Genomic DNA, 56671 nt, shown 5'->3' with positions numbered 1-56671 from the left:
ACCTGCCAGGTATATCCCGTCATGCTCCCAATCCGGCGCCGCGGCGTACAGACGGCGCGGGAGTCTGGTCGGCGGCGTGCAGAAACATCGGCGCAGGCGACTGTGGCCTCCCCGGCCCTGCCGGGCCGGCGGCCCGGCAGGGCCGGGCGATGCTGCTGCCCATGCAGCCGCCGGCGACCGCACGACGGCGGCTGCTCCGCGGATTGCCTCTGGACGGACCGACCGCGTCATTGGGCCGAGGACGGTGGTGACTTGCGGCCTGCACCGGACAGGTGGTGGAAGATGTCGAGTGCCCTGGCCGGGTTCAGCAGCTCCTGCGCGATGATGGGCGGCGCGGCCAGGGTGACGATGCCACGGATCCAGTCGGCGGACGTCGTGTAGGCCACGATCGCGGTGGTCTCCCAGAGCGACAGGGGTTCCATCGCGGTGAATGCGTCTGGGTCGCTTCCAATGGGAGGAAGCCGCACGCTGACCTCCACGGTCTCCGCGCCGGCGTGGGCGGTGTCCCCGTCGGGGAGCTGAAGCCGGGCTCTGAGGTCGTAGGCGGCATGGTCCGGGCTGGTGCTGTCGATCGAGTCCTGCCGATGTCGCCACTCCTGCCAGATTCGTGCTGACTGTGTGGTGGCTCCAACCTGCTGCAGCTCGACGGTGGCCTGGTGGAGTATGGCCGTGTCGATGATGCTCTGTTGTTCTCTACACCGGCGTTCCACACAGGCGACGGCGCGTTCCAGCGTGGAGCGGGCCCAGTCGTGCAGCCAGGGGTGCGCCTGCAGGCCGTGTGCGGTCTGCGACAGCTCAGTCTGCAGAGTCCGCCAGTGATCCCAGTTGAAGTTCGGCCCTAGGAAGTCCGCTACGTAGTCAGGTTCTTCCCGGTTCTCTGCTTCCTCGGCCTCTTCGGCGAGAAGCTCGCAGAGTGAAACGAGGTCGACGAGGACATCCGCCAGAGTGTTGTCTGCGGTGACGGTTTCCACCCGGCAGCATCCGCACATGCGGGACGCGACGTCCGCGTCGAAGCGGACACGACGTGCTTCCCGTGGACGGGCGCTTGGCCGAGCACCGCATCTGCGATCGCTGTGTACGTGGGTGCGGTCCGGCCGCGTGACTACATCCATCTGCCGGCCGTAGAACCGGTCGACGGGGATGTTGTAGCGGCTCATCAGCCCGACGGGAATGAAATCTGCCAAGGCGCTCTGCACCTGGCCAGGCTAGGCCGCGGGGCAGTCGCAGGTAGGGGAAGACTGGGTTGGTTCATGGTCCGGTCGATGCAGCGACAAGACCGGTGCCGCTTCGTTCGCGAAGAGTCGCAACGGGGTGGGCCTGCGACTGGTTTGTGGCACCCAAGGTCCGGCAGGACGCGCCCCGGTCGACCGAAGGCAGGCCGAGACGGCAGTAGCGGAGTCTCCGCCAAGACAGCGACGTCGGTGGGGTAATTCGTCGATGAGTCGAGGTTCGGCAGCTCTTCCGGTCGCCGGCTGCGGCACACCTAGAGTGTCGTCCTGTCCGGTGGCTGCAGGATCGGGTCCCAGGCGAACCAGCCCAGATTCTCGGCGCCGAGTTCCCACGGCGACTCCAGCAACCGTTTCCGGGTTGCCTCAAGGTCTGCGGTGACGGCGGCCGGAGCAGGGCCGATGCGGGTCATCAAGTCGCCGTGTGCGTGCCAGAACTCCTCGTCCTCGCCGCGCAGTCGGCGCATCGCCGCTTCCACGCAGGCAGGCCATCTCGGCATGCCGTAGTGGTCGTCATGGGACCCGGTCCAAGGAGCGCCAGCGAAGACGAGGAAGTCGTCCGGCGACAGTCTCTTCTCAAAGTGCCTGAACATGTTGATGCGCTGGTTCACGTGCTTCTTGATCTCTCCGAGGAACCCCCAGCCGAAGTCAGTCAGAGTCCCCTCGCAGCCCGGCCAGACCATGTCTCGGCCCAGGACCAGGTCCTCCAGCTCGTAGAAGACGGAACTGGTCGTCCGAGCCCAGGACGTCGAACGCCTGCCGGGTGAGCCAGGTGTTGCGGGCGAACATCGTCCCGTCGTGCAGTGCCTTACGCCGGCCGGTCGGCCGGGAGGCGTGCGCGTCCTCGATCGGCCCGTTGCGCCACACGGACAGGACCAGCCCGTGGGCCGCTGCCCACCGCAGTCCGTCCTGTGCTGCGAAGACGCCCATCTCCTTCAGACGCTGCCGTGCCCAGTCCAGCGCATCCTGGATGTCCCCGTCCACCAGCTGCTGCTCCCCCACGATGCCCCGCTCCCCCGCTCCGCGCTTCGGTGTTCCTGCCCAACTGCACCGCAGCGCCCGCAGGAAGAGTCAGATCGTACGCGGCACTACCGACACCCCGGTGCCGACCTCCGCGACAGCCGCGGCACCCACCGGGCCGCTCCGACCAGCACAGACCAATCCACCTGAGCCACGCAGCAGTAAAGAAATCCCGCGACGATCACTGAACACGCACCTCAGAACCTCTCTGGCCTGCGGATCTCCATAGGCGGCACAAAATCCTGAACGATCACTAGATCCGCAGGTCAGAACATCGCCACCCCAGTAATCTCTGGCGGATTTGTCACAGGGCGCGAAGACGGGGAGGCGAGGCCGCCGACCAGGGTGACGATAGTGAGGGCGCGGACGTGGTCGGGGCCCACCAACGGGTGATCGCTGCGAAGGCGGGCGGTAGAAGGTGGACGCCATCGCGAGTCCAGCGAGGAGCCAGCCAGCGAAGAAGACGGGCACGTTCGGAGCGGCGGCGATGCTGGGCATGCTCAGCACTCCGAGGACCGACCAGCGGTCATCACGGCGCGCGGCCCGCGGTGGTCGATGATGCGGCCGACTCGTAATCCCGGCGATGGCGGAGACTAGGGGGCGGCGGAGAAGGCGGCCGTGGTCGCTCGTCCATACGGACCTGGGGTCAACCAGATCCGTGCGATTGCAAGGCGGGAGTGACCGTTGCGCGGTGGGAGTCTGTCAGGGACCCTGCAGCAGCGGCAGGTCCCTGACAGCAAGATGCGCCTACGCCTTGGAGAGCGGATGCATCGAGTCACGCAACTGTCGGGATGAGGTCAGCGCATCGATGTACGCCTCAGGCAGGTCAGCGTGGAGCTTTGCATACAACTCCACCGCCTCCTCGACAGCCGCAAACGCCTCGCGACGCCTACCCACCTCGCCCAACCGAATCCCCAGATTATGGAGCGCCCCGGCGGGGTCGGACGTGTGAGCATCAGGGTTGGACGCCACCAACTCCCGCCAAAGCTTTACCGACTCCTCGACAGCCGCAAGCGCCTCCCGACCCCTACCCACCTCGCCCAACCGAATCCCCAGATTATGGAGCGTGCCAGCGAGGGTGGGTGTGTGAGCATCAGGGTCGGACGCCACCAACTCCCGGCAGAGCTCCACGGCCTCCTCAGTCGCTGCAAGTGCCTCCCTGTGCCGTCCCTCGGCACCCAAACACACCCCGAGATCACGGAGCGCCCCGGCAAAGTTGGGCGTGTGGAGTTCAGGGGTGGCCGCCGCCAACTCCCGCCAGAGCCCCACCGCCTCCTTGACGGCAGCAAGCGCCTCCCGACCCCTACCCGCCTCATGAGACCGACTCCCCAGATTGCTGAGCGCCCCGGCGAGGTCGGACGTGTGGAGTTCGGGGTGGGACGCCACCAACTCCCGACAGACCGCAACCGACTCCTCCGATACCGCAAGCGCCTCCCCGTACCGTCCCACGGCACCCAACCGTGCCCCGAGACCATGGAGCGCACCGGCGAGGTAGCGGGTGTCAGCGTCGGGGTTGGCCGCCGCCAACTCCCGGCGGAGCTCTAATGCCTCCTCGGCTACCGCAAGCGCCTCCCGGTGCTTACCCACCCCGCCCAAACACACCCCGAGGTTATGGAGCGCCCAGGCTAGGTTGGGCGTGTGGAGTTCGGGGTTGGACGCCACCAATTCGCGCCAGAGCCCCACCGCCTCCTCGGTTGCCGCGAGCCCCTCCTGGCACCGTCCCACGTCACTTAGGCTCGCCGAGAGGTTTAGGAGTGCCGCTCCGAGATGTGGCGTGTGAGGGTCGGGCTTCGCCAACTCCCGGCAGAGCTCCACCGCCTCCTCGGCAGCCGCAAACGCCTCCCGACGCTTACCCACCTCACCCAAGTTCGCCGAATGGTTTAGGAGCGCCCCGGCGAGGTCGGACATGTGAGCATCAGGGTCGGACTTCACCAACTCCCGGCAGAGCTCCACCGCCTCCTCGGTCGCCGCAAGCGCCTCCCGACCCCTACCCACCTCGCCCAACCGACTGCCGAGCCTGCGTAATGCCACTGCGAGCTGGGCGTTGCTGCCAGCTCGCCGACAGCGCTGCACGACAATTGCAAGCGCGGCGTTGGGGAGGACGCCCATGTTCAGCGGAAGGAGTTCCTCGAGCTCGCCGCATTCCTCAAAGGTGAGATGTGTCCCCTCAACCACTGCAGCCAGAGCTGTGTCAACTGGCCCTGCTCCGTAGCAAGCCATGGCGAGGGCGAGTGGCAGGTAAGTTCGGGAGTCGGCGCGGATGACAGCGATCAGTCCGGTAGCTGTCTCCGGAGCATGGTGTGCGGCACGGGCGAGGTGATGGATCAGTCGAGCAGGACCCTCACTGTCTACGGCGGATGATGTGGCCACGGCGGCTGCCTCCCTTGGTCAGCTGGTGAGTGCCGCGGTGGCGAGGGCCACGGGCAGGCCGGGCTGAGCAGCTGTGCACAGAGCGGCATAGCGGTCGGCCAGATGAGCGGGCAAGTGCGGGTCAAGCCACTGGCCGTTGCGCTGGGCGTAGAGTTGATGAAGCCATAGGGCCAACTCGGTGCGACGCTCGTAGCTGCTGGCAGTCAAGCCGGGCAGGCGGGCCAAGCGGCGGGCGGCCTGGTCCATGCTGTCGGCGCCAACGAGAGTGGCGGCGGCGATCGCGCCCTGCAGGACCGGCAGTGGCTGATTGATGGCTGGATGTTGCTCTGCAGCATTGCCGATCCACCACGTTTCCTCGGTGGTAAACAGCTGGCGCAATGCGGTGGTGAGGTCGACCGGCCCGGTCAGGCCGTTGTAGGCGGTGATGGCAGCGGCGGCATGTAGTTCGGCGAGAGAGGTGACGGTCGCGCTGTTGGTTAAGGAAGCTGGGGGTACGGGGCGATCAAAGTGGCGGGCGTAGTGCCTGACCGCGCCCTGAAACTGTAGGGGTTGGTCTGCCACGCTGGCGAGGGTACGAGTAAGGATTGTGCGACCAGCCGGGGCGAGGACTGCTTGGTCAGCGGGGTCCATGCCAGCCCGGATTCTTGCCCACCAAGACGTGAACTCTCTGCCGCAGAAAACGACTTTGACCCGACTTGTGGGAGCGCGGGCCAGGATACCCAGCATGCCAGCGAGGTCGTGTTGCTGGCGCGGCAAGGCATCCACGTCATCAACAACCAGTAACACGCGCCCAGGGCGGGCGACCGCAGCCTCCGCAGCGGCGATGGCCTGGCCATGCCTGACCCATCCACACTCATAATCTTTGTCGACAAGCTGCCGGACGGCCTCGATGAGCAGACGGGTCTTGCCGCTTCCTGCCTGGCCGGTCACCTGCCACGTCCGCTTCCCACCAGGGCTCCGGCACCAGTCCACAAAGCTCAGCAGGTGACGTCGCCGCAGCGGGGAGAACGGCACCACTCGTTGGTCCGGGTTGAGCGCATACAGGACGCTGCCCAGGTGAGCGGTTAAGTGGGAATCCGTAACTGCTGCAGGACCGGCCAACACCGCGCTCTGCCATGCCGTATCGGCATGCGCCAGCTCCTGTCGGCGCTGCCACCACGCGTCTCCGCACAAGGCGAGCGCACTCGCACTCCCGCCGAGCCCTGCGGCCATAGGCGGGGACACGAAATTCGCCAATGCTGCTCCCGCTCCTGCGCCCACCCCCAGCCCGCCAGCAACCGCCATGGATCGCACCCGTGACCAACGCACACCGACCACCCCCGACTTCGCTTACCGGCCCCGGCCCCTATCGGCGCTGCCCTGGTTTCATGGACCTGTGCCGTGACTGCCGAACCAGTATGGGCGAACTGTGTACAGGTCGTTGCCCTTTGCCCTCACGAAACTCTGCGTCGAACTTCCATCTCTTGCCCGCCATGGCTCCCAACTTCCCCTGCAGTCAAGGTCTCTACGCTACGAGGGGAAGATCAAGTCCGGCCTCGCCCGCAGAACCGGCCGGTAATGGGCTTGCCTCTGCCACGTCGGCCCGAGGCCGGGCAGAGGCTCCAGCGCGGCCTGATCCGCGTTCGGGCCTACAGGCGATCACCGAGGCGACGTCTCGGGGAAAGAACGTGACGCCAATGCCAGCAAGCCCGGGATACTTCTGGGATGCCAGAGATGGATCTCGGAGCCGTTCGAGCGGCGTTGCGTGCCCAAAACCCTGCGTCTCTCCTGGAGTTGCCCGAGGTGCAGTAGCTGGACGCCAAGGGGCTCCGTACGAAATGCGTAATCCTCCCGCCGTTGAGGAACTCGCCAAGGATGTCGCAGCGTTCGCCAACGGGGGCGGCGGCATCATCGTCGTGGGGATCACCACGCGTCTGGAGCAGGGGCGGGAGATCCTCGACAAGGTGGGGCTCCATCGACGGGTCGTCCGTCGATCTCGACCAGTGGCGCAAGCTGATCCGCGAGCACGTCACTCCGGCACCGCGGAGGACGAGCGTGGAGTGGTCCGACGACCGGCAGGGCACGTGCGTGGTCTACATCGACATCCCCGCCCAGGACCCCGGATGCCTGTTCGTGGTGGCGGCGCCGACCGGCAAGAAGGGCGCGCTCCGGACGGATACCGTCGCGGTGCCCGTGCGTGAGGCGGACGGCACGCACTGGTTGCCGCGCACCGAACTCCAGCGGCTGCTCTCCCACGGCGTAGGTGCTTCGGGAATGCCCACAGCACAGGCACTGGCGAGCTTCTCCGCGAGGCCGTGGCCCAGGGGCAGCCGGAGGCCGGGCCCCAGATCGGGCAGAGCCTGCCCAGCCGTCAGCAGGAGATGCGCGAGGCCTACGAGCAGCTGCGCACCGCAGGGCTGGGCCAGCTGGCCGGCGAGGCGTACGCCCGCGGTCCCGCCGCCATACAGGAGTTCGCGGGCGGGGAGGGGCAGCCCGGCTGGGTGCTGTGCGTAGTGGGTGGCCGGGCGGGCGCCGATGGCGGTGGCCCAGCCGGTGTGGCAGGCCATCAGGGCCGCAGGCCGAGACGGTGCAGGCAGCCATCCACTCGCTGTGGTCGGCTATCCCGTCCCTGGCACTGACCGACCCGGCCACCACGGCCCGTGGGTGCTGCCGCCGGACGCCCGCAGGGTCGATCTCGACGGCGGCAGATGGGGAGCGGGCCGCCGAGACACTGCCCGACGCCGTCGTGGACCCTGCCCGGATGCAGTGGTCCGCACCGCCCACCACGGAACTGCGTCTGAGCGCCGAAGGCCCTCACGATCAGCCCTCCCCTGGTCTCGGGACGCTGATCGACCTGGAGGCGCTGGGCCCCGGGGAGGACGGCGTCCGGTCGGAGATGGCCATCACGATCACCAGATCGCCCACCATGCACCGGCCGGAACGTCAGGCCGTTCTGCGCCGGGCACTGGTGCACATGGCGCGGCACTTCGGCTACGTATGGGCCGAGGAAGAACTGCTGTAGAGCAATCACGCCAAGCAACGGCTGCGGGACGATGAGCCGCCCCTTCGGTGCTCGCCCGCACCGCGAGCCGTGAGCGCTCGCTGTCCGCCTCACCTATCGGGGACGGTACGGGGGGTCTCGCAGGGTGGCGGCCACGCTCAGCGCTGCTTGCAGAGAGCTGAGCGTGGCGCCGCGCCAGGTCGAAGAGCGGCTTTCCTCGTCCCTGGCCGGCACAGCTCGGTCAGCTCTCTGGCTGACGACCCAGAAGGCCGCACGCTTGGGACCTGTCGCCGTCATGGGCCGGAAGCCGCCGCTAAGGCGCGCTCCCGCCAACCCCTTGACCAGCACAAACCAATCCACCCGAACCACACAGCAGTAAAGAATCCCGCGCCGATCACTACATTCCGAAACAATCACTGAACTTGCACCTCAGAGCCCCTGACAGCTTCCGAAGCTCCGCAGAACCCCCAGCTCAGAGCTGCACCACACCACAGCAAAAATCCTGAAACGATCACTGGATCCCCAGGTCAGCACGTCACTCACCTAGTGATCGCTAAGGGATTTGTCACAGTGAGCGCGCAGCATCTCGCCGAGCGCGACCTGCTGGCCAACGGTGGGCCGCAGGAGGAACTTGTACGCACGCATCACCCGACCCACCCCCCTTCGGCCCATGTGTGATCAACCTAGCGGAGGCCACTGACAACGAAGAGAACTCCGGCGCTTCGCACCTCCGCGCCAAGGATGCGTTTCCCTCCCCGGCCGAAGCCGGGGATACCCACGCAAGATCAAGGATGGAAGAGATGGTCGCGCACCAATCGAAGCACTACCCCGCCAAGCACGATCAGCTGTACAGGCCCTCGAGAAGCTGCGGAGCGTGCTGCCCTGGGAACTGGAGAGCATGCTGGAGCCGCTCGATCTCGAGCGCTTCCAGGAGCACTGGCGGGGCATCTACAGTGCCATCTTCGTCCACTGAGACTCCCCCGCAGACCATCACCGCCCTTCAGGGAGTGGGGGTGGTGGCGCCCATGTCGTGGGTTTCGACGTAGCCGTCACGGGGATGGTGACGCGCGGTGTAAGCAGCTGCCAGGCGCGCCCAGTTGGCCGGGATCATCTCCGCCTCCCAGTCGGCCAGGATGCGCACGTCCCATCCATCGTGCTCGTCCGCGTCCAGCGCAATAGCGCCCAGCTGGTCGGGGGTGAGGGTGCCACCGTCGAAGATGAACCCGATCCGGGGCACCGTCCATGCCTTGTCGATGGTCGCGAAGTGGGTGAGCAGCAGCGGTCGGGGGCCGGTGAGGACGATGCCGGTCTCTTCGCGGGTCTCGCGTACGGCGGTCTCCCACGGTGTCTCTCCTGCGTCCATGACGCCGCCGGGAAGCTGCCACACTTCCCCCTGTTCGGGGAGCGCAGGCACAGAGGCCGGTCCTCGGTGTCAGTGAAGATGGTGGTCGGCGTGAGAATGACATGGCCCTTCGTCACTCATGCCAGCAACGGGTGAGCACCGCCCGTCAATGTCAACGACCAGATCGCTGCGCCTGCGCCACTGACGCTCAGACGACGACGTTCAACTGACACTCCCCCGCAGGCCATCACTCGCTGCCATCCACGAAGGTCAGCCGTTCTTGCCTGAGCCCTCTGTCTCGGCGCGGGAGGTGTCCGAATCTCCCGGGGCGGCAGGATCCTGATTGTTGGGCGGTGCTGTGGTGCCCCGCTTGCCCTTGGCCTTGTAGACCGAGGGGTCGGGCAGGTCGTCGTAGATGACGACCTCCTCCTGCGAAGCGTCGCCGGACGGGGCGGGACTGGCGCTGGAGTGTGACATGGGTCTTCCTTCACATTAGGTTCAAGATCCACAGAAGGATCTCCAGAGTGAGGCAGCATCCGGCGGCCGCGACCGCGTTCCGCCTCTTGGTGAGGTGGCTGTCGTTGATCTGCGAGGAGCGGTAGATCGTGGCCGCGAGATTCAGGTGCAGGGCCTCCTCGCTGAGCGGTGGCTGCCGGTCCGTCATCCAGCCGTGGTGGATGACCACGGGGGAAAAGCCCACGTACCACTTTCTGATGGTTCCGGCGACGACCCAGCCGCTGATGAGGACGACGACGACGAAGAGAGCGATGGCGAGCCAGCCGGACACCCCGATGCTGGTCTTGCGCAGTAGACCGGCGCCGAAGAAGCTGGTGGCAACCGAGGACGCGGCCACGAGGCCTGAGGCGCGGGTGCGCAGTTGCTCAAGCTCTCGCTCTTGCGCCGTCAGTTGGCGGATCGCCTCTTCGTACAGGAGCTTGTAGCGTGCGTCAGACATGATTGCTGATCATCCCCCCTGCGGGCCCGGACGTGTGGCCTTTTGCGTCAACCCATCACGTAGAACGGGGCCCACAGCGCGGGATGCTTGTGCGCCTCGAGCACTTCCATCTGTGCCTGGCGCAGCGCCATGGCCGCGTTGCGGCCGTCCAACCGGCCCTCGAGGTGCCGGTAGAAGCGGCGGAAGAGATCGGCTGTGACGACCTGCTCCGTAGCCCACAGGGAGCTGACGACCGAACACCTGGCGCTGGAGTAGACGGCGCCGGGCATGCTGATCATCTCGTCCAGGGCACGGCCACCTGCCAGCCCGCTCTCGCACGAGGAAAGCACCATCAGCATCACATCCGTGCAGTCGGTCCTTCTCAACTCCTCCACCGTCAGCACCTGGTCTTGAGCCAGTACGATGCCGCTCTTGCGTGGCCGGTCTTCGTCCGCGTATCCGTGTGCGTTGAAGTGCACGAGGCTGTGCGTGGGAAGGTGTGCACGCACCGCGTCCAACGAGGCCTGCTCCCCTTGCAGTTCGGTGCGCTCACCAACCATGACCCGCAGCTGCGCCAGCTCTTCACCGCCGTATTCGAGAGGGTCGTAACCGGTGGAGGGCTGAGGGCTGTCGACGATCAGCGCCTTCACATGACGCTGGGCCGGGCCGCGTGCCTGCTGCCTCAGCAGCAGTGCGGCGTTGGGAATGTAGCTGCAGGCCACGTGCTCAAGTGCCCATCTGCGTCTGCCGTCGCGCCAATGCCACGCCGCCCACATCGGCAGCACGGCCAGCAGGCCTGTCGGTGTGATGCGCACGTGCCCGGCGCCGTCGAGCTCTTCGATGACAGGCCCCATGACCGCCCGCCAGAGCCATTCAGTGACGTCGTAAAGCGCCTTGCCCCAGGCCTGCCATGAGGAGTCGCCGTCGCCGCGGTGGTCCATGCGATCGCGGTAGGCCTGCAGATAGGTGGCGCCGTTCCTCTTCAGCTCACGGGCAGTCAGGAGAGGCAGCGACCGGTGCGTGAGCGTCCCATCGGGTCGGACCAGGAGGAGTGAGCCTTCGGAGAGCCCCGGTGCGATGTACGCGATGGGTGCCTCGCGCGCGGCCCGGCGAACATCCTCCATCCCGCCACCGGTCCTCGGGAAAGCAGCGCATCCTTCCACTTGCCGGATGGCCGCAAGCGTCCGGTCCCTCTGCCTGGCCGCATGCCGCAGCTGTTGCGTCTGCTGCTCGATGTCCGGGGGCGAGAGGAGCTGGCGACTTTCCCGACGGCTCTGCTCGAAGTCGTCGGCCAGGCCGCGGTAGTGGCGGTCGGCGTCGAGAAACGCATCGGCGAGATCGGTGTGCCCGGCACTAGACAGGCTCTCGAGTTCCTCCTCGGGATGCGCCACCACCGAGGAGTAGAGTACCGAACGCCCCTGTTCCACAGCGAGAACGGCCTCCTCCGCGCAGTCGATCTGTGCCAGAGCGTTCGCTGCACAACCATGGACATCAGCCGCCTGAGTGAGCCAGACCTCCTTGTGACCGAGCATCACCTGTCCGTCGGTGAGTCTGCGGCGAGCTCGCAGAGCGATGCGGTATGCCTCGGCGGACGACTTCCTGTCCTCGTGCGCGTCGGCACCCATCGCCCGGTGGGTGGAGAGGTCCAACAGGGTTGCCGGGTCACCTTCGGGTGCTGCGGCACAGGCCGCCTTCCACACCCAGTCACACAGCCACTTCGTGTCAGAGTCCGGTGCCCTGGTCGCCAACGTCGCCTGCGCTGCGAGGTCGAGCAGGCGCAGGTGGCTGCGGGTCCCGGGAAGGCAGTGGGTGAGGCCTGCGGCGATCACGGATACAAGGCTGGTGGCCGTGTCGAGGATGCCTTCGTCTCCCAGACGGTCCTGGCGTCTCAGCACGGTCGCCAGCCGGGTGGCCAGGACGACGCCCGCCTCGCCGACTCCCTGAGGGTCCGACATCCTCATGAACCCCTCGAGAGCCGCGTGACCCTGCTGCACAGACCGTGTCAGGGCATCCACGTCGTCGCTTTCGAAGGCGAGCTCGTATTCGAGCCGGCTCCGCAGCAAATCCACCTCCAGCCGTACCAGCCGCTCGAACCGGTTCCGCCTGACCCAGTGCGTCGAAGAGCCCGGCCACAGGGCGAGGCCGCGACCGCCGGAGAAGAGGTCCACCGCCAGATCGAGCCTCTTGCGAATCTCCCGGTACGACTGCTTCTGCCAATTGACTTGAAGCTCGGCCATCATTGCCGCCGCCTCCAGGCGCAGACAGCGCACGACCGCTTCCCTGCCCGGTTCGCGGGGGTGCCCCTTCGAACGCCGCGGCTTGGCCAACTCCAAGCCGGCCTCGGCCGCAGGCTTCAGGGCGGCGTGAGCCAGCTCCCAGTTCATCAGGTCTGGCTCTGACTCGGCTCGCTTCAGAAGCACTTCGGCGAGATGGGTCAAGGCACGGCAGCGCTGCACATCGTCTGCCGCGCTTGCCACCGCATCGCGTGCTGAGTGCTCGGCAGCGTCAAAATCCTCCCGGCGGTGGGTGATCGCTGCCCCGGCGAGCATCACGCGCGACTGCCCCAGAAGACGCTTGGAGGCCCCACGGCCCGATCTCCGCAGGCCCGCAGTGACCTGGTACGCCTCGCGCGCGAGCCAGGCATCGCGCAGCCGGCGACGGCGGTAGGAGAACAAGCCGTTCTGAATCTCGGCCTGCCCGTCGACGAGCTCCTCGTCCCAGGACGCGAGGACGCTGACGGACGCTGACGCAAGCGTGGAGAGCTCAGAGCGGGACAACACTTCGAAGACCGGTCGCTCCTCTTCCGCGTACCGCTGATTGATGCTCACCGGCACGAACAGAACACGTCGGTCTCGCCGTTCGTCCTTCGGACCGCCGTCTTTGCGCTTCACCCAGCCCCCTGCTCGCGCAAGCCTCCCCCTCCATGGAGCTACCCCATTTAACCCCCTCCCGCAGCCGGAAAGGACGACTTCGAGTGCAGCCGCTGTCCGCCGGTGTGGTCGACGGTCTCGCCGGCGCTTGCCTCCTGGTGGTGGTCGGCGTGAGAGTGACATGGCCCTTTGTCACTCATGCCAGCAACGAGTGAGCACCGCCCGTCAGTGTCAACGACCAGATCACCGCTCCTGCGCCACTGACGCTCAGACGACGACGTTCAACTGACACTCCCCCGCAGACCATCAACGGCTCGGTCACCAGCCATCGCTGAAACCCCGACAGCGACAGCAAGCTCGGCGCACGCCAGTCCAGGCGCCGCTCTGCGCAGTGGTTCAGGTAGAGCGCGATCCGTCCGGCGTATACGCGCTCGGTGTTCGGCGACGTCCGCGGGAACGCAGCGAGGCGATGAACGCCGTGACCTCCACCTGCAGGTCGAGCGTCGCGGAATGAGCGAGACGAACGCGGATGCCGGTGGCATCCACGCCACCGAGCCTGCGCCGGCCCCGATCGTGCCTGGCTTCCGGACCGCTACAAAATCCGGTTCAGCTCAGTGCACCGTGGTGGGCCCATATGCGCTGCGGACACACATACCCGCATCCCCGCACTTGTTCAGACCGTCCTCACCCTCCGCCTCAACGCCGCAAACTGCGGTTGGAAAAGGCTCACTCGCGCAAGCGGCACCCCGGAATGTCGTGTCCCGCCGAGTGGTGTAGTTGCTGGGCCGCCACCGCTGGACCATCGAGCGCACCATGGCTTGGCTCGCCGGCTGTCGACGCCTCCACCGACGTTACGAGCGCAAAGCCGAGCACTTCCTCGCCTTCACCAGCATCGCTTGCACACTCATCTGCTACCGCAGACTCACCAAATGAGATGACCTCTAAGACGGTGTCCTACGTGGTGATCGCTCGTTGGTCCGTCTATGGGGCGGGGTACGTGGAGTTGGATTGTTCCGGACGGCCTGTGGGAGCTTGCCAGGCCGTTGATTCCGGAGGACCGGGTGCGACCGCAGGGCGGCGGGACCCAGAACACGCCTGATGAGACGCTGTTCGCGGCGATCATCTACGTGCTGGTCAGCGGCTGCGCCTGGCGGGCACTGCCGCCATGCTTCGGCATATCGAAGTCGACGGCCCATCGCCGGTTCATGATCTGGTCGCGGGCCGGCGTCTGGGGTCGGCTCCACGAAGCGGTCCTGCACCAACTCGACGACGCAGGCCTCATCGACGTCTCCCGCGTCGTCCTCGACTCCGCGCACGTGCGCGCTAAAAAGGGGGCGAACACACAGGTCCGAGTCCCGTGGACAGGGGCAAGCCGGGTTCCAAGATGCACGTCCTGTCGGACGCGAACGGACTGCCCCTGGTCGTCGGCGTCTCCGCCGCCAACGTCCACGACAGCGAAGGCCTGAAGCCCATGGTGGCCGGTCACCAAACGAGACACGACCCCCACCGCGGACGCTACTTCAAGCCACAACGGCTACACGCCGACAAGGCGTACGACATTCCCCATCTGCGAAAATGGTTACGTGGCAAGCGCATCGGAGTGCGCATCGCCCGCAAGGGCATCGAGTCCAGCGAACGATTGGGCCGCCGCCGATGGGTGATCGAGCGGACCATCTCCTGGCTGTCCGGCTACCGCAGACTCAGCCCTCGCTATGAACGCAATCCCCGCAACTACCTGGCCTTTCTCGGCCTCGCCGCAGCCATCTGCTGCTACAAGCGGTACGTCCGCCTCACCACGTAGGACACCGTCTAAGCCCGGATCCACCGATCGGTGATGTTGTTGTGGGCTGCGGTCCGGTGACGTCGGGTGCCGTTGTGTTGAGCGGGAGGAGGGCGTGCGGGACCTGCCGGTCTGCCGGCTTCTCCGGGTTCCTGGGTCGTAGGGACAGGGGCAGTGGAGTCAGCCGTGTCGCGGCAGTGCGGTGATAGCCGTGAGGGCGTGTTTGAACGCGTCGGCCCAGGGCCAGCGGGTGGGAAGCCGTAGCCGCAGGCGTCGGGCTGTGTGGATGAGGCGGCCCGGGACGGTGAACAGGGTGCGTTGAAGGGTGGCGGCAGTGGCCCGGGTCAGGTCGTGGCCGGCGAGGATGCCGACCGCGCGGCCGAGGTTGTGAGCCATCGCTGCCAGTGCGAGCCAGGCCGCGTTCGCGGTGAAACGCCCTGAAGGTAGGTGAGCCAGCCCGGCGGACTTCAGCTCGGCGATGGTCTGCTCGACCACGGCATGCCGGCGGTGATCGGCCTCGATCTCGAGGAGATCGCCGGTGCGGTCGGTGACGAATGCATGGTGGTCGTAGGTGGTGAACAGGGCCAGCTGGGAGCCGGGGGTGGGACGGACCCGGCGCACGATCAGCCGCACCGTGACCGGTGTCTTGGTGTGCGCGAAGCAGGTGTAAGTGGTCTCGGCGACGTCCGCGCCGGAGACTTCCGGGGTGGACAGCCAGTACGGGATCGGCGTCCATGCGTCGTCGGGGATGGCCGCGATGGCGGCCTTGATCTTGGGGTCCTGGCGGACGGTGATCGAGAAGCGCACGTCCAGTTTGCGGGCGGTCAGCAGCACGTCCTTGGAGTAGAACGCGGAGTCCGCCCGGACGGTCAGCTGCCCGGATGCTCCCGCATGGCGGGTGCGACTGACAGTCTCGGTCAGGAACGATTTCGCGCCGCGGGCCGCACCGGCGTTTCCGCCCCGCAGGCGGCAGAAGAGGACCTGCCCGCTCTGGGCCAAGGTGGCTAGTTGCGGGTGGTAGCCGCGGGTCCTGGTGTAGCCGAACGCTGCACCCTGCTTGGCCCGTCCGTAGACCGGAACGATGGTGGAGTCCAGGTCGATGGTCAAAGGGCCGGCCAGGTCAGCGGGCCCGCCGCCTGCAGCCCACAGGCGCTTGAGGAACTCGCGGGAGACCGCGTCGAGCTGGCGGATGTTGTGCCAGCGGAACGACCTCAGCCAGGTGCCCACAGTGGAAGGGGCGCGGGTGGCGTTGAAGATTTCACCGGCCGCACCTGCCCGCAGCAGGGCGGTGTCATCGATCGAGTCGCCCCCGCCCAGCACCGACCCGATAACCGTCAGCACCTTCGCTCCGCCGTGTGCTCCGTGCGACTGCAAGTGCACACGGCTCTCGACCAGTTCTGCCAGGCCGGTCCGCTGCGCGAGCAGAGCCGGGGCCAGCAACCCGGCGCACGGCACGAGGTTCGGCCCGTCGAAACTCACCGGAACCCGGCCCAGATCATGAGAAGCTCGCACTCGTCAGATGCCCTCTCGACGCGGAACGATTCGGCCTCAGCAACCGAAATCATCCCAAGTCAGAGGGCATCTGTCCGTTCAAATCCACGATCCGCCACCACAACGAAGCGGTGGATCCGGGCTTAACCGCCTGCGAGCTCTCGTCACATCCCTCTCCACGCCATATGACCTGCTCTTCACCACGGTCCTTGACCCCGACGAGCCGCTCACCGGCACCCACGACCACAACGCAGCCTTTCGCCGCCTCGGCGCAAGGAGCCTCGTGATCTCCCTGCCCCTCGCTGGCATCGCCCAGGTCACCCGCGGTCGCCTGCACAGCATCCCCGACGACAACGCCCGGGTCACGGGCCCGATCTCGTTCGACGGGACGTCGCCGAAGGCGGCCTGTTCGCGTGCCTCAAAGGGCCGCATCCTCGACGGCCACGACTTCGCTGCCAGGCCGCAGCCGACGGCCACGCCCTGCGATCTGTGATCGGTGCGTCTCGCTGGGTTGCCGCCTTGGGCTGGCAGCCCTGACCTGCGCAGACTGGAAGTATGCGCGGGATGACCGTCGGCGAGAGGGCGGAGCGTGAGGATCTCCTCGCTGCAGCCGTCGTCGAAGCCGTCGAAGGAACCGGCGCGTACGCGGGAAGCGTCTTTCTGCGCTCCCGCGACCGCCGGTCGATCGTGCTCGCCGCGACGTGCGGGACGCCGCCCTCCCTGCTCGGTGGCTGGCGCCTCATCCCGGTGAACAGTCCCATCCCGGTCGCCGTGGCGTACAGCTTTGGACGCACGGTCCACCTGGCTGACGCCCAGGAGACGATGCGCCGGTATCCCCAGCTCGCGGTGGCCCTGCCGTACGCCTTCGGCTCCTGCTCCGTGCCGGTGGGCGCAGGCCGGGAGACCTTCGGATCGCTGGCGATCGTATGGGCGGCCCCGCCCGGCAGCGAAGGACTGTCCAAAGCCCGGCGCCGCCAAGTGCGGAACATCGCCGGCCGGCTCGGTAACTCCCTCGCCGCCCTGCGTGCCCGTACCGGCGATCCTGTGGAATGCGACCCGGTGACGATTCCCGTCGAGGTCCCGGCCCCTTCGGCGACGGCTGTGCGGGGCGGCCTGTTCGACTGGGACCTCGACCTGGGCGCCTTCACCGTGGACGACGAGCTCTGCGCGATCTTCGGTCTCGACCCTCGCGCTTTCGACGGACGAGCCGAAACGCTTGCTTCCTGCCTGCACCCCGGCGATCGTGCTGCCTTCTGGGCCTGCGCCCGGGAGGCAGCCGGCGAGGGCCGGTTCACCGCGCGGCGCCTGCGCATACGGGACCGCGTAGGGGATCGCAGCAGCGGCGGCGAGAGGTACTGCACCGTCGAGTGGTGGGGCCGCGTCCTGGAGGTCGGCGACACGCCGGCGCGCACGCATCTGGTCGGTGCGGTCGTGGATGCCCGGGCCGGCAGTGCGGCCGTCGCAGCGGTCGAACGGCTGCGGGACGGGCTGTTCTCCCTCGCCCCCGACGGGCGGGTCACTTACGTCAACCACAGCGCCCTGCAGCTGCTGGGCGTTCGCGGCGACGAGTTGCTGGGCCGGTTCCTGTGGGACGTGCTGCCGTGGCTGTCCGACCCCGACGTCGAGTACCGGCACCGGTCCGCGATGATCTCGCAGACGCCGTCCTCCTTCCTGGCCCGCCGGCCGCCCGAGCAGTGGCTCGCCGTCTCCCTTCACCCGCAGGCGGACGGGGTGACCGGCCGAGTGGCCCCCGTGATCCGCCCGCCGCCGGCCGTGGCAGCCACCGTCTCCACGGCCGCTGGATCCGCTACCCCGCCGGCGCGTCTGGGCGTCATGTACCACGTCCTGCAGCTCGGCAGCGCGCTGACCGAGGCGGTCACCGCCCGCGAAGTCTGCGAAGTCGTCGCCGACCAGCTTCTGCCGGCTTTCGGAGGCCAGCAGCTGGCGATCTACGTGGTCCGCAACGCAGCCATGCAGCTGCTCTTCCACACCGGCCACCACGAAGACTTCCTCGACTGGCTGCAGGGCGTACCACTGCATGCCCGCATGCCCGGCACCGAGGCCCTGACCTCTGGCACCCCGCTCTTCATCGAGTCGCAGCAGGACCTTGCCCGTGGCTACCCGGGCATCCCCACGGGCGAGGTGAGTTCCTGGGCGTATCTGCCGCTGATCGCCTCCAGCCGCCCGGTCGGCACCTGCGTCCTCGGCTTCGACGACATCCATCGGTTCACGCAGAAGGACCGCGGCGTCCTCACCGCACTCGCCGGGCTGATCGCCCAGGCCCTGGAGCGAGCACGGCTCTACGACGCGGAGTTCGCCGTCGCGCGCGGCCTGCAGCAGGCGCTCCTGCCGCACCGGCTGCCGACCGTCCCGGGCATCCGCACCGTCGCCCGCTATCTGCCCGGCACCAGCGGAATGGACATCGGTGGCGACTGGTACGACGTCATCCCCACCACCCGTGGGGTCTCTCTCGTCATCGGAGATGTGCAGGGGCACAGCATCGCCGCCGCGGCCACTATGGCTCAACTGCGCAGCGCGGTGCGAGCCTTCACGGCCGTGGACCATACGCCCGGCGATGTGATGGCGGGCGTCAACCGGACCCTCCTCGACCTCGACCCCGGGCTGCTGGCCAGCTGCTGCTCCATCCACCTCGAACCCCGCAGCCACTACGCCTGCGCCGTCACCGCCGGCCACCCTCCACCCCTGCTCCGCCTCCCCGACGGCACGACCGATGTCCTTGACCTCGACGTCGGCCCACTCCTGGGTGTGGAGTGCGCAAGCGCCTATCCCCCGACCCGGATCGCTCTCCCACCGGGATCCGTCATCGCCCTCTATACCGACGGCCTGGTCGAGGAACCCGGAGTCGACATCGATGTGGGGATCGACCGCCTGCGGACATCCCTGGCCCACGCCCGCGCGGACTCACTGGATGAACTCGCCGACCGGCTCCTGCACAATGCCCGCGGCTCCTCCTACCGGGCCGACGACATCGCCCTGCTGCTCACCGAGTACGGTTCCGGGCCACGGCACCGAGACGACATCTGAGGACGACCACCCCGGCGTCGGCCGCCACGACGACTCCCTGGCGCGCCCACCCAGCAGCCAGTTGGGCGCTACCTCCAAACCCGGTCGTTTACGGCCGGGTCACGTTGACCGGTCACCCTATGTGATCAGGGTGGAGATCGCGCGTGCGGTTGTTGTCTGTCCTGCAGCACGGGATGCTGGGGAGCACGAAGGGAAGCGGTGTCATGGATCGTTTTCCGAGTGCGGCCAACGTGGATTTCCACAGTCCCTTGGACCTCTCCAAGGCCGCCACCGCCGTACTGGACGACAAGGGCCGCATTGTCGGGTGGGGATCCTCGGCCCAGCGCCTCCTCGGACATGCTCCCGAGGATGTACTCGGCCAGTCGGCCGCCCGGCTGCTGGCGACGAGTTCTGGGGAGCGACCGTCTGCCCTCTGCAGGGCGCACAAGACCCGCAGCACCGTCCTGGACCTCTGTCATCGGGACGGGCGTACGGTGCGCGCGGCCGTGATGTTCAGCCCGCTGTCGCACGGGAGCGGCGCTGCGGCCGTCGTGGTGGCCGCCGAACTGGAGGCGCTCCGCAGCTGGGAGGCGCAGCTGGCGATGCTGCAGGGTCTGGCGACCGAGTCTCCCGTGGGCCTGACGATCTTCGATACCGACATGCGCGTCGTCTGGGGGAACGTCTCCACCGATCTGGAGCTCGGGGGGATCGCCCAGTACACCGGTCGGCCGGCCGCGGATCTCTTTCCGGAAGGCGAATTCATCTCCCGCCACCATCCCCCGGACGAGGACCAGGTGATGCACCACGTGCTGACGACGGGGGAGCCGATCGTCGGCATGCATTACCGCGGGCGCGCCCCCGCCGACCCGGTGCGCGAGCACGTCTGGTCCTGCTCCTACCACCGGCTGCTGGACGCCCGGGGCGAACCGCTGGGGCTGTTCGAGGAGTCCCTGGACATCACCGACCGCTACCGCGCCCAGGAACGACTGTCGCTTCTGGTGCGGGCGGGAAAGCGCGTCGGTGCCTCGCTGGACGTGCGTCGTACGGCTGCGGAACTGGCCGACGTGGCGGTACCGCAGCTGGCCGACGAGGTGCTGGTGGATCTGCCCCCGGCGGTCATCGAGGGACGGCAGCCGCCGACGCGCTCGGCGCCGGGACACGGTCTGCTGCGGATGCACGGTCGGACTCCGGAAGAGTTCCGGACCAGCCCGGTCTCCTACCCACCCTCGTCACCGCAGGCGCTGAGCCTTGCCACCGGCCGCTGCGTCGTCGACGCCTGCCCGCGCGAGGCACCGGGCGAGGCGGGGTCGGCCGCCTCGCACTCCTGCCTGTTCGTCCCGCTGCTCACCCGCGAGGCCGTCCTGGGCCTGGCCACCTTCCGGCGCAACAGCAACCCCGACCCCTTCGGCCCCGAGGAGCAGGCACTCGCCATGGAGCTGGCCGAGCGGGCCGCCGTCGGCATCGACAACGCCCGCCGGTACACCAGTCAGCATGCGGCAGCCCTGGTACTGCAGCGAAGCCTGCTGCCACGGCACCTGCCTCAGCAGAGCGCGGTCGACGTTGCGTATCGCTACCTGCCTGCCGACAGCCGCGTGGGCGTGGGCGGCGACTGGTTCGACGTGATCCCGCTGTCCGGGGCCAGAGTGGGACTGACTGTAGGTGACGTGGTGGGCCACGGTATGCACGCTGCCGCGACCATGGGCCGGCTGCGCGCCACCGTACGGACCCTTGCTCTGCTGGACTTGGACCCGGCCGAGCTGCTCACACGGCTGGACGACCTGGTCGCGCAGGAATCGGAGCCCGACGCGGATGACGGGCTGAGCGGCGGGGCAATGGTAGTGACCTGCCTGTATGCGATCTACGACCCGGTCAGCGGCCGGTGCGTCTGGGCCAGCGCGGGCCATCCCCCGCCGATGGTGGCCGATGCGAGCGGTTCGGTGGCCATGTCTTCTCTGGCGCCGGGACCGCCCTTGGGGCTGGGCGGCCTGCCGTACGAGAACGTTGAGCTGGACCTGTCCAACGGCAGCGTGCTGGCGTTCTTCACCGACGGCGTCGTGGAGGACCGGTGCCAGGACATCGACAGCGGCATCGACCGCCTGGCCGAGGTGCTCACCTGGCAGCGATGCCCGCTGGAGGAACTGTGTGACCGGGCGCTGTCGGCCCTGCCGCCCGGACCACAGGTGGACGACGCCACGCTGCTGCTCGTCCGCACTCGGCAGCTCGACGCCGACCAGGTGACGGACCTGGAGCTGCCGTCCGACCCAGCCATGGTGGCCCAGGCCCGTACGCTCACCGAGCGCCAGCTGGGGACCTGGGGCCTGTCCGAGCTGTCGTTCACTGCCGCACTCGTGGTGAGCGAGCTGGTCACCAACGGCATCCGGTACGCCACCGGACCGGTCATGCTGAGGCTGATCAGGGATCGCTGCTTGCTGTGCGAGGTCTCCGACAGCGCGCACACCGCACCACACCTGCGGCGCGCGCGCCGCGACGACGAGGGAGGCCGCGGCCTGTTCCTCGTCGCCCAGATGTCCCAGCGCTGGGGCACGCGGTACACCTCCTCCGGGAAGACGATCTGGGCCGAGCTGGCCATCCCCAAGGACAGCTCGAGTCAGGGGCCGGATGCCCCGTTGAGCGCAGCCCGCGGCAATCAGCACCTCGCCGGTCATGCATGGTCCTGCTGACCGAGGGCGGCGTCGCCCTCCCCCAGACGGAGGCCTCCCCTCCTGCTGCGGTCATGACCGCTCGACAGCCTGCAGCTACTGGCCGGCGCGGCGGTGGAGCCACGCGCGGTACCAGGAGCGAAGCGCTTGACCCTCACGTGGCGTCATGCCGCATTGTCGGTGGCGTGGAGGAACACCTGTCCGTGGGACGCGTGGCCGAGCTGGCCGGCGTGAGCGTCCGCACACTGCATCACTACGACGAGATCGGCCTTGTGCAGCCATCCGCGCGGACCTCGGCCGGATACCGGGCCTACTCGGCGGGCGACGTGGAGCGACTGCGGGAGGTGCTCGCCTACCGGCGGCTGGGCTTCGGATTGCGTGAAATCGCGGATCTCGTTGACGACCCGACCAACGACGCGGTCGCGCACCTACACCGGCTGCGCGGCCTGCTGCTGGACCAGCGCGACCGCGCTGCTGCCATGGTGACGGCCATAGACGGGGAACTGGAGGCACGGGCAATGGGGATCAGGACGACGCCAGAGGAACAACTGAAAGTATTCGGCGCGCAGTTGTACGAAGCCATCGGGTCCGCTTACCCGGCGACGCGACGCACCGAGCCGCGGATCGCCGCGAGGATCTGGGATGCGCTCGGGGACGCACGGACGGTACTGAACGTGGGCGCCGGCACCGGCTCCTACTAACCCCCAGACCGCGACGTGACCGCGGTGGAACCGTCGGCGGTCATGCGGGCGCAGCGTCCCGCGAGCGCGGCGCCGTGCGTGGCCGCCGCCGCGGAGAGCCTCCCGTTCGAGGACCAGTCCTTCGACGCCGCGATGGCCTTCAGCACCGTTCATCACTGGCAGGACCCGATCGCCGGGCTGCGCGAGATGCGGCGAGTGGCCCGGCGCGTGGTGGTGTTCACGCACGACGCCAGTGACACCGGCTGGCGTCACCGGTTCTGGCTCACCCGCGACTACCTGCCTGAGGTCGCTGGCCTGGTCGCTGGCCGGCCCTCGGTGGACCAGCTGGCCAGCGCGATCGGGGCCCGCATGGAGCCGGTGCTCATCCCGTGGGACTGCGCTGACGGCTTCTTCGAGGCCTACTGGCGCCGGCCCGAGGCGTACCTGGACGAACATGTGCGCCGCGCGGTATCGGTATGGACCAGAGTCGGGTCGGAGGCCGAGCAGCGGGCGGTAAACAGGCTTCGCGGCGACCTTTCCTCAGGCCGGTGGGCCGAGCGCAACCGCGACCTCGTCGCCCTCGACGCGGCAGAGCTCGGCCTCCGCCTTCTCGTAGCCTGAACCCGCGGTCTTGAGCCAAGGGTGCTCGCGCTTGGCGTCGGCCAGCTCGGCCGCCTGCGGCACGTAGTTCATCCACGCGCCCCGACGTTGGTGCTCCCGCCACTGTTCGAGAGCGGTGTTCCACACCGCCCGGCAGACACTCGCGCACTCCTCGCACTGCCCAGCCTGCTCGGCCGTCAGCTCAAGCCGGCACCTCCGACCGGACAGCATAGGAACACCCCCCCTCGAGCTGACGCGATCAACGTAGTGCACGCCACTGACAACGAAGCGAACTCCGCCGCTGCGCGGCTCCGACCTGAAGATGAGCTAACCCCCAGCTAAAGCAGGGGGTCTGCGCTCAAGAACGCCGATCAAGCGTCGCTGCCGGTCCACTTTCCAGCCGTCGACGACAAACGGGGCACCGCGCACCCCTGATCCGGTCCCAAGGCCCACGGGCTCAGCGGGTGCTTGCGGTCAGCTGCTCACAGCGTTCGTGCTCCGTCAGCTGCGCGGCAAATTCACCGCGCAGCCCGAGTGACGTCTCGCCGACCGCCGGGACTTGGACCGGAGACAGACCGGAAGCGCAACCCATTCGCCATGCTCCGCGACGAAGGCTTCCACCAAGGGCCTGAGTGCGGGTACTTGCCGCGGGCTCGTTGGTGGTCGTGGTAGCTGCGGGAGGCGGGAACGTGCAGGGCGAAGACGTGCAGGGCGGGCGCTCGTAGGGCGTTGGCGTGTGCTGTGTTGAGGAGCGCTTCAAGAGTTCGCCGGTTGGGTGAGCACTTCGGGGTTTGGCGGTGTGCTCCAGGCGGGCAGGTGCTGGTACGGACTGCGCAAATGCCGGCCGAGGCAATCGGCCTGCGTGTTGCAGCTGTCCGAGGAGACCTGCATTTCCCCCGGCCCCGATTGCCGCTGCGCAGCCGACAACTGGGCCGCGGCTCGAAGACGTCGTCAGCCACCCGGACACGGGCATCCGGCCGGCCCCCGGGGAGACGCGGCCACCGCCCGAGCCACGCGGAGGGATCATCAACACCAAAATCGCAGCGCCCATAGCACCGGGAGCGCTACCGCTGCTCGGCCACGCCCTTCCGCTGCTGCGCAATCCCCTCCCGTTCCTGGCCTCCCTGCCCGCCCTTGGTGACCTGGTCCGGATCAGGCTGGGCCCTCAGCACGTGTATGTGACCTGCAGTCCTGAGCTGACCCGCCGGGTCCTCCTGGAGGACAGCACTTTCGACAAGGGCGGGCTGCTCTTCGACCGCGCCCGAGAGACCCTCGGCAACGGACTGGGCACCTGTCCTCACCGTGACCACCGGCGTCAGCGGCACCTGATCCAGCCTGCCTTCCACCCCGAGCGCCTGCCCCGCTACGGCCAGGTGATGACCGAACAGATCACCGCGGTCACCCGCTCCTGGCAGCAGGGACAGGTCATCGATGTGCTCGCCGAAATGCAGCAGATCACGGCGCGCACACTCGTCGCCACGATGCTCGCCGACGCCCGCCTGACCGGCGTGGCCCTCACCGAGATGATCGACGATCTCCACACCTTCCAGGCCGCTTTCTACCGGCGGATGTTCATGCCACCGCCCCTGGACCGGCTCCCCACCCCGGGCAACCGCCGCTACGTCCGGGCCGGCACCCGCCTGCGCGCCAGGCTCAGCCGTATCATCGCCGAGTACCGCGCCGCCGGCACCGACCACGGCGACCTGCTCTCCGCCCTCCTCGCCGCCCGCGACCCCCACAGCGGCGACGCCGCCGGCCAAGGCATGTCCGATGCCGAGCTCACCGACCAGATAGTCACCTTCTCCTTCGCCGGAACAGAAACCACCGCCGCCCTTCTGGCCTGGGCCCTGTACCTGATCGCCCACCATCCCGGCGTCGAAGAAGCCCTGCACCGCGAGACCGACGGCGTCCTGGCAGGCGCCGCCGCCGCCGTCGAAGATCTGCCCCGCCTGGAGGTGACCGGGCGCATCCTCACCGAAACCCTGCGGCTCTACCCGCCCGGCTACCTCCTCACCCGCACCACGACCCGCCCCGCCGAGCTCGGCGGCCACCTCCTCCCGGCCGGCGCCACCGTGGCCTACAGCCCCTACGTCATTCACCACCGGCCGGACCTGTATCCCGACCCTGAACGCTTCGACCCCGACCGGTGGAAGGACGGCGGCACCGCACGAACCCCTCGCGGCACCCTGGTGCCCTTCGCCGCCGGCCCCCGCAAATGCATCGGCGACACGTTCGCCATCACCGAGGCCACACTCGCCCTGGCCACCATCGCCACCCGCTGGCGCCTGGAACCCGTGTCCGGCGCACCCCTCCGCCCCGCACTCGGTTCCACCCTCACCCCCCAAGGGCTGCATATGCTCGCCACATCCCGCAGGCAAGGCCCGTAGCCTGCGGCGACGTCCCGCCCGCGCCGAGGGGTCGTTGACGACTGGGAACGGCCTCGATACTCACCGGGTGGACCTGGCCCTGGGTGCGCCGCAGTGTCAAGAAGCCGCGGATTTACGGACTCGGCGCACTGATGGTGGGGACGGCATGTCTGGTGCAGGGCCTGCTCCACTTCCGGCTCCTCGCGGTCCGCCTCCCGCCCCGCGACCTGAACCCCCCGGCTGAGAAGCGGCCCTGACGCCGGGTTCTTACCGGACCTGATGCGCTCGGCCGCGCGTGCCGACTCCTCGGTGCGCGCTGACGAGCGGGCGACGATGGTCACCTCGCGGGCCCCGAGGCGCAGGGCGGACAGCGTAGTGGCGGTCGCGTCCGCCCCGAGCACGCACGTCGCCGTCTACGCGGCGGTGGTGAGTTCGGCGCGGCCGAACAGCAGCGCGTAGCCGGAGGGGAGGTGGCGCAGGATGCGGGTCAGAAGGTCGGGGCCGGCGTAGGCCGCGAGGGCGGAGAAGACGGATCCGGTGTCCCAGCGGGTGGTGGCCAGGGAGGCGCCGGTGCGGGCGGCGAGGTCCTTGACAAAGGCCCAGCCACCCAGGCTGGGGTTCAGGGATCTGAGCGGTGAGGACGCGTGCGGCTTCGAGGGGCTGCGGGCGGCCCTTCGACGCGTTCGTCGCCGGTCAGCTGACGTCCCAGTCCCGCGAGGACGAGGCGGACGGCTTCCTCGGCCTTCTCACGGTTGGGGTAGGCGCCGTCGTGGCGGACCTTTTCCAGCATCTGCTCGTACGCCCTTGTGTAGGGCTGCTGGAGCGGCGCGCTCTGCTCGGACATCACTGCGGTGGTTGCCTTTCTGTCACCAGGGTCGTGGTGGCCGGTGTGCGGCCACCGGGGGGTGGGTGGTCAGGTGGGCTGGGGGCGGCCGAAGAGGAGGTCGTAGCCCGCGGGGAGCTGGAGCAGGATCTGTTTGAGCAGGTCGTCGCCAGCAGCGTCGGCGACGGTGCTGAGGACGGCGCTGACGTCCCACGCCGCGGTCTGTTCGGTGGCCCCTTCGATCCAGGCCGCCGTCGCCCGCACGAACCGCTCCGGTGGCAGCGGCTCGGCGCTCTGGAGCGGGTTGAGAAGGATCAGGGCGAAGCCTTCCGGCAGACGCGCCGCCAGCCGGGCGCGTACCTCGCCGACCAGATGTGCGCCCAGCAGGGCGAGCACCACGCGGGCCGCGCGCTCGGCCTCTTGCAAGGAGTCGTATTCGCCGCGTTCCTTCACCTGGTCGAGGAACGCTTCCCATCGCACAGTCACGTCGGCCGCACCCCTTCCTCGGTCCATGGGGCGCGGAGGACGGGATAGGGGGAGATCAGGTACCCGTCCTCCGCCGCTGTTCAGCGCTCGGCTGTCCGGCTCAGCCGGAGATTTCCTTGCGGCCGGATCCGACGCCGATGGAGATCTTGCGGGGCTTGGCGCGCTCGGCGATCGGGATGCGCAGGGTGAGCACGCCTGCGTCGTAGTCGGCCTTGATGTGCTCGGTGTCGAGGGTGTCGGCGAGCACGATCTGGCGGGAGAAGACGCCCAGCGGCCGCTCGGACAGCTCCATCTGCACGTCGTCGGCCTTCGCCACCGGTCGGCGCTCGGCCTTGACCGTCAGCATGTTCCGCTCGACGTCGATGTCGATCGCGTCCGCGCTGACGCCGGGGAGGTCGAAGGCCACCACGTACTCGTCGCCCTCGCGGTAGGCGTCCATCGGCATCGCCGACGGCCTCGACCAGGTGCCCGGGCCCATCAGCTGCTGCGCCAGCCGGTCCAGCTCACGGAAGGGGTCAGTGCGCATCAACATCGTGAAAAACACCTCCAGCAGGTTCGGGCAGTTGCTGCCAATGCGCCTCACTGAAACCGTTGTAACATGTCATCCAATGGATGACAAGCGTGACGTCGTCCAAAGGATGACTACTGAGGGAGGTGCCCATGACCCCGGCCGACCAGCCGGCATCGTCCAGCGCCGACACACAAGGCCCGGCCTCGTTCCTCGCCGCCGCGGCGGCCCTTCAAGCCATAGACGACGCCCTGCATGCCGCCCGGCACGAGGTCCCCGGCACTGCCGAGACCCACGACGTCGGCCCGCAGCAGGCCCTGGCCTCCCTCCTGCTGCTGCGGCAGGTACGCGAGCAGCTCGCCGGATGGGAATCCGGCCTGATCGAAACCGCTCGCCACGCGGGTGCCAGCTGGGCCGACCTCGCCCACCCCCTCGGCGTCGCCAGCCGCCAGGCCGCCGAACGCCGCTACCTGCGAGGCCGCCCCGGCCCCGCCGGAACCACCGGCGAACAACGCGTCCAGGCCGCCCGCGAACGCCGGGCCGCCGAACGCAGGACCGCCACCTGGGCCCGCCGCAACGCCGCCGACCTGCGCCGCATCGCCGGCCAGATCGCCGCCCTCACCGACCCGCCCACCGCGGCCCGCCTCCCGCTCAGCCGGCTTCACGCGGCCCTCGCCCACGACGACCCCGCCGAGCTCATCCGCCCCCTCAACGCCACCCGCCCCCACCTGACCACCGCCCACCCCGACCTCGCCGCACAACTCGACACCCTCACGCCCCCCTGACCTCACCCGTTATTCCAAGGTTCTGGAAGTGAGCGGCCGGCTCCGGCCCGGGCGGCGGCCGCAGCCCGTGTGGCCGGCCCGTACCGACTCATGTCCGGAGGGCTCCCATGCCCACGCCCCCGCCCACCGACCGCACGACCCTCGCCGCCGCCACGATCGGCTCGGCCCTCGCCGTGGTGGTCGCCGTCGAGGCGCCCGCCCTCGTCCCGGCGCTGGGCACCGGCCTGATGGCCTGGGGCGCGCACCCCTCCCTGCGGCTGTAGCCCAAGTCGCTGCCGCGGATGGCCTCTCGGCCGCGTGATCCTTCCGTGGTTTGCCTGAGCCTCTTGACCCCACGGAGCAGGACCTGCGGTCCGCAGTGGAGTCGCTGAAGCCCCTGCTGGCCGAGGTACGGCCCGGGTGGTTCAGAGTGGCCGAAGCCAAGGCTTCAGCTTGAGACCGGCGTGTCGGGTGGCTGCTGGCGGCCTCCACGAGCAGAGTCCGCGAGGTGCTCGCAGTCACGCCGCCACACGGAAGCCGATGTTTCCCGTGGAGCTGTCGGGGGTGTTGGAGCTGCGGGCCGCCACGCGGTAACGGTTGCAGTACGAGTCGTGGCACAGGTAGGAACCGCCGCGCATGACCCGGGCGGTGCCCTTCGGGGGGCCCGTCGGATTCTCACGCGGGCCGGAGGGGTGGAAGCCCACGCTGAACCAGTCGGAGCACCACTCCCACACGTTCCCCACGGTGTTGTACATGCCGTAGGCGTTGGGGCGGTACGACTTCACCGGGACGGTCCCGAGGTGGCCGGTGTGGGTGCTGGGGAAGACCCCTTCGTAGGTGTTGAGCAGTTGCGTTCCGTCCGGGGCGAGTTCGTCGCCCCAGGGGTAGCGGGCCTGCTCCAGGCCACCGCGGGCGGCGTACTCCCACTCCGCCTCGGTGGGCAGCCGGGTGCCCGACCACTCGCAGTACGCCTGCGCATCGTTCCAGGAGACATGGATGACAGGGTGGTTCTGCCGGGAGGCGATGACCGAACCGGCGCCTTCAGGGTGCTTCCAGGTGGCGCCGGACACCGCCCGCCACCAGGGCACCTCCGGCACCGGCTGCGAAGCGGCGGCGAGGTCGTCCGGCAGCAGTCCGTGGAAGACGAAGGAGAATCCGAAGCGCTCGGCTTCGGTGACGTAGCCGGTGGCCTTGACGAAGGTGGCGAACTGGGCGTTGGTCACCGTCGTGGCCGCGATCCGGAAGGGGGCGACCTCGACCTCGCGGATCGGGCCCTCGCCGTCGGCCGGGAAGCCGTCCGCGTCCTCGGTGCCCATGAGGAAGCGCCCGCCGGGCAGGTCGATCAGCTGCCGGGCTGCTCGGTGTGCGGGCGTGGGCTTCGGGGGCGCCGCGAGCTGGAGCGCGACGGCCGTGGCCGAGCCGTGGCCGGGTGTGCAGCAGGAGGACATGGCCTCTCCAGGAGTCGATGGGGCCCGTGGGGCACCGGCGGCCACCGCTGCCGGTGCCCCACGGGGTTGTCGTGCGGTGCCTAGCTGTTGCGGTCGGCCGCGAGCTGGGAGGCCAGGGCTGGGATGCCCAGGTTCTGCTCCTCCGCCGGGGTCGCCTGGTAGAGCCTGTTGGTGAGCTGGTACGGGTCGTTCACCAGGTCGTAGTACTCCCGGAAGGTCTTCTGCCCGGTGCCGAACTCCTTGCCGTTGGCGTCGGTGTACAGGTTGTAGTACTCGACGTACTGCTTGTCCTTGGCGACGTAGGACGCCCACGAGTCCTTGACGCCCGCGCTGCCGTGCTTCCACCACTCGACCAGCACGTGGTCGCGGCTGAAGCTGGACAGCAGGGACTTGCCGTCCACCGAGTGGGTCGGGGTGATCCCGGCGGCGTCCAGGATGGTCGGCGCGATGTCGATGTTGGCAACGATGCGGTTGTCGGTGGTCCCGGCGCCCAGGCCGCCGGCTGGCCAGGACAGGTAGAACGGCACCTCGTGAGCCGGAGAGTAGGGCGTCCCCTTCCCGAGGAGGCCGTGATCTGCCCACTGATAGCCGTTGTCGCCGATGTAGATGACCAGGGTGTTGTTCAACTGGCCCAGGGCTATCAGCTTGTTCTTGAACGCCTGCACCGCGTCGTCGACCGACAGCAGGGTGCGCAGCTGCCGCTCGCGTTGCGCCTTGCCGTCGGCCAGGGTGCTGGTCGCGTTCTGCACGTAGGTCGGCTTGTCGCTGCGGTCGTTCTCGGGGACGGAGGGACGACCGTTCCAGTCCGGCACGACCGTGTCGGCGTACTGGGTGGCGGGCGTGTTGGGCTCGTGCGAGGCATACGGGGTGACGTACGCGAACCACGGGCGGGTGTCGGTCGCGGCCTTGTCCAGGAAGCCCAGCGTCCTGTTTTTGATGATGTTGGTGGTGTACCCGTTGATCGTCTGGACGGTGCCGTTGACGTTCCATTGGGCGTCGACGTAGCCCGGCTGCAGGAGCGCGAAGTCCTCGAAGTGCGGCGGGTTGTTCGCGAGAGGCCAGGAGTTGAGGTACTTGCCGAACAGACCGGTGCGATAGCCCGCCTGCTTGAGATAGCGCTGCACCGTGGTGCTCTGGTCAAGCTGCAGCGAGGCGCCGTTGTTACGCACGCCGTGGTTGTGGGCGTAGCGGCCCGAGAAGACCGACGACCGCGAAGGTGCGCACAGCGGGGTGGTGACGTGGCCATTGTTGAAGGTCACACCCTGCCCGCCGAGCCAGTTGATGGTCTTCTGGAGCGCCCAGTTGGTTTGCTTGGGGTTGTCGTCGGTGACGATGAGCAGGATGTTGGGGCGCGTCGCAGCCGCGGCGGAACCACCGGCCGCCACCTGGGCTATCCCCGGCACGGCTGCCGTGGCCGCGGCAGCCGCCGTGCCGGCCAGGAAGCCGCGCCGACTCACTTGTGGTCTTCCGTTCTTACTCATGGGGTCGTTTCCTCCTGTTCATTTGTGCTGTGTGGCCGCGCGGACACGCCGAAATCCCGAACGGAATTCAACATGCGGAAATGAGAAACCGGAATTCAGGGCATGCCCGCGGCCCGCGGGACAGGCAGTCCTGCTGCCGTACACAAGGAAGCGACGGGAATCAGGCGTCGGGCGCCCGGCCGACCGCCACGGCGGCAGGGCAATCTGGAGCCAGGTGGGGATCCCGTGGCGATGTGGCGCGATCCGGCCGGATCAGTGATCGGGCGAACACGGCCCGACCTCGGCGGTCACGCCGCAGTGGCCGTACACAGTGCGCTCGCCACGCGTTCGAGATCGACGTGGCGGCGAGCAGAGAGCGCTGTTCCTGCTGCCATGCCGTGAGAGTAGGACTCACGAGAAGCCCTATCAATGTACGGAGTGTGAAAAGTGGAACTCTACTTATGAGTTACCCCACTTGGGCACGTTGTCCCGAAACGACCGGGCAAACGGGAGCAGAGCGGGGTCACGTCCGCTGGAGTGGTGTATCGACGGCCACTCGGTGATCTCAGCTACGCGGTGAGTTCGGTGGGCCAGGACGGTGGCGTCTGTTTCGACCCCATCAGGTGGAGGCGGGCTTTGATGAGGAGTTCGCGGGCCCGCCTCGTCATCACGACGGTCGGTCGGCCCGCGGCATCGCAGAACTGCCCGCTGGTGCGGTCCTCAGCGGGGACGACGCCGGGATGGTGTGGGAGCCGGGCGAGGAAGCCTGGGAGACCAAGCTGGCGATGCTGCGCGCGTTCCGGCGCGCGCATGGCCACCTTGCCCCGAGGCAGGACGCGGTGTGGGGCGACGCTGAGGGCGAGCTCGTGCCGGTAGGGCAGCACATGGCCAACCTCCGCAGGAAGGGCGGGCTCGGCAAAGACCAGGAGCGTGCGGAGATGCGCGCGAAACAGCTGACGGCTATCGACGAGGACTGGGCGTGCCCGTGGCCGCTGGACTGGCAACGCCATTACCGCGTCCTCGCCGACCTGGTCGAAGCCGATGGCATCCTGCCCGCCATCGAGCCGGGCGTGCTCTTCGAGGGCGACGATCTCGGGAGGTGGCTCCAGCGGCAGGCGAACTCATGGACGGAGCTGCCCGAAGAGCAACAGCGGCGACTGTCAGCGCTGGGCATCAAGCCCGCTGAACGGCCCACCCCAGCCCCGGTGACCAAGGCGGCCGAGAAGGCGTCAGCAGCCTTCCAGCGGGGCATTGCCACCCTCGCGCAGTACATCGCTCGCGAAGACCACAGGGCGGTACCGCGGGGGCACCTTGAACCCGTCGTTATCGACGGCTAGGACCACGAGCACAAGCTGGGTGTCTGGTACGCCAACCGGAAGCAGCGCCGCACAAGTTCACCCCCGAGCAGCGCGCCGCACTCGCGGAACTCGGCATCGAATGGGCATAGCCGGAGGCCGGGCGTAGGGCCGAAGGTTGGTCTACGCCCGGTACGAGGCATCCGCGTGCTCTGTAGGCGGTTCCATGGCCGCGACGCCCGCAGCAGGGACGCCGCGAGCACCCGAACTGCGGAACTGTCGCATTCAGTGAGCCGCTGCCGTCCGACCCGGTGCAGCTCGCCCTGCGGCTGGGCGGCACGGCCGTGGCCGTGTCCGTGCTGCTCGCCCTGCCCCGCCATGACGCACCACCCGCCGAGCCCCCTGACAAGGGGGAACACCCACGCACGCTCACCCGTCGCCCGCGTCCACGCCAACGAAGGAGCCGCCCATGAAGCCCGACGATCCGCTACTGAAGATCCTCGCCTGCCCGCTCGACAGCCGCTGGCGCTCACCGTCCCCGACGGGCTGCTCTATAAACCCCGTCTGCGCCGTCACTATCCCATCGTCGACGGCATCCCCCAGCTCCTTCCGTCCTCAGGCGAGCAGGTCACTGACACGGAACACGAGGAGCTGCTGGCCCGCATCGACGAGGTGGGGGGGGAGCCCGCCCCCGGTGACGCCGCCCGGGCGGCGGGGCCGGAAGCGACCGCCCCTACGGCGGCTCCACGCCGACGGACCCCAGCCCATGGCACCGTCATGTCGCGGGAGAGGTGGTGCTGAAGCAGCCCGGCTGGATAGCCCGGTGCCGGAGGACGCGGACAAGGTCGACGACCTCAGTCGTTTCCCACTCGGCATGCATCGGGTTGCCCCCGTCCCGTGCCACAACAACGCCCTGGGCACGAGGCGGTCACACGGCTACCCAAGCGTGTCCTAGCGGACGAGAGACTTGGACACGGCCCACAGCCGGGCAGCGTTCTCCCGGTCCAGGGCGTAGGGCGCCACACCCGCGATGGCACCGGCTCGTTCGGTGACCGGTGCGGCTTGCGCGCAGTCCTCGAAGTAGCGGCCGGTGACGCCGTCCACTGTCGGTGAGGCGGCCAGCAATACCGAGGTCGCGGCGCCCTGCTCGACGGTCTTCTGCGGGGGCAGTGCGAGTCCGGTCGTCTCGATGAAGCCGGCCAGCTGCTCCGCGTCCATGTGCCGGGCCAGCGACGTGTCGGCGATGTTGCCCGGCATCAGCGCGTTGGCGGTGATGCCGTCGTCGGCCCAGCGCTCGGCGGCACCGACGGCGAACAGGGTGTTGGCGGTCTTCGACTGGCCGTAGGAGGTCCAGGGGTCGTACGGGCGGAAGCGGTAGTCCAGGTCGTCGAAGATGACCGGCGAGAAGAGGTGGCCGATCGAGCTGACCGAGACGATCCGTGCGCCCTCAGCCGCCGCGAGTGCTGGCCGCAGTCCGACGGCGAGAGCGAAGTGGCCCAGGTGGTTGACGGCGAACTGCATCTCCCGGCCGTCAGGGGTGCGGGTGAGTTCCGGAAGGGCCATCACTCCAGCATTGTTGACCAGGATGTGCAGCGGCCCGGTCCACGCGTTCACGAACGCCGCGACGGTCGACCGGTCGGCCAGGTCGAGCCGCTCCACAGTCAATTCGCCTGATGTGGAGGGCAGTTCGGTCTCAAGGCGCGCCGCCACGCGGGCGCCCGCGTCGGTGTTCCGCACGGCCAGGGTGACGTCGGCGCCGGCCGCGGCGAGCGCCCGGGCCGTCTCCACCCCGATTCCGGAACTGGCTCCGGTCACCACGGCCCGGCGGCCGTGCAGGTCGACGCCGTCGATGACGTCGGCGGCGGTGGTGCTTGCCCCGAACGTGTGGGGCGTTTGGGGTCCGGACATGAGGTAAGTCTCCTGACTTGAGAAAACCGAAGCTTCAACGCGATCGGCTCACACGCCGATTGTGTTCGTCACCCCGGGCTGTTGGGGATTTTGAGGGCCGGGTGCGGTCGGGCCGCACCCGGAGCGGGCAGGTCCGGTCGGGTCACCGGGCGTTCGGCGAGCCGCCAACAGGAGCCCAGGCGTAGGCGTCGCCCACCGATGTGACACGGCCGAACACATCGTCCGTGAAATGCCCGGCGGCAATCACGGTGTCCGGCCGTGCCAGCACGCGGTCGCGCACCGCTCGGGCCTGGTCCGGAGCGACGTCGGAGGAGAACACCAAGGCGGGGTCGCCGACCTGGGCCGGGGAGTGAAGGATGTCTCCCACGATGCAGACCGATTCGCTGCTGGTGCCCGACGGGTCGCGCACGACGATCGCCAGGTGCCCGGGAGTGTGCCCGGGTGTCGCCTCGACGGTCACGCCGGGTGCAATGCTGTCGCCGCTCTTGACGAACTCGACGACTCCGTCGAGTGGCTTGAGTACCGCTTCGGTGTCCGGCCCGCCCATCTCACCTGTCCGCGTCGACCAGTACTGCCACTCGTCCTGCGACATCAGGTGGCGTGCCCGGGCGAAGGTGAGGCCGGTGGGCGCGTCCGTGGCGGCCGCGTTCGGGAGCGGCGCGACATCGCTTGTCCAGCCGACATGGTCGAGGTGCAGATGGGTGTACACCACCGTGTCGATGTCATCGGCAGACAGCCCTTCTGCGGCGAGGTTCTGCAGAAGTGAACCGCCCTTGAGCTGAGCGACACCGGGCACATCCACGTCGATCTTCCCAACGGCCAGGTCCACGAGGATCCTCTGGTCCCCGGCGCGGATCAGGAAGGAGCCGAACGAGAGCACGAGCTGCCCGTCTTCGAGGTAGCCGGGGTGCGTCGTCCAGTCCACGCCGGGGAACAGGACGTCGGGGTTGTGCGCGCCGAAGCCGTCGGGGAGGTAGGTAACCGTCGTGTCGCCGATGGAGATTCGGGACCGCTGGGCTGGCTGAGGCATAGGGGGACCTTTCAAAGCGTAGGGGCTTGATGCTGTGTGGGGGCTAGGTGTTCTCGCCCCGCGATGGGATCCGGTAAGGCGCCGGCTGGGTCTCAGCCGTTGAGTGTGCCCATCAGCTCGGGTGCGTAGCGGTCGCCGGTGACGACACCGTGCGGGGCGACCGCCTCGATGGCGGCGATGTCCTCCGCGTTGAGGGTCACCTCGGTCGCGGCGATGTTCTCCTCGAGGTAGCGGCGGCGCTTGGTGCCCGGGATCGCGACGGCGCCCTGGTGCTGGACCCAGGCGAGTGCCAGCTGGGAGGGGGTGACGTCCTTGGCGGAGGCGATGCGGCGGACCTCGCGGACGACGTCGAGGTTGCGGTCGAAGTTCTCGCCCTGGAAGCGGGGGTCGGTCCGACGCCAGTCGCCCTCGGCGAAGTCGTCGGGGCTGGTGATCGCGCCGGACAGGAAGCCGCGCCCCAGCGGGGAGTAGGCGACCAGGCCGATCCCCAGTTCCCGCAGGGTGTCGAGCACTCCGTTGTGTTCGATGTCGCGCTCGAAGAGCGAGTACTCCGTCTGCACGGCGGTGAGCGGGTGCACGGCATGGGCACGCCGGATCGTCTGCGCGGACGCCTCACACACGCCGATGTGACGGACCTTGCCCTCGGCCACCAGCTCGGCCAGCGCGCCGACGGTGTCCTCGATCGGCACATTCGGGTCGATGCGATGCAGGTAGTACAGGTCGACGTGATCGGTGCCCAGGTGCCGCAGCGAGCGTTCGAGCGCCCGGCGGACATACTCCGGCCGGCTGTTGAGACCGAGCACCTGCCCGTCGTCGGTGATTTCCACACCAGTCTTGGTGGCCACAACTGCAGCCTCCCGGCGCCCGGCCAGCGCCTTGCCCAGGAGCCGCTCGTTCAAGAACGGACCGTAGCTCTCGGCGGTGTCCAGCAAGGTGACACCCAGCTCCAGCGCCCGGTCGATGGTGGCCAGCGACTCGCCCTCGTCGGTGGCGCCGTAGAAGACGCTCATACCCATACAGCCGAGACCCTGCACACCGACGTTCAGACCCTGACTGCCCAGTGCGCGGTGTTCCATGAGGTTCCCTTCGTAACTAACCAGATAGATACAACGTAATCTCGGGAGTCGCGGATGTCAATAACTGGTTAGTTACTTGGTAGAGTGGTGGCCATGACACGCGACTCCAATGCCACCAAGACCCGGCTGCTCGACGCTGCCTTCACCGAATTTGCCGCCTACGGCATCGCCGGCGCTCGGGTGGACCGGATCGCCGAGGCCGCAGGGGCGAACAAGCGGCTGATCTACGTCTACTTCGGCAATAAGGAACAGTTGTTCGATGAGGTGTTGCAGCGGGCAGTGATGGCGGGCGCCGAGTCGGTGCCCTTCGATGTCAAGGATCTGCCCGGATACGCCGGCGCGATCTTCGACCACCTCGTCGCCCGGCCGGACCTCATGCGCCTACGCCTATGGAAGCTCCTGGAACGCCCCTCCACCGCCGGACCCGAGCCGGACGCCTTCCGGCGCAAGACCGCCGAGGTAGCCGAGGCACAGCAGCTCGGTGACCTCGCCCCGGAGATACAGCCCGCCGACCTCCTGACCATGGTGCTCGCCGTGGCCCAGGCGTGGTTCTGGGCCGCCGAAGGCATCGACACGAAAGAGGGAGTCCCGCCCTGGTCGGCGGAACGGCTGGCTCTGCACCGGTCGGCGGTCGTCGAGGCCGCCCGCCGGCTCATCGAACCCAAGAAGGCCGAAGGCTGACGGCCGGCACCCCGCCGAAACCCTGGAAGCCCAGCCCCTTCGTATGGGCGCGAACTCGATTTCGCTCTGCCCACCAGGCCGACCCGGCACCCGCCGGCAATCCAGCAGAGCCACAACCAGGAAGGAGTATCAACGTGAAAGTAGTTCTCTTCGGCGCATCAGGCATGGTTGGACAAGGGGCGCTCCGCGCATGCCTGGAGGACCCAGAGGTGACCGAAGTCGTCGCCGTCGTCCGACGGCCACTCGGCCGCAACGCCCAGAAGGTTCGTGAAGTGGTTCACGCGGATTTCACGAACCTCGACCCGATAGCAGCGGACCTGGCAGAAGCCGACGCGTGCTTCTACTGCTTGGGAGTATCCGCAGCAGGACGCAGCAAGACGGAGTACGAGAAGATCACATACACCTACGCCGTGGAAGCCGCACGGGTGGTGGCTGCCAACAGTCCGCACCTGACGTTCGTGTTCGTATCGGGAGAAGGAACCGACAGCACGGAACAAGGGCGCGCGTTCTGGGCCCGGGTGAAGGGCCAGACGGAGAATGCTCTGATGGCCATGGACATGCACACCTACGCCTTCCGCCCCGCGTGGATCCAGCCCGTGAACGGAGAGATCTCTCGCACGAGCTGGTATCGACTGCTCTACCGGCTCATGTCCGTGCTCTATCCACTCCTGCGCCGCGTCGCACCTCGATACGTGACGAGCACCGAGCATCTCGGGCGCGCGATGATCGCAGCTGCCCGATTGGACGGTGCCGGACCCCGCATCCTGCGCTCGCAGCAGATCACCCAACTCGGCGCATAGAGCCGAACTCTCGGCAGCATCGACCCAACCCTGCCCTGAAGGACAGCAGCGTCGCACAACCTCAAGGGAGGAGATCGACGAAACGCTCACCAAAGCGGCGGAGGTTGGCAGACTGCAGGCTGGCTGCGGTCTGCCAACCGGCTCCGAAGGTCCGAGCCAGACGAGTTGGCCCTGTGCTCGTCGCCTGCAGTACCCGGTACGAGGAACCGTTCTGGCGCGTAGACGAGTCGGGCCGAGTGCTGGTCCGTCAGACGGAGGGTCTGCCGATGGTCTACGTCATCTGGCTCCACCGGCAGTGCGGGCCCGTTCACTTGCGGGTGCGATGAGGCGTCGCAGCGTCCGGTCCGGTCGGCCCCCAGGCGTGGACTTGGAGCGGCGAGCCGGCCGTACGGTTCAGCCGGGTGGGGTTGTTGGTGGCCGAGGCCGGTCCAGGTGCCGAAGGGGCCGGGCCGCTCCGGCGGGTGCCGAGTCGGAGGGCGCCTCCCTTGAGGCGATGCGGGCCGCGGATCATCGGGACTGGCCCGCGAGTTGGGCGAGGTTCAGGCCGCGTGGCCTGTCGGGTGGAGAGGGGTGACCACTTCGACCAGGCCGTCGGCGCCAGCTCGGCCGTGCAGCTCCTCCGGGTGCAGGCCATGGGCGCGGATGGTGTCGGCGAAGTGCTCGATGTCCTTGCGCATCAGGCCCTGCAGGTGCGGGGCGATCTCGGGGGTGATGGTGGTGCCGAGCGAGCTCAGGGAGGCACTACCGCCACTGCTGTCGGATATCACGTCGAGCAGGGCCGGAATGTCCACGTCGAGCCCACGGGCGAGACGGACCAGGTCGAAGGCGTTCTTCAGGTTAGACATCGTCATGGCGTTGTTTCAGCAGCTTGGTCAGCTGCCCGCTGCCGCCCGGTCCCCTGCGGCTGACGCGGCGGGAGAAGGCGTGAAGACGGGCGCGCACCGTGCGTAGGCGGCCTCGTCGCCGCCGACGAACGTGGTCAGGGTGCGTGGCCCCGGGCCGCCGCCGCTGAGCAGCGCAATCGCCCTGCCGGGCGCACCTGACGCCCACGCCAGCAGAAGGCAGCCGACGCCAAGCGGCGCCGCGGTGTCGACCAAGCCCCGTGAGCCATGCGTTTCGTAAGCGGTCACGTTCCACCGGGCGGCAGCCGCCTCCACAGCCGTCACCGGTCGGCCTGGCCCGAGCGGCATTCCGGTGGGGCCCTGGCTTACCGACGCCTCTGACCATGGAGGACTCGCTATGCCGCTTTAGAACTGGAGGGGAATGCGGTACCCGGCATCCAGCCGTGGGCTGGAGGCGTTGGCGTAGCCGTTCTCCACCAGGTGGGCGGCGAACGCGGCGAATTCCTCGGGCGTGCCCAGGCGGAGGGGGCCCGCGAAGTTCTGGATCTGCTGTGCGACGGCCGCCTCGTCGATGATGTCGCCGGCACTCGGTGTGTCGAAGCCGCCGGCCACGATCGTGTTGACCCTGATGCCACGGCCGGCGAACTCGCGAGCCGCGGGGAGCGTCATCCCCACGAGCGCGGCTTTGGTCGCCGAGTATCCGACCATGCCGACCGTACCGTCCTCGGCGGCGGCGGACGAGGTGTTGATGATGACCCCTCGCTCGCCGTCCGCGTCGGGCTCGTTCTTGAGCATGGCCGCGGCGGCCTGGCTCATGACGTTGAAGGTGCCCACGACGTTCGTGGTGAACAGTCGGATGAAGCCGGCCGGGTCGGTCGGCTTCCCGTCGGCCGTGGTCAGCGAGATCGCGTCGATGTAGCCCGCGGTGTTGATGTCGATGTCGATCCTGCCGAACCGGTCCAGGGTCGCCTGGACGGCGGCGGCCACCTGGTCGGGGTCGGCGATGTCGGTGCCGAGGCCGACGGCATTGTCGCCGATCTCGGCGGCGAGCTTCTCGGCGAGTTCGCGGCGGCGTCCGAGGAGGACGACGTTGGCTCCGCGCTCGGCGAAGTAGCGGGCCACGCCCAAGCCCAGTCCGGACGTGGCCCCCGCGATCAGAGCGGTCTTCCCTTGGATGTTCATGGCGGTGAGGGTTCCTCCGTCACTTTCTTCGGGGTGGTGTGTGTTACGCCTGGAGCATCTTGGTCCCGAGGTCCCACAGCTGCTCGGCGCTGCCCTCGTCGAGCGCGTGAGGGAGCACCCCGGTGGTGGCGGTGGGGGGGAGCTCGGCGTGGACCACGGCCTCGTTGCAGTCCTCGAAGTAGCGGCCGGTGACGCCCTCGAGCAGCGGGGACGCGGCCACCAGCACCGAGGTGGCGGCGCCCTCCTCGACAGTCTTCCAGTTGAAGTCGGCGAAGGCCGCCTCGATCTCCGGCGTCATGTTGCCCTCCTGGTGGCGCTGGAGGCCGGTGCGGATGCCACCGGGCATGACGGCGTTGGCGGTGATGCCGTCGTCGGCCCAGCGCTTGCCCGCCCCCACCGCCAGCAGCGAGTTGGCGGTCTTGGACTGGCCGTAGGCGGCCCACTCCTCATAGGGGCGGCGCTCGAAGTTGATGTCCTCGAAGACGACCGGGGAGAAGAGGTGGCCGATGGAGGTGAGGGAGACGATGCGCGCACCGCCGGCGGCCGCGAGCGCGTCGTGGAGCCCGAGGGCCAGGTTGAAGTGACCGAGGTAGTTGGTGGCGAACTGCAGCTCCCAGCCCTCGGGCGTGCGGTGCAGCTCGGGCAGCGCCATGATCCCGGCGTTGTTGACCAGGATGTGCAGCGGGCCCTGCCAGGCGTCGGTGAAGGACGCGACCGAGGCCCGGTCCGCCAGCTGAAGCGGCGCCGCCGCCACCTTGGGGTTGCCGGTGGCGGCCGTGATCTCCTCGGCGACGCGGCGGCCGGCCTCGACGTTGCGGACGGCGAGAGTGACATCCGCACCGGCACTGGCCAGGGCACGCGCCGTCTCCACGCCGATGCCGGAGGTGGCGCCGGTGACGATGGCTCGCTTGCCGGTCAGGTCGACGCCATCGATGACCTCGCTCGCCGTGCTGTGGAAGCCGAAGGGCGTAGTGAGGCGCTCGTGCGTGTTCATGTGCGGGCTCCGTTCATATCGGCGCTCCCCATCGATTCCTGGCCGTTGCCGCGGTAGGGGGAGACTCTCGTTATCCGGAATCCGTTCCGGTAATGGGAACAGTATCCGGAATGCATTCCGGTTGCAAGGGGGCTCAGCGAGGAGGGCCACCCGCCGCGGCGATCGTGGGCTCGAGGGGGTCGCGCTCCGAGTGGATCTATCTGTGTCGCGGAGAGTGCTGTCCAGGCTCCTCCCTGAGTGGTCCCCCGTGACCTCTATGTATGATGTAAGTGGAATGGATTCCGCTTCTTGGGGGTGGCTGTGACCGGGACAACGCAGCGCAGGCCGCGCTCGGATGGGCAACGCAATCGCGCGCGGCTCCTTGAGGCGGCGCTGCGCCTGTTCGTAGAGCGGGGCCCGGATGTCCCTTTCACTGAGATCGCCAAAGAAGCCGGTGTCGGTGTCGGCACCGTCTACCGCCACTTCCCGGCACGCGAAGACCTCATCGAGGCGGCATACCGTTCGGAATTGGACGCCGTGTGTGCTGCAGCCGAAGAGCTGCTCGACCAGATGCCGCCCCACGATGCCCTGCGTATCTGGATGGATCGATTCGTCGACTACATGGCCACCAAGATGGGTCTGACAGATGCAATCCGGGCCGTGGTAGCCGCAGGCGGGGACCCGTTCGCGCAAAGCCGCGAGCGACTCGATGACGCGGTCGGCACGCTGCTTGCGGCGACTGCCGCAGCAGGAGTCACACGCCCTGAGGTCGACCCGGATGACGTCGTGGTATCACTCAGCGGCACCGCCATGGTCGCGGGCGTACTCGAGGATCGCGAACAGGTAGGTCGGGTGCTCGACCTCCTGTATCAAGGGCTCCGTTCCGGATCATAAGCAGCGACGCCATCAGCTGGAGAGTCTCCAGATCTCCGGGGCGCCCTTGGGCCCCAGCAGCCCCCAGACACCGTGGTGGGAGATGGCGCCCGCCGACCTCCTGACCACGGTTCTCGCTGTGGCCCAGGCATGGTTCTGGGCCAACGAAGGCGCCAGCGCAGAGGAAGACCAGTCCTTGTCGCCAGAGCGTCCGGCCGAGCACCGCTCGGCAGTCGTCGAGACTGCCCGCCGACTCACAGCCAAAAACCGCCGAGGAGCAGCTCCACGAGAGGCACTGACACAGGGTGCTCCTCGGCGGCTGCCGCCATGTCTCATCGCTGGATTCTGCGCGGGACGCGGCAGTTACTTCTGTGGCTCGTCCCGGATGAACTGCCGTCTCCGGTCGAGTCATCACCGTACGAGCCGGAGCAGTTGGCGGCGACCGGCGGGCCGGCCCAGGCAGGACCACCTGCTGCCGGAGCCGGACTTCGACTGGTGCATGCCGTGCCAGCGCCGCCTGCACCATGAGACCGGGCGACATGCACTGATCAGCTTCTCCCGCGGGGCGGCCCCGAAGTTGGCCACGCCCGGTCGCTGGTGCGCAACCGCACAGCACCGCGCCACGGCCTCACCCGCGGGCAGGCGCATCCCGTTCACGTCGTACACGGCGGACACTCGCAACGGCGTCCCCCAGCCTGGCCGGCGCGGTTGTCACTGCTGCCGATCAGCGGCCCCGAACCATGTCCGGCCGTGACGACGCCCTACGCTCCGTAAGTCGCCACCCGGCTGCCAACCCCCTCCCACCGTCCTGCGGACGCCCACGGACCGGCGGTACATTGGGCGAAGTGGGGGTCGTGCATCACTGATACCGGAACGACGATGAGTCGCTTCAGTTCAATCCCATCGGTATCGGCTGACAGCGCAGCCGTCGTTCTCGACGCTGATATGCGGTGCATCGGCTGGAGTCTGGAAGCCGAGGCATTGTTCGGCTACCCCGCTGCTGAGGTCCTGGGCCAGCCCGCCGAGCTGTTCCTGGCCCCCGGCCCGACGGCCGCCGCCCCATTCACCGCCGGTGACCTGTCCCAGACGCCCATGATTCGCTCGGTGCGCCACCGCAGCGGGCAGCAATTGTCCCTGGCGATGAGCGCCTGCCCGCTCTCCCACCGTGTGGCCGGGGCAGCGTGGCTGGTCACGACGACCGACGTGGAGCTCTTGCACCGACAGTCCGTGGAGCAGGCCATGGTCCGCGGCATTCACAGCCAGTCGCCTCTCCTCCTGACCGTCTTCGACACCGATGCCAGGATCCGCTGGTTCAACAGCGCCGTAGAGCGGCAGTACGGAATGACGGTGGCTGAGTGCACCGGCCATTACGTGAGCGACATCGCTCAAGAAGGCAGACTTTTCAGCGAAGACGACCGGAAGCCGACGGCGATAGAGGAGATCGTCAAACAGGTCGCGCGGACCGGGGAACCGGTCATCGATCTTCGCTATGAGGCCCAGACGCGCCTGGTCCCCCCGCGCAAGGCAGTGTGGTCCTGTTCGTTCTTCCAGTTGCAGGACACCAGCGGTGAACCCCTCGGGGTATGCGAGACCAGCGTGAACGTCACCGACCGTTTCGTGGCTCAGCAGCGCCTGGCCCTGCTGAGCCGGGCCAGCGGCAGCATCGGCACGACCCTGGACATCCAACGCACGGCGGATGACCTGGCGGAACTCATGGTGCCCGAATTCGCAGACACAGCCACCGTGCACCTGCTGGAACCGGTACTCGGCGGGTACGAACCCGAGTCGGTCCGCGGTAACGGAGCCTCCCCTGCACTGCACCGGGTAGCACGCCGGCCGCACACGGCCACCGTCAGCAACAGCGACGGGGCCGCCGCCCTCGCCGCCAGGCAAAGGCACTGCCTGACCGATGGCGTGCCGGTCGTCCATCCGGCCACCGGTACGCTCGTCGTCCCGATGCGGGCCCGTGGCCCCGTCCTGGGAGTTGCCACCTTTGCGCGGCATCCATCACGCGACCCGTTCGACACAGGGGAGATCGCGCTCGCCGAGGAACTGGTGTCGCGAACCGCGGTCTGCGTGGACAACGCCCGTCGGTACACCCTCGAGCACGCAACTGCGTTGATGTTGCAGCGTGACCTGCTTCCTCGCGCCCTGCCCCAGCCTCCTGGCATCGAGGTCGCATACGGGTACCTGCCCGCAGCGGGCCCAGTCGGCGTCGGAGGGGACTGGTACGACCTGATCCCACTCTCGGGAACACGCATGGGACTGGTGGTCGGAGACGTCGTGGGGCACGGCATGCGGGCGGCCGCAACCATGGGGCGCCTTCGCACAACAGTCGCCGCACTGGCGGCACTCGATCTCGCTCCGGAGGAGTTGCTTGCCCGCCTGGACAACCTCGTAGCTCGCGTCGATATCCCACAGCCGACCAACCACGAGGATGAAGACCAAGCGCTGGGCGTGACCTGCCTGTACGCAATCTACGATCCGATCTCGCGGCACTGCGTCATGGCTCGTGCAGGCCACGTCCCTCCGGTGCTCGCCACTGCCGACGGGAATGCCAGACTGGTGGATCTTCCCGCGGGACCACCGCTGGGTCTGGGCGGTCTGCCCTTCGAAAGCGCCGACATCGAATTGCCCAAGGGCAGCATGCTCGCCTTGTTCACCGACGGGCTCGTCGAGAACCGCAAAGACGATATCGGCGTCGGAATCCGCGCTCTCTGCGACGCGCTCTCACGGCCCGTGCATGGCCCGCTGGACGAGACCTGCGACGCCGTCATCCGCACGCTGTTGCCCCAGCCGCCCGAGGACGACGCGGCCCTGTTGTTGGTCCGTGTCGATGCCCTGGCCGAGGACCTGGTGGCGACATGGGGCATTCCCCCTGAAGCCGCGGAGGTCGCCCGGGCCCGGTCGCTGGCGTGCGACCAGTTGGCGAAGTGGGGTGTTGACGAGGAGATCTGCTTCGTCGTCGAGCTCGTCGTCAGCGAACTGGTCACCAATGCGATTCGGTATGGCGGCGCCCCGGTCCGGCTGCGACTCATCCGGATGGGCAACCTCATCGTCGAAGTCTCGGACGGCGGCCTCAGCTCCCCTCATCTGCGGCAGGCGAAGACGGAAGACGAGGGAGGCCGGGGCCTGCTCTTGGTGGCGCAGTTGACACAGCGCTGGGGGACTCGCTATTCACCGCCCGGCAAGACAATCTGGACCGAGATCGCCGTAAACGGCGGCGAAGCCGGGCACGCTCCCTGCTGACACACTCCTTGTGAGACAGTCAGGATGTGTGTGGATTGATCCGCACCTGGTGAGGCGATCGGCGATGTCGTAGGCGCAGGGGGCAGCAGTCGCTGCAGTTGTCGACGTTCAAGTTTTTCGGCTCTGTCGAGGATCTTGTGATGCGAGTGTGCCGCGGGGCGGGCTGGCCTTGGTTTGCTGGCGGCCTGTTGCGGTGGGCCGGAGGAGCTCCTGGGCTGAGCACTCGGAATCCGGATCTTCCATCAGGCAGAGATTGAAGCCCTGTTCGTCCCGGTGTACCTGAGCCGACAGCAGGCAGGTCTTCTCTTGGTCGTCGAATCTGAGGGCGACGGCGTCACCGCGGGTGAAGGCATGGTCAGCATGGCTTGTGCCCCTGTCGTCTGGAGGGCTGAAGAAGGCCCACTGCCCTGCGATGGAGTCGGGGCAGGAGGTGCCTCCCAGAATGGCCTCGTGCAGCTTTGTCCCGGTCATCTGCCGGTCGGTGTCCAGGGTGAGACGGGCTCCGGCCTCATTCGTCCAACTGCCGACGAGTGCGGCCCCCTCTATGGAAGGTGCCTCCCCGCCGGAATCGGTGCAGGCGGCACAGGCCCCTATCAGCACGGCCGCCAGAAACATGGCTCGCTTCACGACAGTCGCCACCGCGTCCAGGTCCCGCCTGAGGCCGTTGACCAGGGAGTGCAGGGCGGGCAGCTCGTCGGCGAGGACCCGGTCCATCCAGGCGGACAGTTCGTCGCCGTGCAGGTCGTGCATCATCTGGGCGAAGTCTCGGACATGCCGTGCGGCGGCGTCGAGGTGCGGACAGGCGGTGCGGATCTGCTTGAGCTCGGCCGCGTCGGCCTCGGCCAAGCGGTTCGGGTGGGTCATGATCCAGCGGACGACACGCCGCGGCTTCGGGGTCGGTCGCAGCTCGGGCGGAGGTGCGGGCGGGTTCCGTGGCTTGGGACTGTGCGGCTTCTTGAAGGGGCGGAAGTAGCGGCGGACGCACTGGATGTCGCCGGTGAAGCCGCGCTCGCGCAGTTCACGGTGGAGCTGGGGAATGTCATGACAGCCCTCACGCCAGCGTTGGTGCAGATAAGACGGTGTCCTACGTGGTGAGGCGGACGTACCGCTTGTAGCAGCAGATGGCTGCGGCGAGGCCGAGAAAGACACCTCAGGCGCTCAACGTGTCAAGCTGCGGGCTCCGTGACCTGGGCCTCGGACTCATAGTGGGCCTGTTGACCCCGATCGCCCTGGCGGGTGGACTCCTGCTCAACCTGATCTATCTCGTGCCGATGATCCACGACTGGGCTGAGCAGGGGCAGAACCTCATGATGGCGCTGATCTCGCTCGTAGCCATCTTCGCCATGAGCTGGCAGGCCTGGTCACTCGACCATGCTCTGAAGCTGTTCCCCTAACCCTCTCGTCTCAGGCGCGGAAGGCCCTGACCGACTGGCCTTTGCGGAGCCCATCAGGAGCTCCAGAATCGTCGGCGCAGTCGTGCCAGGGCACCGTGTTTCTGTGCGGAGGCGAACGCTGCGCCCACGATTAGCAACCCGACAGCTGTTGCTGCCGCGGCTGAGGATTGAGCCGGCTGCAAGATCCATGCCCATCTTTCGGGCTGGCCACCGCGTTGCCAGCCCGTGGCCGCGCAGAGCAGGGGAAGTGCGGTGGTCAGGACCGCGGCGATGCGGGGACCGAGGAATGCCGTCAGCAGCAGGGCGCATCCGATGTAGCCGGTGAGGTTGCGCCCGAGGACGAACGTGATGTCGTTTGCTGAGATGAGGTGCAGGAGCCCAGCGGCGGTTGCGCCTGCCGCAGCTGTGGCCAGTCCCAGTGTCGCGTCCCATCCGGGCATGGTGCGGCAGGCGACGCTTTCGATCCCGGTGTCGGTGCGTCCCATGCCATACATGAGCATGACGGCGGGCAGGACGGTGAGCAGGTGCCCTACGAGGAAGGTGCCTGACTGTCCGGTGAGCACCGGGATGGGTAGTTCCGCTTCGCCGGCGAGGAGTCCACCAAGCATGGTGAGGCAGACGGTGGCGAGAAGGCCGACCGCGCCGCGGGCGCGCAGCCACCAGATCACCGGGCCCCCCTGACGCTGAGCGCGGGCTTGGTCGTGCACGACTGGATGGCGCCGAGGTTGGTCTCGTACCAGGCCTGTTGCAGGTGCTTCGGCTGCTGGGTGACTGTGCGCGCCAACATGGCCGCCTCCGGAGTCATCTGGCCGGAGACAATGTCACTGGACACACCCGCCGTCAGCATCAGCCAGGCGGCCAGCGCCTCGGAACCGAGGCTGAGGGTGCGGGTGGTGACGTAGCTGTCGTGCTGGGCGACAGCCTGTCCTGCGACGTTGCGAGTTCAGAGCTCCCCTTCGTCGACAGGAATGAAGAGGATGCAGGAGCCCTTGTCGCCGGAACGCGAGGCGCGGGCTTGAGGTTCACTCGTGCAGGAGATCGAGCTGCTCGGTGACCTGCTTCCAACCCACAGCATCCGCTTGGGCACGAACCCGCAGATCAGCAGCCATACGGCCCAGCTCGGCGCACCCTGCCGCCCTGACCAGCGCAAGGTCCTCGCGCTGCCGCTGCAACTCGACGCCCGGCCCCGGAAGCTGAGGATCGTGCTGACTCGCAGCGATCGCAGCTGTCTGCAGGCAACGAAGGGCCCCGTCCCAGGGCCCACCAGTGCAGGCACCGGCTGCCTCCGACACCGCCGTCATGGCGTCGAGGTGCATCATCACTGCACCCTGGGGCTCCGCCTCCTCCAGGAATTCGTCCAGGTCAGCGGCTCCGCCATCAGGATGCTCGTCGTCTTCGCCGGCACTGTCCTGTGCGAGCGGCTTGTACGAGTGGAACAGATCAGTCAGCGACAGCCTCAAGTACTCGCCGGACCAGTCTGCCAATTGATCGGCACGTTCCCGCAGCCGAGTCGATGACGATCCGTCCCCGGCGGGGGCGTTGGCCCAGCACCCCTGGAGCAGATCCTTGACCGCTTCGGATCCCGAACTGCCATGGCGCCGGAATCGCTCATCGTCCAGGCATCCAGAGATGCGCTCAGCTGCTGCCAGGCCCACCAAGGCCGCTGCCTGAGGATCGAGAACGCCAAGCGCTACCTGCCACTCGTGAAAATCCCAGTTCTGCATGCCCATCCCCAGCTCGGCCCCGTCCCCGGCATCCTGCCAGTGCGGCCCATCAGGAGCGTCGGGAGGTTCGGAAAAGAACAGGCACTGATCTTGAGTTTTGACCTCTGTCCGTTCCGACGCAGTGTGTCGGAGGGCATGAGGGAGACTCGTGGTGTGCCGGTCACCGGATCGGTGTACCGAGCAGTTCCACGCCGGCCCCCGCACACCTACAGTTGTTCCCACAAGCTCGCTGTAGGGGGTGGGGCGATGGACCCGATCGTTTTAGCGGCAGGTACGGCTCTGATCGGTGCAATGGCCACCGACGGGTGGCTGCAGGCTCGCACCGCGATGGTGGCGCTGTGGCGGCGGGTTCGTCCTGATCAGGCCGACGCCGTAGGAAGCGAACTGGAATCGGTCCGTACGCAGGTCGTGGCCGCTGTTGACCGCGCTGATGAGGACACCGTACGGGCCCTGGCCGGCGTGTGGCACCTGCGTCTGCAGCAACTCCTGGGCGAATGCCCCGGCTTGGTCGCCGAACTGCAGCGGCTGCTGGAAGAGCATCTCGTCCCCGCCCTGCCGCCCGATGAGCAGAGCCGGGCCCGGTCAGTGCTGTTGAAGGCAGAGGCTCACGACAATGCCCGGGTTTTCATGGCCGCGCGTGATCAACACATCACAGGGTCGTGAGCATTCGGCCGGAGGAGTCCGGCCCTCCACGGGTCCACATGGAGGGGCACGCCCACGATGGCTCCCAGATGTATCTGGCCGCCGGGGACATCCACTACCACGCCCCGCATCCTTCGCCGAAACCGCCTGCTGCCGTCAGGGCTCTGCCCCCAGACGTAGCTGAGTTCACCGGCCGTAGCGCGGAGCTGGCTCAGCTCATCGAAGTCGATGTCCGAGCCCGGGTCCTGGCCGTCTACGCAGTCGACGGCATGGCCGGGGTAGGCAAGACCGCCCTCGTGACCAGGGCCGCCCACCTGCTGGAGCACCACTTTCCCGACGGGCAGGTGTTCGTCCGGCTGCACGCTCACACGCCGGGCCGGCAACCGGTCGACCCGTCCGAGATCCTCGCCGACCTCCTCACGAACAGCGGGATTCCCCCGCAGCTCATCCCCGTCAGCCTGGATGCCCGGGCTGCCATGTGGCGCGACCGCCTGGCGGACAGGAAAGTCCTGCTGATACTGGACGACGCGGCCAGCAGAAGTCAGATCGAGCCCCTGCTGCCGGCGTCCAAGGATGCGCGGGTACTCATCACCAGTCGCCGCCTGCTCGCCCTCCCGGGCGCCACGTTGCTGCCCCTTGGGATCCTGCCGCCCGAGCAGGCGGCCCAGCTGTTCGTTCGTCTTTCCCGCCGCTCCCCCACCGCATCTGAGGCCGACGCGGTCGGCGACATCGTCAGCCACTGCGGCTACCTGCCCCTGGCCATCACGCTGCTTGCTGCACGCCTGGCGCACCGCCAGAAGTGCAGCATCTCCCAGTTCGCAGCCGAATTCGCGGAATTCGCCGAGGCCCAGGACCGGCTCGAAGCATTCGAAGCGGAGGAATTACCCGTAGCCACAGCGTTCGCCCTCTCCTACCGGGACCTGACCGCCGATCAGAAGCATCTCTTCCGCCGCATTGGCCTGCATCCCGGATCTGACATCGACGCCTACGCCGCAGCCGCCCTCGACAACATCCTTCTCGGCTCAGCCCGCCGGCAGCTGAGCGCTCTGTACACCTACCGGCTACTCGACGAGCCCGCACCCGGCCGCTACCGCATGCACGACCTCGTCCGTGAATACGCACGCAACCTCGCGGCGCAGGATCATGCCGAAGACTGCCAAAGCGCCACCGACCGACTCCTGACCCACTTCTGCCAAGCTGCCGAATCCGCCAACCGCCACCTCGGCCGCCGGCCTCGCCCCGGGGCCCCTGCCCTGAGCACACGCCCGCCTGCAGCACCGGCACTGGCTACCCGGGACGACGCCCTGGCCTGGATGCGGACCGAGCGCTCCAACCTCATCGCCTGTATCCATCACGCCGGTGTCAGCAACCGGCATTCACATGTGGTCCAACTCACGGGTGCCATGGCCGCCTTCCTCCATCAGGAAGGACCCTGGCCCGAGGCTGCCGTCCTCCACCGCAATGCCGCTGTCGCCGCCCACCACAATGCCGACCTGCTCGGCGAGGCGAACTCCCTCTTCGACTTTGCCGTTGCCCAGCACCTGACCGGCGACTACCGCTCAGCCACCGAGGCGTTGGAACGGGCTCTCACGCTCTACCGCACCCGCTCTCCCCTGGGCGAGGCCGGCGCCCTCAGCGAGCTGGGCACGGTGCGGCGCCTGACGCGCGATCATGAAGTGGCGCAGCAACTGCAGGAACAAGCACTGGTGATCTACCGCAACTGCAGCGACCGTCAAGGAGAGGCCGACACGCTCCAAGAGCTCGGCCGCCTGCGTTTCCAGACCGGAGACCATCGCGCGCTGGCAGATCTGATGAGCGAGGCACTGGAGATCTATCACCTCGTCGGCGACCACCGCGGCGAGGCCAGGGCCTTCCACGGCCTGGGGGCAGCCGAGTACCAGAAAGGGAACCATGCCGCAGCGAGCACGCTCTTCCAGCAGGCTCTGGAACTCTCCCGTGCCTTCGGCTTCCGTCTCATCGAGGCCAATACACTCTTCGACCTGAGCCACGTGCGGTACCGGACAGGCGATTCTCCAGCAGCAATCGAGCTCCTGGAACGCGCGGTGGAGCTGTACCGTGACCTCGGTTTCACTCTTGGTGAGGCCAATGCCGCATACGACCTGGGCATTTTGCACCACCTGACCGACGAGTACCCGACGGCAGTCGCACTCCTGGAACGCGCGGTGAAGCTCTACCGCAAGCTTGGTTCGGGCATTGTCGAGTGCAATGCCCTGTATGACGTGGGCCGGCTGCGGTACCGGATCGGTGACCGCGCCGGGGCAGTCGCGGCTTTGGAAGAAGCACTTACGCAGTACCGGGACCTGGGCCACACCGAATGGGAGGCGGAGGTGCGCAGCGCGATGGGGACGCTGCTGGCACAGCCCGCTGGGCCGCACATGGCGCGTGCTCTGTACGAGCGGGCCGCGCATGCCCCTGCACAGCCCGATGGGTTTCCCGGAAGCGGCCTAGGCAGCTGAGCGGGAAGCAGGGGCCGCTGAAAGTGACGTTGTCGAACGCCTCGTCGCCGACGTCTTGCATGGGATCGGTTAGCTGATCAGAGACGCTCAGACGGGGAATGTGAGGATGGTGCCGCCTCCCGCCTTGACCGCCTCCACGGCCGCCTGGTGCACGGCCCTGCCGGTGGCCTCGTCGGCCGCGGGTACGGGGCTGCCCTGCATGGCGTACCACTCGGTTGCGCCGGTGTGCTGCACGGTCACCTGGGCCAGGCCGTCGATCCAGGCGGTGTGCACCGTCAGGTCTCCCGTGATCGGCCCTCCCTCGGTGGTCATCACGCCGCCCGAGCCGGCGATGATTCCCTGGGTGGTCCATGTCGCCCAGGTGTCCACGGCGCCTCCCCAAAAGTGCCTCATATCGAGCAATATCGGTGGGTTCTGCTCATCCTCCCCGGATTTCCGGCCGAACGCCCGACGGCGCGCTCGTCTCCGGCGTGGCGCCGGGGAGGCGAGCGGCGCGGGCGGGCACGGCACCCCTCGGGGGGAGCGGGCCGCGCGCGGGCGCGGCGTGCGGGTCAGCTCGGGCCGGGGCTGTTGCTCGGGGCCGGCGCGGGCGCGGCGTCCGGCCGGTCCGACGCCGCGGCCGGGGCCGATGCGGATGCCGATGCTGGCGGCGATGCGGGGGCCGACGCCGCTGCGGGGGCGGTCTCCTGCGGGGTGCAGGTGACTTTGTCGCGGGGGGTGTAGTGGGTGGTGTAGTTCTCGCGCCCGACTTCCTTGCCGTCCTGGACGAAGATGCGGCCCACCGCGACGTCGAAGCCTTCGAGCGGGGGCTGGACCTCGCAGGTGGGGCCGCTGCCGGTGCGGGTGGACGGCTGCGTGACGTTGGTCCGCGGGCCCTTGGTCGCGCGTATCTCGTCGTACTTCTTGGTGCCGAGGAAGGTGATGGTCACCGAGGTGTCGGTCGATTCGGCCCGGATGTAGAGGGCGTGGTCGAGGGTGTTGGTCCAGCGCAGGTCGAGGGTGCCCCAGGCGACGGTGGCTTCGCGGCCTTCGGGATAGCGCTCGATGTAGAAGGAGTGGGCGCCGTACTCCACGGGTTTGACGCCCGCGAAGAACATGGCGTTGAACATGGTGGTGGCGACGGCGGAGACGCCGCCGCCGGGAGACTTCTGGTACTGCCCGTTGTTGATCATGATGCCGTCGACGAAGCCGTTCTCCTTGGTGCGCTCGCCGACGGTCTTGTTGAAGCTCCACTCCTGTCCGGGCAGGACGACGGAGCCGTTGATGAGCTCGACGGCGCGGCCGACGTTGGTGCTGCGGTAGGGGGCGGCCGGGAAGTTGACGGTGAAGGAGGAGACCTTCTCCCTGATGCCGAGCTGCTGTATGCGCCGGCCGGTGAGCTGCGGCTGGATGGCGGTGGTGGCGATCGGGCCGGTGCGGGCCGTGGCGCCGGTGCGGGTCAGCAGGGGCCGCACCGCGTCGCCGAGTGCCTTCTCGGTGATCCGGTGCCCGGTGCGGTCCTGACCGGCCACCACGACGCGGCCGCTTTCGTCGAGCCGGAGCTCGGCGTCCCTGGGGACCGGTGCGACGTGGGCGAGCTGGCGGGCGACGGCGGGGTCGGCGAGCAGGCCCTTGGTGTCGAGGGCAGGTGCAAGGCGGCCCTGGCTGTCGGGCTTCATCGTCAGATGACTGCCGAGGGTGGCGGGGCCGATGGATATGCGGGTGCCGGCGAGGGTGAGGGTGAGGGGGCCGGAGAGGGCGGGCCGGGCGAATTCGTTCATGGCCCGCTCCACCTCTCCCTGACCGATCCGTGGCGGGGTCCGCTTGACCGGGAGCACGACGGGGCTGGCGCCGGTGGTGGTGCGGGGGTAGGCCTCGCGCAGGGTGTGCACGGCCTGGTCGGTGTGCAGGGCGATGCCGGCGTTGGGGGCGTGGGCCTTGGCTGTGCCGTTCTCGAACGAGATCGCCCCGTCGCGGACCGGCTGCCCGGCGGCCGCGCCGATGCGGGCGAGCGCGGCCCGGGTCCGGGTCTCGTCCATGCGGATCACCGGCTGGACGTCCTGGCCGTCGGGGGCGAAGAGGCGGCCGATCGCGGTGAGCGGACCGGATCCTTCGCGCGCGGCACGGCCGGCGGTCGCGGCCGTGTCGAGGGACAGCCCGAGCGCGGCGGGATCGGCCTTCTCGGTCCGGTCCCCGATCTTCATCGCGACCGGCGCCGCGAAGGCCGGAGCGAGCGTACGGTCGAGGACCTGCTGGGCCTCGGTGCGGCTCATGCCGCCGATGTCGACCCCGCGCACCCGGGTGCCCTCGGGGATGTCGGCGGCCGCCAGCCCTGCGGCGTACAGGCCGCCCAGCGAGAACAGGGCGGCCCCGCCCGCGATCGGCAGAACGATCCGCCAAGTACCCGTGCCCGTGATGCGGGGTGCGCGTCGCATGTGTCTCCTAGGGCGCCGACCGGCCGGACAGGCGCTCGGGGGCCGCCAGAAACAGCCCGATGTGCATGGATTCGCACCAAATAATTCGGGAAAACAGGCAAAAAGTGATCAAAGTGTGACTGTTTTCACGGACGGGAGCGCCCTCCGCCCGGCCCCGGGAGCACCCGGTGCGCATGGGGAACCGGGATCCGGGGCATCGCACCGGCACCGCCCGGGAGAGACCCCCGCGGGCCGCAAAAGCGCCCGAAGCGCCTGAAGCGCCGGTGAGTGATCGGGGCCGGTGTGCCGGCGGTCGCGGTCAGCCGCCCCTGAAACTGCTCGATCCGCTCCGGAGGTCCCGCAGCTGCGACTACACCGACCCGCCGGTGCAGAACAGCAGCGTGGCCCCGGCCGGCACGTCGTCGGATTCGACGGCCTCGACGACGTCCACCCCGCCGACGCCGATCGGGGCTCCCGGCGGCACGGGCACCACCTCCGTGCGGCCGCCGAGATGCAGGAGGACCGGCGGCGGGTGGCCGGCGGCGGCGATGGCGATGGCGATGGCGATCCGGTGCGAGACCGGGTCGCGGACGGCGTACAGGCAGGACGCCAGGCGCTCGCCCCCGACAGATCCACACCGCGTGCGCGGCCTTTATCCGCGACGGGCCACCCCGGCCGGCCCTCCGGCCCCTCCCCCGTCCGGCGGCCGGGCGCCGCGCCCGGGCTCGGCGCTGCCGGCGCAGGCGGTCATCCCGGCCGCGACCTCCTCCTCGTCGCGCAGGCGGCGGCTCGCACAGCACCGCCTACGGCGTACACGGCAGCCAGGAGACCACCATGCCGCTGTTCGTTGCGGATGACTTCGTGGACAGTCCGGCGTGCGGGTACGACCGGGCGGCCGTCCGCGACGGGAAGGACCGGCATGACCGGGGCTGCGGCCGTGGTCGGGCGGGAGTGGCCGGCCTGGCGACGGCGATCGGGCTGCGCCGGCAGTCGGCGCAACTCTCCTTTGACTGCTCCTCTCCTTGAAGGGAGGGGCTTGGCTCCTTCGACAGCGAGCGGGGATCTGGTTTCGGGTCGTCGGATCGGTCTGTGCCGGCCCGATGCGACGCGTACGTTGGTGCAGACAGTGCGGACAGGTGGGTGACGGGCCCGGCCGGCACATCGCGGCTGCTTCGCGAGACCCCGGGAGGGTTGAACCGGGCCTGTTCTGAGCCACGGCAGTACAGGGGGAAGGGGAGGCGGGTGGACTGGTTCTGGTGGGTCCTCATCATCTTCTGGACGGGCGGCTTCGCATGGGCGGCCGACAACGTCCGTACGGCGCTCCGCAATCGGCATGAGCGCAAGATGGAGCTGCTGGAGGCCAGGAAACAGGAGCGGTTGGCCGTCGAAGCGGCGCACAAGCCGCCGGAGCCGGTGTGCGGATGTACGCACCATCTCGCCAAGCACGACAAGCAGGGCCGGTGCCGTGAACGAGTCGAGGTGCCGACGGCCTGGGACGAGAACAAGAAGCCGCTGCGGTACGAGGCCGGCCAGTGCAACTGCCAGCAGTATGTGGGGCCGCAGCCTCTGTCGCAGGTGTTCGCTGAGGAGTTGACGGACCGGGCCTGACCCACGTCGGCCCCGTTGCCGGGGCCGACGGCCAATCACGTCCTCCTGCCTGTCGGATTCCTGGAGGGATGAGCCCTCGCCGCGCCCTTACGATCACCGGAACACCGGAGGCCAGCCGTTGCCCTCGATACGTGACTTCGTGACCTGGGAGCCCGTGCTGCGGCTCCTGCGGGCCGCCAATGCGGAAAGCCTTGCCGCCCCCGGGCGGCTACGTGGCGGGACGCATCGGCCCGCACTCGTGGAGTCTGCCGGTGCCGCCGCGGCTCCCGCGGCCCGGACGAGCCCTCCAGGTCGCGGACATGCAGGACGAGTTCGATGCGGTAGGGCGGGTGCAGAGCGCGCTCGCGGACGCCGCCGCCGACGGCATCTCGTTCGCCGCGGAGATCTCGCCGAGCGGGCGGACCGCGCTCCACCTGCTCGGTCCCGGCCCCGCCGTGGAGGCCGGCATCGGTCCGCACCCGGGTTCGCTCGTCCTGGTCGAGGATGCCGTCCCCGAGCCCTGGCGCCGCTTGCCCGATCCGGTGCCCGGGGCGGTGCCGGCCCCGTCAGCGGATTTGGCGCTGCTGGAGCGGACGCTGCGCAAGCGGATCCCCGGGGCCATCGGCGCCACCGAGGCGGAGATCGCCGCCGCGGAAGCGCGCCTCGGCGTCGCGTTGCCCGACGAGCCCAAGGTGCTCTACCGGGTGACGCGGGCCCGCTGGGAAGACCCGGGCGACCACTACGAGGCAGCGGAGCGCGTCATCAAGGCGGTCGGCTTCGAGCTCTTCTCACTGGGTGACTCCTCCCCCAGCTAAAGCCGGGGGCTTCTCGCTAAGCCTGGTTGGCGTCGCGACGGACCAGCCCGGCCCGTAGAACGTTCAGGGCGCCCACCGTGTCCGCGTGCGCGCTGTGGCCGCACGAGAGGCAGTGGAACTTCTCCTGAGTGGGCCGGTTCTCCTTGGCGGTGTGCCCGCATTCGGGGCACCGCCGGGAGGTGTTGCGGGGTTCCACGGCCATCACTTCACGTCCGGCGCTTTCAGCCTTGGCGTTCAGGATCGTCAGGAACACCCCCCATCCGGCATCAGCGATCGAACGGTTCAGCCCTGCCTTGGCGGCGGCCCCGTTGGGCAGGAACGTGCCCGGCTGGTCGGGGTCGGGCTTGGGTGCGGGGGTGGCGCTCATGTTGCGGATCTTGAGGTCTTCGTGCGCGATGAAGTCGTGTTCGCGTACGAGGACAAGAGCGGTCTTGTGCGCGTGGTCCAGGCGCTTACGGCGGACCTTGCGGTGCAGGGTGGCCACCTTGGCCACGGCCTTGCGGCGGCGCTTCGAACCGCGCTTGCACCGGGAGAGGGCTTGTTGTGCGGCTTCGAGTTTCGCGGCTGCCTTACGGGCGTGGCGCGGGTTGGCGACGCGCTGACCGTTGGATGTGGTGAGGAACGAGGCTATGCCCATGTCGATGCCGACCACGCTGCCGGTCGGGGGCAGCGGCTCGGGCTCGGCCAGCTCAGCGGTCAGCACCACGTGCCAGCGCTTGCCCTCACGCTTGACGCTGACCGTCTTGACCTTGCCGACCACGGCACGATGCTGGTGCACCCGGACGTGCCCGACGCCCTGGAGACGGACGCGGGTAACGGGGTCGTTGGGGGTGGAGTCCCACCGGCAGCCGTCACCGTCCCTGGGGAACTCCACCGTGTCGAACCGGCCCACCCCACG

General features: G+C 68.5%; 48 protein-coding genes and 9 pseudogenes. 23 read left to right on the top strand and 34 right to left on the bottom strand.

The window, feature by feature from the left end; genetic code table 11:
• Window positions 1-227 precede the first annotated feature (227 nt).
• The 8 genes and pseudogenes from ACWCXB_RS32590 to ACWCXB_RS32555 form a co-directional block, all read right to left on the bottom strand.
• Complete coding sequence (locus ACWCXB_RS32590) at window positions 228-1196, bottom strand: hypothetical protein (RefSeq protein ID WP_450727398.1); 969 nt, start codon at window positions 1194-1196, stop codon at window positions 228-230.
• Between the two features lie 287 nt (window positions 1197-1483).
• Entirely contained in the window at window positions 1484-1819 is a 336-nt protein-coding gene (locus ACWCXB_RS32585; protein WP_450727396.1) for a hypothetical protein, read from the bottom strand.
• 55 nt (window positions 1820-1874) lie between these two features.
• Window positions 1875-2228 (bottom strand): hypothetical protein, encoded by a 354-nt coding sequence (locus ACWCXB_RS32580; RefSeq protein WP_450727395.1) that lies wholly within the window; start codon window positions 2226-2228, stop codon window positions 1875-1877.
• A 320-nt stretch (window positions 2229-2548) separates the two neighbouring features.
• Window positions 2549-2911: pseudogene (locus ACWCXB_RS32575) on the bottom strand (MFS transporter); the annotation flags it as partial.
• 82 nt (window positions 2912-2993) lie between these two features.
• Window positions 2994-4616: a tetratricopeptide repeat protein gene (locus ACWCXB_RS32570; RefSeq protein ID WP_450727393.1), complete on the bottom strand. Its 1623-nt coding sequence runs from the start codon at window positions 4614-4616 to the stop codon at window positions 2994-2996.
• Window positions 4617-4634: 18 nt separating this feature from the next.
• Window positions 4635-5177 (bottom strand): hypothetical protein, encoded by a 543-nt coding sequence (locus ACWCXB_RS32565; RefSeq protein WP_450727424.1) that lies wholly within the window; start codon window positions 5175-5177, stop codon window positions 4635-4637.
• A gap of 99 nt (window positions 5178-5276) precedes the next feature.
• A pseudogene (locus ACWCXB_RS32560) lies at window positions 5277-5828 on the bottom strand (P-loop NTPase); the annotation flags it as partial.
• Window positions 5829-6688: 860 nt separating this feature from the next.
• On the bottom strand, window positions 6689-7162 hold the full coding sequence (locus ACWCXB_RS32555; protein ID WP_450727391.1) for a hypothetical protein: 474 nt from the start codon (window positions 7160-7162) through the stop codon (window positions 6689-6691).
• Window positions 7163-7182: 20 nt separating this feature from the next.
• On the opposite strand from ACWCXB_RS32555, the gene ACWCXB_RS32550 reads away from it, so the two are divergent.
• Window positions 7183-7617, top strand: coding sequence for a hypothetical protein (locus tag ACWCXB_RS32550; RefSeq protein ID WP_450727389.1), 435 nt, complete (start codon window positions 7183-7185; stop codon window positions 7615-7617).
• 979 nt (window positions 7618-8596) lie between these two features.
• On the opposite strand, the gene ACWCXB_RS32545 is transcribed toward ACWCXB_RS32550, so the two are convergent.
• From ACWCXB_RS32545 to ACWCXB_RS32530, 4 genes are all read right to left on the bottom strand, one after another.
• Complete coding sequence (locus tag ACWCXB_RS32545) at window positions 8597-9010, bottom strand: NUDIX domain-containing protein (protein ID WP_450727387.1); 414 nt, start codon at window positions 9008-9010, stop codon at window positions 8597-8599.
• A gap of 198 nt (window positions 9011-9208) precedes the next feature.
• Window positions 9209-9415, bottom strand: a complete 207-nt coding sequence (locus ACWCXB_RS32540) for a hypothetical protein (RefSeq protein ID WP_450727385.1) — start codon at window positions 9413-9415, stop codon at window positions 9209-9211.
• Between the two features lie 10 nt (window positions 9416-9425).
• Entirely contained in the window at window positions 9426-9893 is a 468-nt protein-coding gene (locus ACWCXB_RS32535) for a hypothetical protein (RefSeq protein ID WP_450727383.1), read from the bottom strand.
• A 47-nt stretch (window positions 9894-9940) separates the two neighbouring features.
• The gene (locus ACWCXB_RS32530; protein ID WP_450727381.1) at window positions 9941-12763 is read right to left on the bottom strand and encodes a CHAT domain-containing protein; all 2823 of its coding nucleotides are present in this window, start codon (window positions 12761-12763) and stop codon (window positions 9941-9943) included.
• Between the two features lie 759 nt (window positions 12764-13522).
• Here ACWCXB_RS32530 and ACWCXB_RS32525 point away from each other — a divergent pair.
• Window positions 13523-13675: pseudogene (locus ACWCXB_RS32525) on the top strand (transposase); the annotation flags it as partial.
• A 50-nt stretch (window positions 13676-13725) separates the two neighbouring features.
• Window positions 13726-14543 (top strand): IS5 family transposase gene (locus tag ACWCXB_RS32520; protein WP_450727379.1). Its coding sequence is split into 2 segments (ribosomal slippage): window positions 13726-14068 and window positions 14068-14543, totalling 819 coding nucleotides; the frame shifts between segments, so codons are not numbered across the junction.
• A gap of 159 nt (window positions 14544-14702) precedes the next feature.
• On the opposite strand, the gene ACWCXB_RS32515 is transcribed toward ACWCXB_RS32520, so the two are convergent.
• The gene (locus ACWCXB_RS32515; protein ID WP_450727377.1) at window positions 14703-16034 is read right to left on the bottom strand and encodes an IS1380 family transposase; all 1332 of its coding nucleotides are present in this window, start codon (window positions 16032-16034) and stop codon (window positions 14703-14705) included.
• A gap of 262 nt (window positions 16035-16296) precedes the next feature.
• On the opposite strand from ACWCXB_RS32515, the gene ACWCXB_RS32510 reads away from it, so the two are divergent.
• The 4 genes and pseudogenes from ACWCXB_RS32510 (at window position 16297) to ACWCXB_RS32495 (ending at window position 22998) form a co-directional block, all read left to right on the top strand.
• Window positions 16297-16506: a hypothetical protein gene (locus ACWCXB_RS32510; RefSeq protein WP_450727375.1), complete on the top strand. Its 210-nt coding sequence runs from the start codon at window positions 16297-16299 to the stop codon at window positions 16504-16506.
• A 62-nt stretch (window positions 16507-16568) separates the two neighbouring features.
• The gene (locus ACWCXB_RS32505) at window positions 16569-19058 is read left to right on the top strand and encodes a SpoIIE family protein phosphatase (protein WP_450727373.1); all 2490 of its coding nucleotides are present in this window, start codon (window positions 16569-16571) and stop codon (window positions 19056-19058) included.
• A 203-nt stretch (window positions 19059-19261) separates the two neighbouring features.
• Complete coding sequence (locus ACWCXB_RS32500) at window positions 19262-21718, top strand: SpoIIE family protein phosphatase (protein ID WP_450727371.1); 2457 nt, start codon at window positions 19262-19264, stop codon at window positions 21716-21718.
• 191 nt (window positions 21719-21909) lie between these two features.
• Window positions 21910-22998, top strand: a pseudogene (locus tag ACWCXB_RS32495) (MerR family transcriptional regulator).
• Here ACWCXB_RS32495 and ACWCXB_RS32490 read toward each other — a convergent pair.
• Window positions 22918-23208, bottom strand: coding sequence for a helix-turn-helix domain-containing protein (locus ACWCXB_RS32490; RefSeq protein ID WP_450727369.1), 291 nt, complete (start codon window positions 23206-23208; stop codon window positions 22918-22920). The pseudogene ACWCXB_RS32495 and the gene ACWCXB_RS32490 overlap by 81 nt on opposite strands.
• Window positions 23209-23882: 674 nt before the next feature.
• Here ACWCXB_RS32490 and ACWCXB_RS32485 point away from each other — a divergent pair.
• Window positions 23883-25364, top strand: a complete 1482-nt coding sequence (locus tag ACWCXB_RS32485) for a cytochrome P450 (protein WP_450727422.1) — start codon at window positions 23883-23885, stop codon at window positions 25362-25364.
• A gap of 392 nt (window positions 25365-25756) precedes the next feature.
• On the opposite strand, the pseudogene ACWCXB_RS32480 reads toward ACWCXB_RS32485, so the two are convergent.
• The 3 genes and pseudogenes from ACWCXB_RS32480 to ACWCXB_RS32470 form a co-directional block, all read right to left on the bottom strand.
• Window positions 25757-26187: pseudogene (locus ACWCXB_RS32480) on the bottom strand (DUF2267 domain-containing protein).
• A 69-nt stretch (window positions 26188-26256) separates the two neighbouring features.
• Window positions 26257-26652 carry a DUF2267 domain-containing protein gene (locus ACWCXB_RS32475; protein ID WP_450727367.1) on the bottom strand — a complete coding sequence of 132 codons (396 nt, stop codon included), beginning with the start codon at window positions 26650-26652 and terminating at the stop codon, window positions 26257-26259.
• Window positions 26653-26752: 100 nt separating this feature from the next.
• Window positions 26753-27184 carry an Hsp20/alpha crystallin family protein gene (locus ACWCXB_RS32470; RefSeq protein ID WP_450727365.1) on the bottom strand — a complete coding sequence of 144 codons (432 nt, stop codon included), beginning with the start codon at window positions 27182-27184 and terminating at the stop codon, window positions 26753-26755.
• Window positions 27185-27312: 128 nt separating this feature from the next.
• Here ACWCXB_RS32470 and ACWCXB_RS32465 point away from each other — a divergent pair, with 128 nt between their 5' ends.
• Together ACWCXB_RS32465 and ACWCXB_RS32460 are read left to right on the top strand one after the other, a co-directional pair.
• Complete coding sequence (locus ACWCXB_RS32465) at window positions 27313-27945, top strand: type III effector protein (protein ID WP_450727363.1); 633 nt, start codon at window positions 27313-27315, stop codon at window positions 27943-27945.
• 107 nt (window positions 27946-28052) lie between these two features.
• Window positions 28053-28208, top strand: a complete 156-nt coding sequence (locus ACWCXB_RS32460) for a hypothetical protein (protein ID WP_450727361.1) — start codon at window positions 28053-28055, stop codon at window positions 28206-28208.
• Between the two features lie 234 nt (window positions 28209-28442).
• Here ACWCXB_RS32460 and ACWCXB_RS32455 read toward each other — a convergent pair whose 3' ends face one another.
• The 3 genes from ACWCXB_RS32455 to ACWCXB_RS32445 form a co-directional block, all read right to left on the bottom strand.
• Complete coding sequence (locus ACWCXB_RS32455) at window positions 28443-29372, bottom strand: formylglycine-generating enzyme family protein (RefSeq protein WP_450727359.1); 930 nt, start codon at window positions 29370-29372, stop codon at window positions 28443-28445.
• 80 nt (window positions 29373-29452) lie between these two features.
• Window positions 29453-30853 (bottom strand): sulfatase family protein, encoded by a 1401-nt coding sequence (locus ACWCXB_RS32450; RefSeq protein ID WP_450727358.1) that lies wholly within the window; start codon window positions 30851-30853, stop codon window positions 29453-29455.
• A 287-nt stretch (window positions 30854-31140) separates the two neighbouring features.
• Complete coding sequence (locus ACWCXB_RS32445; RefSeq protein WP_450727420.1) at window positions 31141-31227, bottom strand: putative leader peptide; 87 nt, start codon at window positions 31225-31227, stop codon at window positions 31141-31143.
• Window positions 31228-31455: 228 nt separating this feature from the next.
• On the opposite strand from ACWCXB_RS32445, the gene ACWCXB_RS32440 reads away from it, so the two are divergent.
• The 3 genes and pseudogenes from ACWCXB_RS32440 to ACWCXB_RS32430 all read left to right on the top strand — a co-directional run.
• Window positions 31456-32169, top strand: a complete 714-nt coding sequence (locus tag ACWCXB_RS32440) for a helicase associated domain-containing protein (RefSeq protein ID WP_450727357.1) — start codon at window positions 31456-31458, stop codon at window positions 32167-32169.
• Between the two features lie 230 nt (window positions 32170-32399).
• Window positions 32400-32600, top strand: a pseudogene (locus ACWCXB_RS32435) (hypothetical protein); the annotation flags it as partial.
• Window positions 32597-32793: pseudogene (locus ACWCXB_RS32430) on the top strand (Trm112 family protein); the annotation flags it as partial. The pseudogenes ACWCXB_RS32435 and ACWCXB_RS32430, both read left to right, overlap by 4 nt.
• Window positions 32794-33078: 285 nt before the next feature.
• On the opposite strand, the gene ACWCXB_RS32425 reads toward ACWCXB_RS32430, so the two are convergent.
• The 3 genes from ACWCXB_RS32425 to ACWCXB_RS32415 form a co-directional block, all read right to left on the bottom strand.
• Window positions 33079-34035, bottom strand: a complete 957-nt coding sequence (locus ACWCXB_RS32425; protein ID WP_450727356.1) for an SDR family NAD(P)-dependent oxidoreductase — start codon at window positions 34033-34035, stop codon at window positions 33079-33081.
• Between the two features lie 142 nt (window positions 34036-34177).
• Entirely contained in the window at window positions 34178-35065 is an 888-nt protein-coding gene (locus ACWCXB_RS32420) for an MBL fold metallo-hydrolase (RefSeq protein ID WP_450727355.1), read from the bottom strand.
• A gap of 92 nt (window positions 35066-35157) precedes the next feature.
• Window positions 35158-36141, bottom strand: coding sequence for an aldo/keto reductase (locus ACWCXB_RS32415; protein ID WP_450727354.1), 984 nt, complete (start codon window positions 36139-36141; stop codon window positions 35158-35160).
• Between the two features lie 93 nt (window positions 36142-36234).
• On the opposite strand from ACWCXB_RS32415, the gene ACWCXB_RS32410 reads away from it, so the two are divergent.
• Window positions 36235-36822, top strand: coding sequence for a TetR family transcriptional regulator (locus ACWCXB_RS32410; protein ID WP_450727353.1), 588 nt, complete (start codon window positions 36235-36237; stop codon window positions 36820-36822).
• A gap of 134 nt (window positions 36823-36956) precedes the next feature.
• Window positions 36957-37622 carry an NAD(P)H-binding protein gene (locus tag ACWCXB_RS32405; RefSeq protein ID WP_450727352.1) on the top strand — a complete coding sequence of 222 codons (666 nt, stop codon included), beginning with the start codon at window positions 36957-36959 and terminating at the stop codon, window positions 37620-37622.
• 539 nt (window positions 37623-38161) lie between these two features.
• Here the strand turns inward: ACWCXB_RS32405 and ACWCXB_RS32400 are convergent.
• The 3 genes from ACWCXB_RS32400 to ACWCXB_RS32390 all read right to left on the bottom strand — a co-directional run bounded on the left by ACWCXB_RS32400 (window position 38162) and on the right by ACWCXB_RS32390 (window position 40640).
• Entirely contained in the window at window positions 38162-38473 is a 312-nt protein-coding gene (locus tag ACWCXB_RS32400; protein WP_450727351.1) for a hypothetical protein, read from the bottom strand.
• 396 nt (window positions 38474-38869) lie between these two features.
• Window positions 38870-39646 carry an SDR family NAD(P)-dependent oxidoreductase gene (locus tag ACWCXB_RS32395; RefSeq protein ID WP_450727350.1) on the bottom strand — a complete coding sequence of 259 codons (777 nt, stop codon included), beginning with the start codon at window positions 39644-39646 and terminating at the stop codon, window positions 38870-38872.
• A 43-nt stretch (window positions 39647-39689) separates the two neighbouring features.
• A complete protein-coding gene (locus ACWCXB_RS32390) occupies window positions 39690-40640 on the bottom strand; it encodes an SDR family NAD(P)-dependent oxidoreductase (RefSeq protein WP_450727349.1) in 951 nt (316 codons plus the stop codon).
• A gap of 300 nt (window positions 40641-40940) precedes the next feature.
• On the opposite strand from ACWCXB_RS32390, the gene ACWCXB_RS32385 reads away from it, so the two are divergent.
• Both ACWCXB_RS32385 and ACWCXB_RS32380 read left to right on the top strand, forming a co-directional pair.
• Window positions 40941-41513 (top strand): TetR/AcrR family transcriptional regulator, encoded by a 573-nt coding sequence (locus ACWCXB_RS32385; RefSeq protein ID WP_450727348.1) that lies wholly within the window; start codon window positions 40941-40943, stop codon window positions 41511-41513.
• A gap of 858 nt (window positions 41514-42371) precedes the next feature.
• Complete coding sequence (locus tag ACWCXB_RS32380; RefSeq protein WP_450727347.1) at window positions 42372-44741, top strand: SpoIIE family protein phosphatase; 2370 nt, start codon at window positions 42372-42374, stop codon at window positions 44739-44741.
• Window positions 44742-44849: 108 nt separating this feature from the next.
• Here the strand turns inward: ACWCXB_RS32380 and ACWCXB_RS32375 are convergent, their stop codons facing one another.
• Entirely contained in the window at window positions 44850-45605 is a 756-nt protein-coding gene (locus tag ACWCXB_RS32375) for a hypothetical protein (protein WP_450727346.1), read from the bottom strand.
• A gap of 323 nt (window positions 45606-45928) precedes the next feature.
• Between ACWCXB_RS32375 and ACWCXB_RS32370 the strand changes: the two are divergent.
• Window positions 45929-46135: pseudogene (locus tag ACWCXB_RS32370) on the top strand (DoxX family protein); the annotation flags it as partial.
• 53 nt (window positions 46136-46188) lie between these two features.
• Here ACWCXB_RS32370 and ACWCXB_RS32365 read toward each other — a convergent pair.
• The 3 genes from ACWCXB_RS32365 to ACWCXB_RS32355 all read right to left on the bottom strand — a co-directional run bounded on the left by ACWCXB_RS32365 (window position 46189) and on the right by ACWCXB_RS32355 (window position 47865).
• Window positions 46189-46803, bottom strand: coding sequence for a hypothetical protein (locus ACWCXB_RS32365; protein WP_450727345.1), 615 nt, complete (start codon window positions 46801-46803; stop codon window positions 46189-46191).
• The gene (locus ACWCXB_RS32360; RefSeq protein WP_450727418.1) at window positions 46800-46997 is read right to left on the bottom strand and encodes a DUF7224 domain-containing protein; all 198 of its coding nucleotides are present in this window, start codon (window positions 46995-46997) and stop codon (window positions 46800-46802) included. The genes ACWCXB_RS32365 and ACWCXB_RS32360 overlap by 4 nt, the downstream gene beginning before the upstream one ends.
• 160 nt (window positions 46998-47157) lie before the next feature.
• Window positions 47158-47865 carry a hypothetical protein gene (locus ACWCXB_RS32355; RefSeq protein ID WP_450727344.1) on the bottom strand — a complete coding sequence of 236 codons (708 nt, stop codon included), beginning with the start codon at window positions 47863-47865 and terminating at the stop codon, window positions 47158-47160.
• Between the two features lie 240 nt (window positions 47866-48105).
• On the opposite strand from ACWCXB_RS32355, the gene ACWCXB_RS32350 reads away from it, so the two are divergent.
• Entirely contained in the window at window positions 48106-48522 is a 417-nt protein-coding gene (locus ACWCXB_RS32350; RefSeq protein WP_450727343.1) for a hypothetical protein, read from the top strand.
• A 68-nt stretch (window positions 48523-48590) separates the two neighbouring features.
• Window positions 48591-50978 (top strand): ATP-binding protein, encoded by a 2388-nt coding sequence (locus ACWCXB_RS32345; RefSeq protein ID WP_450727342.1) that lies wholly within the window; start codon window positions 48591-48593, stop codon window positions 50976-50978.
• A gap of 87 nt (window positions 50979-51065) precedes the next feature.
• On the opposite strand, the gene ACWCXB_RS32340 is transcribed toward ACWCXB_RS32345, so the two are convergent.
• The 3 genes and pseudogenes from ACWCXB_RS32340 to ACWCXB_RS32330 all read right to left on the bottom strand — a co-directional run.
• Entirely contained in the window at window positions 51066-51347 is a 282-nt protein-coding gene (locus ACWCXB_RS32340; protein ID WP_450727341.1) for a hypothetical protein, read from the bottom strand.
• Between the two features lie 182 nt (window positions 51348-51529).
• Window positions 51530-53392, bottom strand: a complete 1863-nt coding sequence (locus tag ACWCXB_RS32335) for a VanW family protein (RefSeq protein ID WP_450727340.1) — start codon at window positions 53390-53392, stop codon at window positions 51530-51532.
• A 246-nt stretch (window positions 53393-53638) separates the two neighbouring features.
• Window positions 53639-53999: pseudogene (locus ACWCXB_RS32330) on the bottom strand (SpoIIE family protein phosphatase); the annotation flags it as partial.
• A 206-nt stretch (window positions 54000-54205) separates the two neighbouring features.
• Between ACWCXB_RS32330 and ACWCXB_RS32325 the strand changes: the two are divergent.
• From ACWCXB_RS32325 to ACWCXB_RS32315, 3 genes are all read left to right on the top strand, one after another.
• Window positions 54206-54397: a hypothetical protein gene (locus tag ACWCXB_RS32325; RefSeq protein WP_450727339.1), complete on the top strand. Its 192-nt coding sequence runs from the start codon at window positions 54206-54208 to the stop codon at window positions 54395-54397.
• 216 nt (window positions 54398-54613) lie between these two features.
• The gene (locus tag ACWCXB_RS32320; protein ID WP_450727338.1) at window positions 54614-54979 is read left to right on the top strand and encodes a hypothetical protein; all 366 of its coding nucleotides are present in this window, start codon (window positions 54614-54616) and stop codon (window positions 54977-54979) included.
• 299 nt (window positions 54980-55278) lie between these two features.
• On the top strand, window positions 55279-55773 hold the full coding sequence (locus ACWCXB_RS32315; RefSeq protein WP_450727337.1) for a hypothetical protein: 495 nt from the start codon (window positions 55279-55281) through the stop codon (window positions 55771-55773).
• A gap of 16 nt (window positions 55774-55789) precedes the next feature.
• Here ACWCXB_RS32315 and ACWCXB_RS32310 read toward each other — a convergent pair.
• On the bottom strand, window positions 55790-56671 hold an 882-nt coding region (locus ACWCXB_RS32310; RefSeq protein ID WP_450727336.1), incomplete at its 5' end, for an RNA-guided endonuclease InsQ/TnpB family protein.

This window comes from Streptomyces sp. NPDC001514 (genome assembly GCF_053597075.1).
Note: the sequence above shows the minus strand (reverse complement) of the source record. Positions and strands in the feature narration are given on the sequence as shown.

What these genes read in the sequence shown, in the direction of transcription:
- ACWCXB_RS32350 (WP_450727343.1), top strand. Translation starts at nt 48,106, where the DNA reads ATGGACCCGATCGTTTTAGCGGCAGGTACGGCTCTGATCGGTGCAATG.
- ACWCXB_RS32375 (WP_450727346.1), bottom strand. Translation starts at nt 45,605, where the DNA reads ATGACCCACCCGAACCGCTTGGCCGAGGCCGACGCGGCCGAGCTCAAG.
- ACWCXB_RS32380 (WP_450727347.1), top strand. Translation starts at nt 42,372, where the DNA reads ATGAGTCGCTTCAGTTCAATCCCATCGGTATCGGCTGACAGCGCAGCC.
- ACWCXB_RS32325 (WP_450727339.1), top strand. Translation starts at nt 54,206, where the DNA reads ATGCCGCTGTTCGTTGCGGATGACTTCGTGGACAGTCCGGCGTGCGGG.
- ACWCXB_RS32450 (WP_450727358.1), bottom strand. Translation starts at nt 30,853, where the DNA reads ATGAGTAAGAACGGAAGACCACAAGTGAGTCGGCGCGGCTTCCTGGCC.
- ACWCXB_RS32425 (WP_450727356.1), bottom strand. Translation starts at nt 34,035, where the DNA reads ATGTCCGGACCCCAAACGCCCCACACGTTCGGGGCAAGCACCACCGCC.
- ACWCXB_RS32490 (WP_450727369.1), bottom strand. Translation starts at nt 23,208, where the DNA reads ATGCTGTCCGGTCGGAGGTGCCGGCTTGAGCTGACGGCCGAGCAGGCT.
- ACWCXB_RS32500 (WP_450727371.1), top strand. Translation starts at nt 19,262, where the DNA reads ATGGATCGTTTTCCGAGTGCGGCCAACGTGGATTTCCACAGTCCCTTG.
- ACWCXB_RS32505 (WP_450727373.1), top strand. Translation starts at nt 16,569, where the DNA reads ATGCGCGGGATGACCGTCGGCGAGAGGGCGGAGCGTGAGGATCTCCTC.
- ACWCXB_RS32535 (WP_450727383.1), bottom strand. Translation starts at nt 9,893, where the DNA reads ATGTCTGACGCACGCTACAAGCTCCTGTACGAAGAGGCGATCCGCCAA.
- ACWCXB_RS32390 (WP_450727349.1), bottom strand. Translation starts at nt 40,640, where the DNA reads ATGAACACGCACGAGCGCCTCACTACGCCCTTCGGCTTCCACAGCACG.
- ACWCXB_RS32315 (WP_450727337.1), top strand. Translation starts at nt 55,279, where the DNA reads ATGCAGGACGAGTTCGATGCGGTAGGGCGGGTGCAGAGCGCGCTCGCG.
- ACWCXB_RS32540 (WP_450727385.1), bottom strand. Translation starts at nt 9,415, where the DNA reads ATGTCACACTCCAGCGCCAGTCCCGCCCCGTCCGGCGACGCTTCGCAG.
- ACWCXB_RS32455 (WP_450727359.1), bottom strand. Translation starts at nt 29,372, where the DNA reads ATGTCCTCCTGCTGCACACCCGGCCACGGCTCGGCCACGGCCGTCGCG.
- ACWCXB_RS32460 (WP_450727361.1), top strand. Translation starts at nt 28,053, where the DNA reads ATGCCCACGCCCCCGCCCACCGACCGCACGACCCTCGCCGCCGCCACG.
- ACWCXB_RS32445 (WP_450727420.1), bottom strand. Translation starts at nt 31,227, where the DNA reads ATGGCAGCAGGAACAGCGCTCTCTGCTCGCCGCCACGTCGATCTCGAA.
- ACWCXB_RS32400 (WP_450727351.1), bottom strand. Translation starts at nt 38,473, where the DNA reads ATGACGATGTCTAACCTGAAGAACGCCTTCGACCTGGTCCGTCTCGCC.
- ACWCXB_RS32555 (WP_450727391.1), bottom strand. Translation starts at nt 7,162, where the DNA reads ATGGCCTGCCACACCGGCTGGGCCACCGCCATCGGCGCCCGCCCGGCC.
- ACWCXB_RS32355 (WP_450727344.1), bottom strand. Translation starts at nt 47,865, where the DNA reads ATGGGCATGCAGAACTGGGATTTTCACGAGTGGCAGGTAGCGCTTGGC.
- ACWCXB_RS32470 (WP_450727365.1), bottom strand. Translation starts at nt 27,184, where the DNA reads ATGTTGATGCGCACTGACCCCTTCCGTGAGCTGGACCGGCTGGCGCAG.
- ACWCXB_RS32410 (WP_450727353.1), top strand. Translation starts at nt 36,235, where the DNA reads ATGACACGCGACTCCAATGCCACCAAGACCCGGCTGCTCGACGCTGCC.
- ACWCXB_RS32335 (WP_450727340.1), bottom strand. Translation starts at nt 53,392, where the DNA reads ATGCGACGCGCACCCCGCATCACGGGCACGGGTACTTGGCGGATCGTT.
- ACWCXB_RS32585 (WP_450727396.1), bottom strand. Translation starts at nt 1,819, where the DNA reads ATGTTCAGGCACTTTGAGAAGAGACTGTCGCCGGACGACTTCCTCGTC.
- ACWCXB_RS32465 (WP_450727363.1), top strand. Translation starts at nt 27,313, where the DNA reads ATGACCCCGGCCGACCAGCCGGCATCGTCCAGCGCCGACACACAAGGC.
- ACWCXB_RS32415 (WP_450727354.1), bottom strand. Translation starts at nt 36,141, where the DNA reads ATGGAACACCGCGCACTGGGCAGTCAGGGTCTGAACGTCGGTGTGCAG.
- ACWCXB_RS32395 (WP_450727350.1), bottom strand. Translation starts at nt 39,646, where the DNA reads ATGAACATCCAAGGGAAGACCGCTCTGATCGCGGGGGCCACGTCCGGA.
- ACWCXB_RS32345 (WP_450727342.1), top strand. Translation starts at nt 48,591, where the DNA reads ATGTATCTGGCCGCCGGGGACATCCACTACCACGCCCCGCATCCTTCG.
- ACWCXB_RS32420 (WP_450727355.1), bottom strand. Translation starts at nt 35,065, where the DNA reads ATGCCTCAGCCAGCCCAGCGGTCCCGAATCTCCATCGGCGACACGACG.